Genomic DNA, 57,671 nt, shown 5'->3' on the forward strand with positions numbered 1-57,671 from the left:
CCCCATTCTTGTTGTATATATTCTCTTATTGCTTTATAACTTCTTTCTGCTCGTTTAGTTAAAAGGATATTCATGAAAGCTTTTTGAAAACTGATTTGGCATCTACTAATTTATCTTCATCTTCGGATTCTTCGTAAGCCAACAATACTTCATTCTTCTGCTCCTCGGTTAAAGAATTCCAAAACTTACCAGTTTCGCTATTTTCCCGCGATTTTAAAAAATCGAATAGCGATTGTAGTAATTGTTCACTTTGAATACTATCTATTAGTTGATGAATATTTGATTTCAGTTCGGTTGATTTCATGTTATTAATTTATAAGTTGAGAGATAATCAAAGAGTAGCAATAGTTTGTAACTACATCTAGCAGAGAATACTTAGAGTGATATTGGAAAAAACATAATTACTAAAAACAAAAGCAAAAAGACGACTACTCCAATTAGAAGGAGTGTATTATTGCGTTTCTTTTTCTTAAGGTAAGTATACACATAATGAATATCTGGAAAACGTAAGTTAAACTGGTGTTTTGTCAAATACAGCTTTTCGGCTTTTTGAATATCATTAGCTTCATATGCTTTTCTAATTCTTTTTTCCCAATTATCTTTTTCTAAGAAAGCCCTTGTACTCTCCTTTCTTTTCATTTGGGAAATTTCTGCATCTTCCTGTTTCCTTTCTTTCTCTTGCAGTTCTTTAGGGTTCCAACTATTACCACATTTTAAGCAGGAAACAATAATATCTTTACTGCCGTGGAATCCAGCTAAAAGACCAACTCCTCCGGTTAATACGGCTCCTGCTACTGCTTTACCACTACTAAATCCCTTTTGATTAGCAATTATTTGGTCAGAATTACATTTAGGACAAGTTACTTTTTCTTCCATATCTTAATGTATTTATACTTTAAATGCTGTCAAACACTCAAAGTATATATTTAATTTATAATTTTTAAATTATATAATTGATTTTACCAAAGGTTTAAATTACAAACTTCTAAGGATAAGTATTTAACTTTTATGTTATTTAAATCTTATTCTAAAATATTTAAATTTCATATAAAGATCTATTATAGTAGTTTCATTTAGCAAAACAGTGATACACATTTTCCTCTAAGTGTTAGCTATTTTTATTACTTCTTTAACATAAAATATTCTCAACTCTATCACCTTACCCGCACGACTCTCCCACCGCTATACGAATGATACTCAGCGTTATACATGGCATCGGCGCCCACGGGTCCCATCTGGAAAGTGCCGGGTGATACGGCGCGGACCTGGTAATAAAAGTACTTGGGTTTAGCAGTAGCTGTGGTGTAAATGTTGATGCGGTCATCGCGAATGTCGATGTGGTCGGGTACGGAGAGGTCCCGGGCCCAGGTAAGTTCGCGTTCGGAGGATAAGCGGGGATTTTCGATCTCGAAGCCGGCCGGCAGCAAATCAGTAATGGCTACGTTTGGGATGCTGCGGCCATCCTGGGTTTGCAGCGCCAAGCGCACGACCACCAAATCGTTTTGCCGGAATAGATTACCCGTAATTTTGTTGCCGTTGCGGTCCAGGAAGGTTTTTCGAACCTGCAGGAAACTATCTTCTTCTTTATAACTGCCACTCTGGCTGATGCCTTCTACATCCCAGAAATAATAGAGCGTACCTTGTCCACTCCCCCGGATCGAGAGATTACCCTGATTTAGTTTATTGGTGATCGTAAGCGGCCTGCCAGTAAACGAAGCGATTAGTTTGCCATTTTGGTATACTTTGGCGGTAGCATTGCCTTGCCCGCGGCGAGAAAGCTTCCCTAAAGCCAGTAAGGCAAAGGCCCGTTCCTGGGTGTTAAACCACCGGTTCGAGCGCAACTCCCCCGATAAGTGCCGGGCCAGAATACCCACCTGCGGATTATCCGGATCGGCTTCGAGCAAACTATTCAGGGAAAGCGCCCGGTCGCGCATAGCGGAGTAAAAACTGCCATCCAAAGCCCTTACAGAAGTTTGGCCCGTAAAGGCAGGTGGTAACAATTGATTAAAACTTTCGCGGTTACCGCTTAGCGCATAGGTGCTGGCCAAAACGTATTTTTCATCCAGGGCTAATAGATCGGGCTTAGCTTTGTAGTAGTTCATGGTGGCCCAATCGGTTTTGCCTGCCACGCTGAGCACGTACAGCGAGTACGTAATTTCGTGGGCCGCAATAAATTTGCTCTGCACCTGACGTTTGGCATCGTAAAAGCGGTATTCTTCCATGGCCCGGCCTTTTACTTTGCGTTGCAGATAAACCAGTACTTTACTGAGTACGGTAGCGTTTACGGGATAACCTGCTTTTTTCGCCTCGAGCAGAAAGTGGGTCGCGTAGGTACTCGTCCACCAATGGGTATCGGTTTGGCCAGGCCAATAGGTAAAACCGCCGTCGTACTGCTGCATGGCTTCTATTTTGGTAATAGCTTCCTGCACCAGGTAATTCGGGTTAAACGTACGGGTCTGACGATCCTGGTTCAAAGCGCGGGCCAAATCAGAGTAATACAATAGCGGGAACGCCGTAGATACTGTTTGCTCCAGGCAGCCGTACGGGTATTGCAGCAAATAAGTAATATCGTCGGTAAATTGGGTTAAAGGCGATTTACTTATAACCAGGCGCGAGGCCACCGAAGTTGGCAGAAAATCGTGCGTGGCTTTAATATCGGCGGTAGCCGTATTGTTTAAGGAACCGGAGCCGGTAATTTTGGTGAGTGAAGCGGCCGGCCGCACGGTAATATCGGTACGGTTCCGGAATGATTCACCTAAAGCTTTTACGTTTACCGTTATTGCCGCCTGCCCGATGGTATTAGCAGCCACTACTTTGTACATTACCCGGGCTTCGCTGTTACCCGCCAGGTTGGCTGGTTGGCTGGTGGTGCCCACTACCCGTAAGGACCCGGTTACATCTAAGTCGCTGCTGGCGGTGGCACTTCTGGTTGTGGTATTGCTGAGCGTAACGGGTACCAGAATGGTATCTTTGGGGCTCATAAACCGCGGCAAGGCTGTACTAATAACTACCGGGTCGGCTACCCGCACGGTTTTTTCCGAAGAACCAAAAGCATTGTCCTTGTAGGCTACGGCCATTACCCGCAACGCTCCCGAAAACTGCGGAATATTTACTTTTACCGTAGCTTCGCCATTCGAATTGGTTTTTAAATGGCCGCTCCACTGCGCTACTAATTTTACCCGTTTGGATGTAAGCGGATTAATGCGTTTTTCTAAATCGTAGCCATCGCCGCCAAAGCTGGAACGCTTACCGGTAAATTCGGGAAATAAGAATGGATACAAATCGTAGGCATTTACTTCTAAAGCCCGCTTCTGGTAAAAGAAGTTGTAAGGGTTGGGCGTTTGGTAATCTTTTAATTGCAAGATGCCTTCATCCACCACCGCCAAAGTTACTTCGGCATTAGGAGCGGTATTTACTTTAATTTGCTGGGTGCGCTGCGAGCGGGAAGTTTCGGGAGCCGTAATGGCCACCTCCAGCTTGGTGCTTTTTTGCGTAATGGTTACAGGTTTAAACCCGCGGGCCACCGTGAGCGGCAAACTGTTATCTTTTACCGGGCGCAAGGCCGTAGCCGTAATGTACAAGGTTGGCAAAAATGTATCTTTAATCGGGAGGGTGAGGGAGGCTGCTTTTTTATCGGTTTTAAGGTAATGGTAACTAAATACTTTGTCGCGCTCCACGGTTACCAGAATTTTACCGGCAAACGGCGATTTAAACAAGATTTTGGCTTCTTCGCCTACTTCGTACTCCGGTTTATCCAGCGTAATATCTACTTCGCCTTCGTTGTTTACTTCAAACGAGGTACTCTCGGTATCGCCAAAACCGTAGGCGTAAAAACCCTGGGCCACGTAATTACTGGCTCCAGGCCGCAACACCCGGATTTCGTAATCGCCGGAAGCTACGGGCGTAAAAGTAAACGGGGCCCCGCCTATGGGTATATTAATTACACGGCTGCTCACCACCGTTTCTTTGCGTTGTGATTTGTAGTTATAAGCTTCATCCGGGGAACGTTCAATAACCGATTCGTACGTAAAACGCACCAGTTGCACCCTGGCTGGAGCAGCTACGGGTTGACCGGTTTTATTTACAGCCAGGAGCGGAATGCGCATAGGCTGCCGGGTACTCACGTATTCATCAAAATCGCGGATACCGTAAAACACGGGTTGGGTGCTTACCTCAAATTTAGCCAGCCGGTTTACCGGGCGGCCCGTTTCATCGAAAACCGTGGCATACACCGAGCCATCGAGTAAACCTACATCCTGGTAATCGGCCAGCGTAAAACTTTCCTGTCCTTCGCCCTGCGCATTGGTTTGCCCTTGCCGGACGCTGTTCTGAATATCCACTGCTCCGGAAGTAACAATATCAAAAAGATACTCGGAAAACTTTTTAGCTTCGAATAACTTTTTCTTTAAACTAAGCTGTACTTCGTAATTACGATTAGCCGCGGGTGGCCCGAATAAGTTTAGAGCCGTAAGCTTGGTGATGACACTTTCGCCGGCGCTAAAACTAAGTTTGTTCAAAGTGGCGGTTACTTTTAAACGGTCCGAAATAAATTCTTCGACGCCAATTTTCTGAGAATTCAGCAAAACATCGTTACCGGAATATACTTCTACGGTATACGAGCCCGTTACGGCCGCGGCGGGTAAGGTAAAACTGGTTTCGGCGGCGCCTTGTTGGTTGAGTTTGGCTTTGGCACTTTTGTATTCTTTGCCGTTGGGCAGTAATAATTTTAATTTTATTGGCAAGCCGGCTACTGTTTTCCAGTCAGGGGTACGTACCACGGTGTTCAAATGGATCACGTCGCCGGGCCGGTACAAATCGCGGTCGCCGTAAATAAAAGCATCGTAAGGGATATCGTTGAGCCGCTTGCCACCTACCTCAAAACGGGAAGTATTTACCTGGGTCTGGCTGTAAGGCAAATACGTAAAATCGGCACCCAGGCGGGCGGTAATTAAACCTACTCTAAAATCCGGCGCTTGTTTATCGATGTCGGCAAACCGAACGACTCCATCCTGGTCGGTAGTGCCTTTGTAAATAACCTGGTTGTTGGTACTGATAAACCGGATTTCCACGCCCGATAATTCCTTGGCTTCGCGGATAGAGTTTACGAAAACCATTACGTCGTTTTTGCCTTGTTTGGCGATTAAACCAATATCCGACACCGCTATAATTTTGGAGTCGCGCAGCCACTTTTGCTCGGTGCTGGTTACGGTGAGCACGTACAAGCCTTTAAATTCGCTGTCGAAATCCAAGTCGTTGAGGTCTAAGTTTAGCAAGAAGGCGTTGCCTTGTTTCCGGAGGTTTTTGGTGTCGTATTCGCGTTCAAAAATAACGTTGCCGTTAGTTTCGTTTACCGGATAAGCGTAGCTTTCGTGGTATTCTTCGGCTTCTTCGTCGTACTCGCCTTCGTACAATTTACCGTCCTGCAAAGCCCGTAAAATATTGTTTTCGTAAATTTTACCGATACTTACTTTAATGCGGGGCACTTTGTTGATGTTAAGAGCAATGTTGCGGGCTCCCTGGCTACTCAGGTACACGCTGCGGGCGTTTACAAACCCAATGCCGGGCCGCACCGCCGCAAACGATACCGTATGGGTGTAATCCTGACCCATTTTGGTACCCGCCAGGCCGGTCAGGTTTTTAGAAATGGTTAGTTCGTAGGTATTTTCCTGAGGCATATTGCCTTTCAGCATAAAACCACCTTCCATTTCTTCCACGGTAAATGTTACCCGTGGTTCCAGCTTAATCAAGGTGCTGATGTTATCGGTTTGTACCGGCAAGGTGGTGGCCACGTAGATGTGTTCTTCCCCGTTTTCTACACCGGTGGTTACTTCGGAAATCTGTAAGTTTTGTCGGCTGGGCAGAATCACTTCTTTTTCGATGGTGGCTTTGGTTCGGTAACGACTGCCGGCTGTGGCTAAACCAGGAGCAATACTCACGCGTACCGGCAGGGCATCGTCGCGCAGAGCCGCATTTTTCTTTAGCCGCACGGCTACGGCCTCGCCGGTTTTGCCCGGTATTACTTCGGCCGGTAACTCTACGGTACCATTATACACGCGTATCCGGTTTTTTAATAAAGCGCGAACTACCGGATAATTAAAATTTAAATCCAGACGGGCTTCCAACTCGGCGGGATTAGTTTCGTTTTGGGTCCAGAAAGCCCGGGCTTCCTCTAAATCTAAATAGGGCGTGTGAAACCGGATGCTTTGTGCCTTAGGCAAGGGGTACTTTTCGGAACTATGCTGCAACAATTTCTCCGTAAACTCCGCCTGAAAATCGGTGCTGGGGGCAAAAGGCTGCAACGGCGAAAATACCAGTTCGTTGGGGGTGTTCCATTTAAAGCGGCCTTTCACGGTTGGCGTAAACTGGATATAAGCCGCAGTATCCCATTTTTGCAACTGCGCGGGAGTAGCCAAGTCTTTATTAAAAACAAAAACCAGGTTTTGCGCCGGTTCAATTTGCTCGGTAAAATTTTTACTTTCCAGTTGCAGTTCATTGCTACTGGGGCGGCAACTAAAAAACAAAAAAATTAAAAAAAAGGATCTGGTTAGCAGAGAACTAACACGACGAGTAAAACAAGAAGCGTTCATAAACAGGCGAAGAAAAGCAAATTGCGTTATGCGTTAAATGTACAAATAGTTTGCAATCTGCTTAGCTAAACCAAATAATAAATTTTGCTAATATTTGTGGTACCCTTCCGCCTGCGGCACCTTCCCTAAAAACAGGGAAGGAGAAGCAGTTATCTTTTTTAATAAAAGCGATGTCTACTGATTTAATAAAGCGCTGCTCAAATTTAAAATCTTTAACCCTGGTACTTGGTTAAGCTAATCAAAAGATATTTTTTGAATCGGATTATAATTTTGACACACTTATAGGGAAAAATTTAAAAAACGAGTCGTTAGTAGATAATAAGCTAGCCGCAAAAGCGAGAACGAGTTTCCTTTCGGAGGAAAAATAGAAATAGAAAAAGCTGCCTCTCCTCCCCTTTTTTAACTTTTCCGAAGGGGGAAAGGAATACATTTTCATGCTTTTTTACCTGAACCAACCGGCACCTGGCATTATAAAAGAAACATCCAGTTTCCCTGGTTCAAATAAGTCCAGGGAACAATTCCGTTTTTAATTAATTTACCTATATTTAAAACTGTTTGCGGTAGTATAATTTCTATTACTACACTTTTGGTTTTTAGTGAATAACGTTATTCTCCATTTAATACCAAAGTTCTATGGCTAGATTCTGTCTCCTCATTGGGTTGTTATTTCAAATATCTTTTGGCTGGGCCCAAACCATGGCTACTACCAAAAAAACTACGCTTGCGGCTCCTCAAAATAAAGCCATGCTGCGCGCGGTAAAAACTTTTATGAGTTCCTTAACGGAAGAGCAGCGAAAGAAAGCCTCCTACCCTTTCACCGACGAAGAGCGTTTTAACTGGCATTTTGTACCCCGCGACCGCAAAGGCGTACCTTTGAAGGAAATGACCGCGGAACAACAGAAAAAAGCCCTGGCTATTTTACAAACTTCTTTGAGCGAAAAAGGCTACCAAAAAGCGAAGGCTATTATGGAATTAGAAGTAGTTCTAAAAGCTTTGGAAAAGCATCCTCCCGAAAATACGTACCGCGATCCGGGCAAGTATTATTTTTCCGTTTTTGGAGAACCCACCGAGCAGGAACCCTGGGCCTTTCGGGTAGAAGGCCACCACTTATCGCTTAACTTTTCTTCGGTAACGGGGCGATTAGTGGCCGAAACGCCCGCTTTTATGGGATCTAACCCGGCTATTGTACCCGAAGGACCGGAAAAAGGTAAACAAATTTTAAAAGAAGAAGCTAATTTAGGATTTGCTTTGGTGCAATCTTTTACGCCGGAGCAATTAAAAAAAGCCTTAATCAACGAAAAAGCGCCCAACGAGATCGTTACCAGCAACAGCCGCAAAGCCATGCTGGAGAAACCCGAAGGCATTTTATTTTCGGAGATGAACGCGGCACAACAAAAAACTTTTACGCAGCTTTTAAACGTGTATTTAGGCAAGTACAATCCGGAGTTGGCCACTGATTTACGAGCCAAAGTGGAGAAAGCCGGTTTCGCGAAAACGTATTTTGCCTGGGCCGGCAGCCAAACCCAAGAAGTAGGTAAAGCCCATTATTACCGCATCCACAACCCGGTTTTATTAATTGAATACGACAACTCCCAGAACAACGCTAACCATGTGCACACGGTAGTCCGTGACTTGACCAATGATTTTGGCGAAGATGCCTTACAGGCTCATTATAAAATTCACCCGCACGAGTAAAGCGGTTTAAAATTTAAAAAAAATACAGAAGCCCGGCTGAAATTTTGTTTTGGCCGGGCTTTGTTGTTCGTAATAGAACTCTTAACCCGCTGAAATAATCATTACCCCATTTTCCCGCAACATAAATTCCGGCTTCATCCATAGAACCTAATAAGGTAAAGTACCGCTCTTAAAAAATTATACAAAGAGTAAGCCAGCCGATATTTATTCTTTTCCAATAAAAATTATATCTAAAAGCCTAAACCAACGTATTTCAGAACGATCCGGTAAACAGGTATCCGAAATAGAAATTATTATTTTTCCTTATTTAAGAAATGACATGACGCAGTCTGAACCCTTTTATAAAAAAAGCACGCTTATTTTACTCGGAATAATTCTTTTCGTGTATGTGCTGTATACCCTGGCCGATATGCTCGTGCCCATTGCTTTTTCGGTGCTACTGGCCATTTTGCTGAACCCGTTGTATACCCGCATCATAAAATGGCGGGTTCCGAAAGTGTTGGCCATTATTTTAACTTTACTTATCGCGATTATTATACTGGCGGGTTTATTATATTTTTTATCTTCCCAGATTATTCAGTTCGGCGACATGGCGCCTTTGCTCACCCAAAAGTTCAACCAGATTTCTACTAATTTGCAAACTTGGGTGGAAAGCACTTTTGGCATAACCCTGGAGAAACAATTACAGCTGTTAAGAGACGCAGCCAGTGGCGGCAAAGCCTTGGCGGGCCGTACGGTTTCGGGTGTATTAGGTATATTCGGTATTCTGTTCTTAATTCCGGTTTATATTTTCTTGTTGCTGTTTTATAAGCCGCTTATTTTAAATTTTATCTTTGAAGCTTTTGCCCGAGAAAATTCTGGCCCTATTGCCGATATTTTGTCGGAAACAAAGTCCGCGATTCAGAGCTACATCGTGGGTTTGTTAATTGAAGCGTCGATAGTAGCGGTTTTAAATTCTATTGCCCTTACTATTTTGGGCGTGCAATACGGCATTTTATTAGGAGTAATTGGGGCCATCCTTAATTTGATTCCGTACATCGGTGGTTTAATTGCCATTATTTTACCGGTGTTAATGGCTACCTTAACCAAAGATGGCTATACTACCCAATTACTTATTATTGCCGCATACGGGCTCATTCAATTTATCGACAACAATATTCTGGTGCCGCGCATTGTATCGTCTAAAGTAAAGATCAATGCGTTGGCTTCTATCCTGGCCGTGTTGCTGGGCGGTGCCTTGTGGGGATTTTCAGGTATGTTTTTATCGATTCCCTTTATTGCCGTACTAAAAATTATCTTCGATCATATTGATTCTTTAAAACCTTGGGGCCGATTACTCGGCGACCAGATTCCAGATTATTACGGAAAAATGCAGGTACAAACTACGCATCAAAAAGAAGTAAAAACCCCGCAAAAAGTCGAAGAGCAAAAATCATAAAATTGCAATAAGTACGGCCTTTGGCTCCGGAAAGAAGTTACTAGCTTGCTTATTTTTTAAATTTGTAGCCTAAAAGTTACCCCTTAGAACTGCCTAAAGCTTTGTTTTAAGGGGTAACTTTTTGCCAGGTGTTTCCTATTTAAAAATTACTCACTAGTTTTAGAATAAGTAAAGTCGTCGAAATGTTATTTACTTCCGGCGACTAATTACGTAAAATTGGCTATAAAGAGTTCATCGATAAACGCTACGCAACCGTGGATTACAAAGACTATTATAAAATCCTGGAGGTAGATAAAAAAGCCTCGAAAGCAGAAATTAAAAAACAATACAAAAAACTCGCGCGCAAATACCACCCCGATGTAAACCCCGGCAATAAAGAAGCCGAGGAAAAATTTAAAGCCATTAACGAAGCGCACGAAGTGCTCTCCGATGATACTAAACGGCAAAAATACAATACCCTCGGGGCTGATTGGCAACGCTACCAGCAAACCGGCGGCGGAACGGGTAGTTTTGATTGGGGCCAGTATGCCCAGAGTGGCAATGCCGGCGGTGGCCGCTATACCTACCAAACAAACGACGAAAGCAGCGATTTTTCCGATTTTTTCAGTTCTATTTTCGGTGATATGGGTCGGAGCAGTCGCCGGAGCAGCGTGCGCTCTAAAGGCCAGGATTTCTCCGCCGAACTCACCGTATTTTTGGAAGAAGCCTTCCACGGCGTGAAAAAAACTTTTACCCTGAACGATAAAAACCTGCGCATCAATATTAAACCCGGAGTAGAAGATGGTCAGAAAATTAGGCTAAAAGGTAACGGTGGTCCGGGTCGTAATGGCAGTGAGCCCGGCGATTTAATCATTACTTTACGCGTACCACCCGATCCCCGCTTTACCCGCCAGGGCAATGACTTATATGTAGAGGCCCAAGTACCTGTTTACCGGGCGGCGCTGGGCGGTGATTTTTACGTAGATACCCTGGATGGCCAGCTAAAATTAAAAATTAAGCCCGAAACCAAAAATGGCACTTTGCTGCGGCTCAAAGGCAAAGGTTTTCCGGTGTATAATCAACCGGGGCCATCCGGCGACTTGTACGTAAAAGTAGTGCTGCAATTACCCGAGGCCCTCACTAACAAAGAGAAAGAGTTGTTTCAGCAGCTAGCGCAGCTACGAAACGATAAGTGATTTTTGGAAAATACTATTTTTTTAAATTTGATTCTTCTTAGATTTAGACTTGAACCCCAAAGGCCTTGATGTGATTTTAAATATGCGTCAGGAAATACAGCGGCTCAGGTGCCGCGCTTTGCGTTTGCAAAATCGCCTGCGCCATTAGAACAAGAGCGTTATTGGAACTTACTGGAAGGGCCGCAAAGCCGGGGGCACATTAAAGATTTAGGAGAGTAAATACGCACTCATTTTAATAAACCTTATTTTTAACAACAAAGCGCTCGTAGAACGACTTGTAGAAACAACATGCAAGCCGCTGGTTAAAGCCTATTGTTTCTAGTTTGTAGAGCGGCGTAATTTTATGTAATAATACATTTTTTAAATTAATCATCGGCAAGGTAGCCCAATAGCCTAATTGCTTTTTTGTTTCTCTTGAAAGATTATTAGGTGGTATAGAGGAAATATCTACCAAACGGCATTCCTCTTGAAACTAATTAGAATTGTGTTAGATTCAGATGATTTCTTTGCCCGTTTTTGCTTGAAAAAGGAGCAAATCACTTGGCAGTTTAATTCTATTTTAACAATTACTTTTCCTTTTCCAGGTTTCGCCAGTTAGTTTATAGATTTCTACATACAAGCTTACAGAACCTTTTCCTAGACCTTTAATACCAGAAAGTTATCTGAATTCACCATCTAAATGAAGAATTATTGCATTTACAGTAAATGCTTCCATCATAAAATCTAGTTCAGGGTCTCCGGTTTAAGAAGATTATCAGTCAATATTTTTATTAACCTAAAATTGATTTACCAATTCCTACTTCTGACAAGAACAGAAAATTACTGCTAATTCAACCTGTAATAACAAAAAGAAAAGCCTGGTCATTTTTTATACCATCTAACCCAAGATTTAGGGTAAACTTTTTCAAAATAAGTAAATGCTATTAATTTTAAATATTTACTGAATTGCCGGCAGCATACGCCTTTAAATACGCGTACCGTTCGGTGAGTTGCCCGTTTTTAGAAATAGTAGCCCGGGTTAAGATTCCTTCGGCGTCGTTGTTTAGTAAATGCGGAAATACCTCATCGATGAGCTGGCGGCCAAAATCGCGGGAAGCACTGCGGGGCAACTCACAAGGTAAATTATCAACCGCCATCACGGTGATATTCTCTGGTTTGCTGAAAGCGGGTTCCAGTTCCTGGGTAAAGGGATTGTAGTCGTAAACCGGTTCCGGAATACTGCTGGCCCGTTTGGTACACGGAATAGACCCTTCTACATCGCAGGTTATATCGGCAATGGTCTTAATTTTAAAATTAGATCGCTGCATATCGGCTGCGGTAAATAAACGCGGCGCGGCCGGATTCCAGTAAGCGCCGGCCATTAAAATATCGGTAACCGGAGTAAATTTATCGAAAGTAGACTCGTATTCGTGGGGGTTCTGGTAAAAATCCACGTTGTCCCACACGCGGCCGTCGCGGCGGCGGTTATAATCCGAGGAATGCAGCTGGGTATAAACCGGCTCGGTAAACTTTAAGTACAAGTAATCATACACACTCACCTTCCGGATCCCCATTTTATCCAGTACTTCCATAATGCCGTGGGCTACGCGACCCCCTCCGGTTACCGCAATTTTAATCGGCGGCAAGGCTTTTACTTTAAAATATTCTTCCTCCATATCTTCAATATCCAGACACAGATGCGCCGGGTGCAGGTCGAAAATTTTAAATTTTTTACCATAAGCCATTATCCCATTGTAAGCCCCCACGATGCCGGCGTAGCGCCCAAAAGCTACCGTTCGCTCGCCTTTTACGTTGGTAAGCGTTTCGTAATCAATCAAGGTAATGTTTTTTTGCAGAATGGCCCGGAGCAAGGCCTGGTTATGCGGCTGCTCTTTAATGGTGTGCGAGAAAAAGAAATACGTTTTATTGGGTATTAACTCCGCTAGAGGTACTTCCTTTACGCCCATTAACACATCACACTGGCGCATATCTTCCCGTACTTCTATGTCTAAATCACGGTATTCCTGGTCGTGGTAGCAACGCACCGTACTCGACTGCACCACTATTTTTAATTCCGGAAAAACCGTCATGGCTTCCTGACATTTTAGCGGCGTTAGGGGTACCCGTTTATCGGGTGGCACCTTGCCTTCCCGGATTATTCCTACAGTTAGTTTACTCATAAAAGCGACGTGTTTGGCAGCTTAATGTAATAATTATTCCGCACCTGTTTTGTTTTTCAATAATTACGCAGTAATCCATTATTTCTAAGCCATAGTCCATAGTTGCAACATTCGGAGCAGAAACAGGTTGTAATGAAACACCCCTTTAACTTATAATAGAATTACCACCAGTAAGAACAGCCTGATGCTACGATTCCGTTGGTTAAGGTGGTAAATTAACACCGCAATCTAGCTTCGTTAACAGAATAAAAGTACCTTTGCGGCACCATCTTAATCCGAACTTTTTAAGCAAGCTTCGTCGTTAAAAAGAAGCACCTTCTTACTTCTAAAAAGCAACTATGTTGATAAAAACCAAGCCCGCCGATATTTTTAAAGAACGACATAATGGCCCGGTAAAGCAAACCATTCAGGAAATGTTAGAAACCATTGGGGTGTCTTCGCTGGACCAGTTGATTGATGAAACCGTACCCGCGGCGATCCGGCTGAAGCAACCTTTAAACATTCCGGCCGCCTTAACGGAACGCGATTTTTTAAAAAAATTCAGTGTTATCGCCAAAAAAAATAAAGTCTGCCGTTCGTACATTGGTTTAGGCTACCACGATACCGTTACCCCGCCCGTAATACAGCGGAACATTCTGGAAAATCCGGGTTGGTACACGGCCTATACCCCCTACCAGGCCGAAATTGCCCAGGGCCGTTTAGAAGCCTTGATTAATTACCAAACCCTGGTGATGGATTTAACCGCCATGGAAATTGCCAATGCCTCTTTACTGGATGAGGCTACCGCTGCCGCCGAAGCCATGAACATGTTTTACGGCCTCCGCAAAGGTACCCGTAAAAATGCTACCCGCTTTTTTGTATCGGAACACGTGCTGCCGCAAACCATTGATGTTTTAAAAACCCGCGCTACCCCGCTGGGTCTGGAACTGGTTATTGGCGACCACCGCACCGCCGATTTATCTGACGCTACCTTGTTTGGGGCGATGGTACAATACCCGGCCGCGGATGGGGAATTGTTTGATTATACCGAATTTATATCTACCGCGCACCAGCAGGACATGTTCGTGGCCGTGGCGGCCGATTTGCTAAGTTTAACGCTTTTAACCCCTCCCGGCGAAATGGGAGCCGATGCGGTGGTTGGTAACAGCCAGCGTTTCGGGGTGCCTATGGGTTACGGTGGTCCGCACGCTGGCTTCCTGGCTACCCGCGATGCTTACAAACGTTCTTTACCCGGCCGCATTATTGGTCAATCGGTAGATGCCCACGGTAACAAGGCCTACCGCATGGCTTTGCAAACCCGCGAGCAGCACATCCGGCGCGAAAAAGCTACTTCCAACATTTGCACCGCGCAAGTATTGCTGGCCGTTATGGCGGGCATGTACGCGGTTTACCATGGGCCGCGCCGTTTAAAATACATTGCACTCAACATCTATTTACTCACGCAATTGCTGGAGCAGGGTCTTGCGGATTTAGGTCTGGAACAAGTAAACAGCAACTACTTCGATACTTTAAAAATTAAAGTAGAAAGTGCAGAATTAAAAAATGCCATCCGGCAAGAAGCAGAACAAGCCGCCATAAACTTCCGGTATTTTCCAGATAACTATATTGGCATTTCGCTGCACGAAAACACCGATTTAGATGATGTTAAAGCTATTTTATCGGTATTTTCTAAAATAATGAACCAGCCAACGGCCGTGGTAAATCTGGCGGAACTGCCGCACGAAACCGAGGTAACCTGGCCCGAAAATTTGTTGCGTACCAGCCCGTATTTACAACAGGAAGTATTTAACCAGCACCATTCGGAACTGGCGATTCTGCGGTACATGAAGTACCTGGAAAATAAAGATATTTCTTTGGTACACAGCATGATTCCGCTGGGTTCCTGTACCATGAAACTAAACGCTACCGCCGAAATGACGCCGGTTACCTGGCCCGAAATAGGTGGTTTGCACCCGTTTGTGCCGGCAGATCAGGCCCAAGGATACCAGCAGATATTTACCGATTTAGAAGCTTGGCTGTGCGAAATAACCGGTTTTGCGGGCATTTCGTTACAGCCTAATTCCGGGGCCCAAGGCGAGTACGCGGGTTTAATGGTGATCCGGGCGTACCACGAAGCGCAGGGCCATCAGCACCGCACTATTGCTTTAATTCCTTCTTCGGCCCACGGCACCAACCCGGCTTCGGCGGTTATGGCCGGTATGAAGGTGGTCATTGTAAAATGCGATGATCGCGGCAACATTGATGTAGCGGATTTACGCGCCAAAGCCGAACAGCACCGCAACGATCTTTCCTGTTTAATGGTAACGTATCCGTCTACCCACGGGGTATACGAGGAAAGCATTATCGAGATTTGCGCTATTATTCACGAAAACGGCGGCCGGGTGTACATGGATGGGGCCAACATGAACGCGCAGGTGGGCTTAACTAGTCCGGCCACCATTGGCGCCGATGTGTGCCATTTAAATTTACACAAAACTTTCTGTATTCCGCACGGTGGCGGTGGGCCGGGCGTTGGTCCAATTGGCGTAGTAGCGGATTTGGTGCCTTATTTACCGGGTCACGCGGTAGTAAAAACCGGTGGCGAACAAGCCATTCCGGCGGTTTCGGCTGCTCCGTGGGGTTCTGCCAGCATTCTGCCGATCTCCTATGCCTACATTGCCCTGATGGGCGGCGAAGGTTTAACCGAAGCTACTAAAATGGCAATCTTAAACGCGAACTACATTAAAGCACGGTTAAAAGAACACTATCCGGTTTTATACACGGGTGCCAATGGTCGTTGCGCCCACGAAATGATTCTGGATTGCCGTGCTTTTAAAAAAGTAGGCATTGAGGTAGAAGATATGGCCAAACGTTTAATGGACTATTGCTTTCACGCGCCTACTGTATCCTTCCCGGTAGCCGGTACTTTAATGATTGAGCCTACCGAAAGCGAATCGAAAGAAGAAATTGACCGGTTTTGCGAAGCCATGATTTCTATTCGCCAGGAAATCCGGGAAATAGAAGAAGGTGCTGCCGATCAGAAGAACAATGTTCTTAAAAATGCGCCGCATACCATGGCTGTAGGCTTAGCGGATAATTGGGTTTTGCCTTACAGCCGCGAAAAAGCCGTTTTTCCGTACGCGTTTGCTCGTACGCACAAAATTTGGCCAACCGTTAGCCGCATCGACTCGGCTTACGGCGACCGCAATTTAATTTGCTCTTGTACCCCGCTGGAAGCATACGCGCAGCCCGAGGTTGCCCAGATCGCGACTGGTATTGATTAAATAAGTTTATTAAAAATAAAAATCCCGCAGCTGCGGGATTTTTATTTTATTTCGGTTTATAAAGGCCACCCTGTCATACTGACACATCTTCCTTTTAGAATATTTACTAGACCCTGAATTATGTAAAACGCAGGGGTGAAAAAATTATTATAATCGGCTTAAACAGGAGAATATCTTGCAAAAAGTACAAGATATTAACGTAAAAACCGTTTAGTGTTTAGCAAGGTTAATACTTCGAAAAATCACATTATTTTTAAAAATTTGGTACTAAAATTGCCATGTTTATACTACTAACAATTAAAAATTATATAAGTTAAGATGAAGATAATTAAGTATATAAGCTTTATTATGTTACTAGGGCTAGCTTCGGCTTGTGCGCCTTACGTTAATGTAAGCACCGACTACGACCATTCTATTAATTTTCAGGGTTATAAATCTTTTAACTGGTACTCTAGTAAAGCGGGTGTAAAGCGGGATTCCTTGCAATACGATACTTTCTTTGATAAGCGCATGCAAAATGCTATTAAAGCAAACTTGTCGCAAAGAGGCGTTGAATTTGCCGAGAAACCGGAATTTTACGTTAACTACAACGTTAGCTTTGCCAATCAAACTACCGCGAATGCCGGGCCGTTTTATCCGTATGGTTACTATGGTGGTTACAGCCGCTTTAACAATACCAGCCAGTACAAAGAAGGCACTATTATCGTGGATTTAATTGATGGCCGGAATAACCAGTTAATCTGGCGGGGAGTGGGTGAATCAGAAGTACGGAGCCGTAACATTCCGGAAGATAAAGTAATTGAGATCGTTAACAGCATTTTAAGCAAATTTCCACCAAAAAGATAAAGTCTGATTTAGCATTTCTGACGCGAAAAGCCCGGTACTTACCGGGCTTTTTTGTTTTAAATACCTGAACCTAAATACATTTTTAGCAGATATATCTGGTTGCGGCAATGGTTCCTTAGTGCCTGATCGTTAACTCGGATAATTACTACGGTTTTTTAAATTTATCTGGTATTTTTACTAATAACGTTAGTGGTAAATCAGCTATGAACCGGATTTTAACTTTGTGTAGTGTGATAATTATCTGTTTCTGCTGGTTTAAAGCCCCGGCCCAGAATAAAACGCTCGTTGATTCCCTGCGCCGGGTAATAGCCCGTCCTCTGGCCGATACGGTTAAGGTAATCGCCTTGGGCGAATTAGCTTGGGAATACCACCTTCACGATAAAAAAGAGGCCTTGCGCTACGCGCACCAAGAATTAGAATTGGCCCGGAAAATAAACTTTAACCGGGGCATTGGTTTAGGTTACATGGATAAAGGCGTAACCTATAGCTACCACCGGGAATATACCAAAGCCATTGACCATTACTTACAGGCACTTCCTTTTTTAAAAAAAGCGAACAAACCCTTGCTCGTCGCCCTTATGCATTACAACATAGCCGTGGCCTACAGCAAGTTTGAAGCTTCCGAAAAAGCGATTGCGTACTTTTTAAAAGCGGTGGATTTACTCGAAAAACAAAAAGATTGGGCCAATGTTAGTCAAAGTTATACGGGTATTGCCAATAGTTATAACACGCTCAAGCAATTTAGCAATGCCTTAAACTACCACCGGAAAGCCGTGCAGGTGGCAAAAACCCACGCGGATTACGAAATGTTGGCCGTAGCTTTAACGGATTTTTCGGGTACTTACAATACCTTGTTCGATACCAACCACCAGAAAGCTTACCTGGATTCGTCGCTGAATTGTCTTTACCAGGTGCAACAGTTGCTGCACAAAAAACTGGTGCGAAATCCCATTATGCAGCCCAGCGTTACTTTTAACATTGCCAATAATTATTTTCAACAAGAAAAATATTTGCAAGCCATTCCCCTGATTCAGCAAGCTTTAGTGCTGGCCCGGCCCGTAAATTTGGAGGCGGCTATTTGCCAGGGTCATACCTTATTAGGCAAAATCTACACCCGGCAAAAAAAATATGCTTTAGCCGAAAAGCATTTGCGGCAAGCCTTACCTATAGCCTTAAAAACCAGTCCTTTGTTTGCCGCCGATACGTACCAAGCCCTACAGGATTGGGCCGCCAATCAGGAAAAATTCCGCGAAGCTTATCAATACCAGCGCGAATGGGCCACTTTAAAAGACAGCATCTACAACCGGGAGAAAGTTGAAATTGCCGAAAAATTAGGGCTGCAATACGAAACCGAGAAAAAACAAGCGCGCATTACTACCCTGGAACAAGAAAACCAATGGGAACGCCAGCTCCAGATTTTTTACCTGATTTTGGCCGGATTGGGTTTACTCTTATCGGGAACAGTGATTTACCTGCTGCGGTTAAAACAAAAAATATTTACGCAAAAAGCCAACCTGCTGCAAGAAGCCCAGGAGAAAGCTTACCTCCGGCAAGAACTGGCCGAGCAGCAACGCGAAAAGTTGCGGGAAGAACTGCTGCTGCAAGCGGAATTAAACGCGCTACGGGAAGAGCAGTTCCAAAAAGAAATTGACTACAAAGAGCGCGAATTAACCACCAATGTATTGCTCCTGGAACAACAAAGTGCCTTCCTGCAAAAAGTAAAAGTTCGATTGGCTACGCTGCTCCCGCAGGCCAACGGCCTGACTACCGATCTGCAAAAGGTGTGCAAGCTGATTGATAACCGCCTCGGAAACGAACAGGATTTTGAAAAATTTATGCTGCATTTCGAGAAAGTACACCCTGATTTTTTCAACCATTTGGATCAGGTGGCGCTCAATGGCCTTACCCCTGCCGATCAAAAACTAAGCGCGTACATCCGCATGAATTTATCTACGAAAGAAATGGCCCACCTGCTTAACGTAGAACCCAAGAGCATCCAGATGGCGCGCTACCGGCTCAAGCAAAAGCTAAACCTACCCGAAGAAACCGATTTAATCAGCTTTATTCTGCAACTATAAAAATTGTATTTTTTTAAAAAAATCGTCTAATTCAGGCCATAACTAGTGGTTTTACCAAACGTTAGTAGAAGATTGGTAGAAGGCCTTCTGCGGCCAGTAGTAGTTTTGTAGTAGGTTAAAAACACCTACACTACCGGCATTCTGCGTTATACAGGCACCAACCAATCATCTAAAATCAGACCATGACACTAACTAAAAAAATTTTCGCACGCTTTTTACTGGTAAGCAGTATGCTGGTAAATGTAACTTTAACAAGCTGCCAGAAAGACGACGAAGCCCAGCCGGATACTTCCATTAAAGAAGTTCTGGATGCGGAGGCTATTTACCTGCACGAAGAATACGAGACGGGTGTAGGCGGTTACCTGTACGTGGTATACAATCCGTATTTGTTGTTTAACGATGGCAGCGTTTACCGAAATCTGGATACCAATGTGGATAAACTGAATGTAGCGCAATCGAAACAGCAGGAACCGGAGGAATGGGGCACCTGGCAAAAGCAAGGCAGCGAAATAGCCCTTACCTGGCAAGATGGCGATACCGATACCTGGGAAGATAAATCCTGGTTTGTAGCCAGTAAAGCAGCCAAAGGCGAAACCATTGCGGGCGCTTATTCTTCTATTTCGGGAGGCGGAAATACGGCATTTGGCGGAAGCGTAATTACCTTTTCGTCCTCCAATATTTCTTTTAATGGCAATAAATTTACGTTCGAATCTACGGGCGGCGGTTCGAGCAGCGACGTAACCGCCTACTCGAGCCAGGAAAAAGCGGGTACCTACGAGTTAGACGGTTATTCCATTACTTTGCGGTTTAACAACGGTGCCGTCGAGAAAAAATTCTTTTATTTCTATCCGGATAGTAAAGACGTATTCGGAATCGGCGACCAATATTACGTAACAGATTAAAGCGCCTTAAGACGAAAAAACAAGATAACCGGGTGATTTTTAAATTTTCGAGGCTTCAGCCAGATTAATTTTAAAAATCACCCGACTTCTGAATTTCTATTTAGACAGATTAAAATCAGTTATGTTTCAACTTTCTAACCTTTCATCTTTCTAACTCTAAACCTGCAACCTGCAACTACTGATACCCTTTCGCCTGCAAACGAAACAATTCGGCGTAGCGGCCATTCTGGGCTAACAATTCCGCGTGCGAACCAATTTCGATGAGTTGCCCGTTCTCGATTACCAGAATACGGTCGGCCATGCGCACCGTGGAAAAGCGGTGCGAAATAAGCACGGCGGTTTTGCCATGGGTGAGTTCGGCGAAACGTTGGAAAACTTCGTGTTCGGCGCGGGCGTCTAGCGCCGCAGTAGGTTCATCCAGAATCAGCAACTGCGCATCGCGCATGTAGGCGCGTCCTAAAGCCATTTTCTGCCATTCGCCCCCGGACAAATCCACGCCTTTAGCAAAGCGCCGACCAATCATTTGGTCGTAACCGCCCGGTAATTTTTGGATGACCGTATCGGCCAAACTTTGGGCTGCCGAGGTTTGGATGCGGGCAAAATTTTCTTTTTCGTCAATACGGCCCACGGCAATATTGTTAGAAGCCGTCATTTGAAAACGCACAAAATCCTGAAATATAACGCCGATTTCTTTGCGTAAATCTTCGGGGTTATACTCGCGTAAATCGTAACCATCGAGCAAAATGCGGCCTTCCGTGGGATCGTAGAGGCGCGATAACAATTTCACCAAAGTAGTTTTACCGGCGCCATTCTCCCCGACTAATGCCAGTTTTTCGCCGGCGGCTAAAGTAAAGTTTAAATGTCGGATAGCCCATTTATCTGGCGAGTTGGCGTATTTAAAGCCTACGTTTTCAAAAGTAAAACCTTGGCGGATGGGTTTCGGAAACGGCCGGGCATTCGGGTGATTCTCGATGTAGGGTTTAATTTGAAAAAAATCAAAAAAGTCCTGTAGATACAAAGCGCCTTCGGCAATCCCTGAGAACCGGTTTAAAATGCCTTCCAGCAAACCACGCAAGCGGCCGAAGGAACCGGCCAAAAAAGTTAGTTGCCCAATGCTGATCTGGTGATTAATGGTTTGGTAAATAATGTACAGGTAAGCGCCGTAATATCCAACGCTGCCCACCGCCGCAAAAATACTGCCCCAGGCGGCCCGTTTTAAAGCCAGCTTTTTATTATCGGCGTAGAATTTATCGGAGAGTTCTTTGAACCGGGAAATAAGAAAATCGGCTAAGCCGAAAATTTTAATTTCTTTGGCCGTTTCGTCGCTGGCGCCGGTTAAACGCAGGTAATCCAGTTCGCGGCGTTCCGGGGTCCAGCCGTGTACCAGGGAGTAACTGCGTTCGTTAAAGTGCGATTCGCCCAGAAAAGCCGGAATTACCGCAACTAATAACAGCAGAATCAGCCAGGGATTAAACGTAATTAAACCTACCGCCAGAAAACCCATGGTAATAATATCCTGCATCTGGCCCAGCACCTGCGACATTAAAATAGTGCGGCTTAAAGTTTGCCGGCGGGCCCGCTCCAGTTTATCGTAAAACACCGAATCTTCGAACTGCGCCATATCCAAGGTGGCGGCATGTTTCATTAAATCCACAGACGTTTGGTTGGCGAACAAATCCCCGAGCAAGCTGTCGAGCAAAGCGGTGCCCCGGTTTAAAATATCCGACAAAATGGCTAATCCAAACTCTATAGCTACCAGGGTAAGTAAGTAGGAAATATCTTTTTCTGCCGGCGACTGGGCAATCCGGATCACTTCGTCAATAATTAATTTGGCCAGGTATAAAGTGGCCAGCGGAATAGCCGACCGAATAAGCCGCAGCAAAATGTTACCGGCCGCCAAAGCCGGATTGGTTTGCCAGATTAAACGCAGAAAAGCCGGAATATTTTTTAAAGCGGTAAAGCGCTCTTTTAACGTTAATGGGGGTTTATCGGAACCGCGCTGCGCTTTTTTTAAACCCGTGATTTTTTTTATGCTGGACCAAAAAGACATGTTAAAATTTAAAAAAATAATATAGATCGCCTATCTGCGCTCCGGAAAGTAGTATTTACTGAAGTTAAAAGGCTTAACCTGTACGCAACATTTGTCAAAACGATTTATTCATCTGCCGTGCGTCTCCCCTACTTCATGTTTCTTCTTCTTCATAGGGCTATTGATAATATTTTAAAGAGGCCTAAATATTTAAACCAGAATTTAAACTAATTGTTATTACCTGAACATCGGGTTCGCTTCTGCCGTAAGCACGGGATGGTAACCGGTAGCTTTTAGAAGATTAACAAACAATAAGCTGGTCTGCTAAAAAATTTACATATAATTAAGTAAAAATTAAAAACTCCTGTTAGCTTTGCGCCTTCGAACGAACGTTCGTTCGAAGGCGCAATCAGAAAGGGGAGCTGTGGAGAACATTACCGATAAAAAGAAAATTATTTTCGACACCACGCTGGCTTTGGTCCGGGAGCATGGTTTTCATGGCACCACCATGAGCATGCTCATTAAAAATTCTGGGGTAGCGGCCGGCACTATCTACCATTATTTCGATTCGAAAGAATCCCTTATTATAGAATTACACGCCTACATTCGCACTATTATAGCCGAAGCTTTACTGGAAAGTGACGACGAGAGTAAAAGTTTTAAAGAACGATTTATCACCTTCTGGCACCGCCAATGGCTTTTTTACACCCAAAATCCGGACGCCTTATATTTTATTGAGCAATTTGTTAATTCTCCTTACTACCTGCGGTGTCCTTATTACCAGAACGATCATTGTCAGAATATCATAATCCGTTTTGTAAAAACGGGCATTGATGCCGCTATCCTAAAACCGATGCATTATAAAACCATGGGCATAATGGTACACAGCAGTGTGTTAACCGCTGCCAAAATAAAACTAAAAAATCAATTGCCGATGGGTCCGGAAGAAGTAGATCAGGTAATAGAAGTGGTGTGGGATGGCATCCTAAATAAATAACCGACGATCACTTTACCGCTTTATTTACTGCGGAAAGCTTTTAAATAGCTATGAAAAAGAATGTGTTTCAATCAATTAATTGTTTTATGAATAAAAAAATACCTTGGGTATTCCGGTTGGCAGTGGGATACTTGTTTATGCCCTTGCTTTTGAGCGCACAGGTAAAAACCGAAAATCCAGGCAGCGGAGGTCTTACGCTGGAGCAGTGTATCGATTTTGCCTTAAAAAATCAGCCGGCCGTGCAGCAAGCCCAACTCGATGAAGAAATTGGCGAACGGGAGATTAATATTGGTCTGGCCGGTTGGATGCCCCAGCTAAACGCGCAGTATAATTTTCAGCATTATTTAAAAATGCCGGTTACTTTTTTCCCCAACGATGCGGGTGTGCCTACGCCGCGCACCATTGGGGTAGCCAATACCTCTACGCTACAATTGCAAGCCAACCAAACCTTATACAGCAACGATGTACTGCTGGCTTCGCGGGCGGCCCGGTTTGTACGTTTACAAAACGATCAGAATACGATTAATGTAAAAATCAGCACCGTTGTAAATGTGAGTAAAGCTTTTTACGATATTCTCCTGAGTCAGGAGCAATTACGCATTCTGGACGAAGCCATTATCCGGCAGGAAAAACAACAAAAAGATGCCCTGGCCCAATACGAGCAAGGAATAGTGGATAAAACCGATTACCAACGGGCCAGCATTTCGTTGAGCAATACCCGCAGCGACCGCAAAAGAACCCAGGAATCAATTAAAGCCAAGTTTGCTTTTTTAAGAGAACTCATCGGCTACCAACCCAACGCCGAACTACAACTGGCCTTTGAACGCACCAAAATGGAACAGAATATTCTGGTGGATACTGCCGAAGCCGTAACTTTTGCCAACCGCATTGAGTTTCAGCAGCTGCAAACCCAAAAGCAGTTGCAAAATTTAAATATTACGTATTACCGCTGGGGTTTTTTACCTACCGCTTCCGCTTTTGTAAACTATAACATTGTAAATCAGAATAACCAGTTTTCGGAGGTATTCAGCCAAACGTTTCCAAACTCCCTGGTAGGCTTAAGTGTAGGATTACCTATTTTTCAGGGTACCCGTCGCATCCAGAATTTACGTCGCGCCCAATTATTGGATCAACGCCTGGACGTAGACATTGTTAATACCAAAAACATTATTAATACCGAATACCAGCAAGCCTTGGCTAATTACAAAAGCGACCTGAACGAGTGGAATACGACCAAAGGCAACGTAGCCGTAGCCGAAGATGTGTACCGAATTTTAAAACTACAGTACGACGAAGGCATAAAAACCTACCTGGAAGTAATTACCGCCGAGACCGATTTGCGCACTACCCAGCTCAACTATTTCAATGCCTTATACCGACTGCTGTCCAGCAAGTTAGACTTGCAACGCGCTCAAGGAACCATTAATGTAAACTAATTCTGAAAGCAAAACTTTAAAATTTATCATGAATAGAAAATTATATTCGTTGCCGGTGGCGGTAATCTTCGCCCTCTTACTGGTAGCTTGCAATAAATCCAAAGATGCCGCTCAGCAAAACCCCTTGAACGCTCCGGTACCTGTTAATGCCTACACCGTTTCGCAGGAACAAGTAGTAGGTACCGATACCTACCCCGGCACCGTAGTAGCTTTAAACGAAGTAGAGTTGCGCCCGCAGGTAGCTGGTTATATTACCAACATGTATGTGCAGGATGGGCAACAGGTAACTAAAGGCCAAAAGCTGTACGAAATAGACCGGACACAATATCAGGCGACTTACAACCAAGCCCAAGCGAACTTACGAAGTGCGCAGGCCAACCTGGAAAGAGCTCGCCAAGATGCCGAACGCTACGAAAATTTAGCTAAGCAAGATGCCGTAGCTAGGCAACGCGTAGATTACGCCCGCGCCGAATTAGGCACTGCCCAGGCGCAGGTAGCCGCCGCCCAGGCTGGCGTATCCGGAGCCTCTACTAACTTACGGTATTCGGTTATTACCGCCCCCATGAGTGGCCAAATCGGGATTGCCCAAGTGAAAGTAGGTTCGCAGGTTTCGCCGGGTACCACGCTGATTAATACCATATCGGCCGATAACCCGATTGCCGTGGACATGGTGATTAATGAAAGTGAAGTGCCGCGTTTTGCCCGCTTACAAAATAAAGCCGCGAAGGATTCTACCTTTACTATCCAGTTTTCGGACGGTAGCGTTTACCCGTACCCCGGCAAAATACAGGCCATTGACCGGGCCATTAACCCACAGACTGGTACCCTAACTGTGCGGGTAGGTTTTCCGAACAAAGACCGCCAACTTATACCGGGTTTAATTGCTATAGTACGGGTACGCAACGCCGATATCGGTGAGCAGCTGGTAATTCCGAACAAAGCAGTAACCGAGCAGATGGGTGAATATTACGCCTATGTTATTCAGGGCGATTCGGTGGTACAGAACAAAGTAGCGCTGGGCAGCAAAGTAGCGGATAAAGTAGTAATCCGGGAAGGGCTAAAAGCCGGCGACAAAGTAGTAGTGGAAGGAACCCAGAAATTACGGCCAGGTGCTAAAATAACATTGGGTACTCCGCAACCAGCACCGGGTGCTGCTGCCTCCCGGTAAATTATCGGTTTAAGCACTCCCCTTAATTGTTTTCCATCTAAAAATTTAAAAAAAGCAGCCGCCAAAAGCCATTTTGCTCGAACAGCCAGACTAAAATTTAAAATTTTCAGCAATTAACCATTGATAATTAAGTACGCATCAGGTTAAATACTTGTAATCTGTAACCTGCACCCTTTAACCTGTAACTTTTAACTCAGCATGATATCAGAAGTATTTATAAGAAGGCCCGTTACCGCTATCGTTATATCCATCGTAATTCTACTGGTAGGAACGCTGGCAATTTTAAATTTACCCATCAGCCAATACCCTAATATATCACCGCCGGTGGTTTCGATTACCGGTAACTACACGGGTGCCGATGCGCAAACCGTAGAGCAAACCGTAACCACGCCCGTAGAAACCCAGGTAAACGGTACGCCCGGTATGACCTATTTGTCGTCGAACAGTACCAGCACCGGGCAAATGTCCATGGACGTAAACTTTGACGTGGGCACCGATGTAGACATTGCGACCCTGGACGTGCAAAACCGGGTAAGTATTGCCGAACCCCGCCTACCGGAAGAAGTGCGCCGCTTGGGTTTAACCGTTCGGAAGCGGAACCCCACCATTATGATGGTAATTACCTTTTATTCCCCTAAAGGTACCCACGACATTAAATTCCTGGATAACTACACCAACATTTACATCCGCGACGCTATTTTACGGGTACCGGGCGTAGGGGATATCAACACGGTAGGGGAAGAATTTAGCATGCGCGTGTGGTTACAGCCTGATAAATTGTCGCAATTAGGCGTAGCGCCTACCGAAGTAGCCGCGGCCTTACGGGAACAAAACGTACAAGTAGCCGCTGGTTCGGTGGGCAGCGCTCCGCAGTATTCTACCCAGGCCTTTGAATATCCGTTAACCGTAAACGGGCGCTTAACTGGTCAGGAACAATTTGAAAATATTATTGTGCGTACCCGGCCCGAAGATGGCTCCGTGGTTTACCTGCGCGATGTCGCCCGTTTAGAATTAGGCAGCTTTGGTTACACCCGGCAAGCTTTTATTAATGGCCAACCGGCTACTTTCTTGTTAGTATACCAGTCGCCGGGTAGTAACGCGTTGGATACTGCCGAAGGTGTTTACAAAGCCTTGGCTAACATGAAAAAAACCTTTCCGGCCGATATGGATTACAAAGTTTCTTTCGAAACCGTTTCGGTGGTAGAAGTGTCGATTGAGGAAGTAATTCATACCTTAAGCGAAGCTTTATTGCTGGTAATTCTGGTAGTGTTCTTGTTCCTGCAAAACTGGCGGGCCACGCTGGTACCTATCTTGGCGATTCCGGTTTCGATTGTGGGTACGTTTATTTTCTTTATCCCGCTCGGGTTTACCATTAACACGCTTACTTTATTTGGTTTCGTACTGGCCATTGGTATTGTGGTGGATGATGCCATTGTGGTGGTAGAGGCTGTACAGCATTACATCGACCACGAGCGGCTGTCGGCGAAAGAAGCTACCCGCAAAGCCATGAAAGATATTACGGCGCCGGTTATTGCTATTGCCTTAATATTAGCGGCGGTATTTATTCCGGTAGGTTTTATTCCGGGTTTAGTAGGCCGTTTGTACCAGCAATTCGCGATTACCATTGCCATTTCGGTATTAATCTCGGCTTTTGTGGCGCTAACCTTAACGCCGGCGCTTTGCTCGCTGATGTTGCGCCCCATGAACCTGGATAAAAATTCGCGGGGCCTTAACAAGCTATTTTTTAAATTTAACGAATGGTTCGCGCGGGTAACCAATGCGTACTCCAATGGGGTGCGCCGCAGCATAAAAGCGGCACCTTTAGTATTAATTTTACTGGTTTGCGTGTATGCCGGTACTTTAGGTTTATTCCGCACCAAGCCAACCGGCTTTATTCCTACCGAAGACGAAGGCCGTTTGTTCGTGACTTTTGAGCTCCCCCAAGCTGCTTCGAGTAACCGGACCATCGCGGTTTTAAAAGAAATTTCGGAACACTTACGGACTACGCCGGGCGTGAACAATTACTCGGCCATTGCGGGCTTAAACGTGCTGAACTTTTCCATTAAATCCAACAGCGGTACTATTTTCGTGCAGCTTAAACCTTGGGCCGACCGGAAAGAAGCGTCGCAGCAGCTTTTTGCCATTGTGGGTACGTTGCAGCAAAAATTTGCCACCGTTAAAGATGCGAATATTGTGGTAGTGCCCCCACCCGCCGTGCCGGGTTTAGGACGCACGGGGGGTTTTAGCTTTATCTTGCAGCAACGCGAAAGTACCGATGATATCAAAGCTTTTGAAGGCATCGTGAACAACTTTTTAGCCGAAGTCCGAAAACGGCCCGAAATTACGGGTGCCTTCTCGTTCTTTACGGCCCGTACGCCGGGTTACCAGTTGCAAGTAGACCGCGAAAAAGTTAAAAAGTTAGGCGTTTCTCTTACGGATGTTTTCTCCACCATGTCCACGTTTATGGGTAGCCAGTACGTGAACGATTTTACCATGTATGGCCGCAATTTTAGAGTAGTAGCCCAAGCCGATACTTCTTTCCGGGACGATATCCGGGACTTAAGTCAGTATTACGTAAAAAACCAGCGAGGAGAGTCGGTACCGCTTAGCGCAGTCGTTTCGCACCAGGTTACCGAAAGTGCCCCGGTAGTATCGCATTATAACTTGTTTCGGTCGACGGAAATAAACGGTAACCCGGCGCCGGGTTATAGCAGTGGCCAGGCGATTGCGGCTTTGCAAGAAGTGGCGGCCAAAGTACTGCCCGCGGGTTATGGTTACGAGTTTTCCGGCCTGAGCCGCGAAGAATTATCGTCGGGGAATACCACTATATTCATTTTTGCCTTATCCATTACCCTGGTGTTTTTGTTGCTAGCGGCTTTGTACGAAAGTTGGTCGGTGCCGTTCTCGGTATTGCTGGCCGTGCCTTTAGGCGCTTTTGGGGCAATAGTCGCGTTAATTTTCTTGCCTAAGCTTACTAATAATATTTACGCGCAAATAGGTTTAATTACTTTGATTGGCTTAGCGGCCAAAAACGCCATTTTGATTGTGGAGTTTGCCAAAGAACGGGTAGATAATGGCGTAGAAATATTAGCCGCCACCATTGATGCCGTTAAACTGCGCTTGCGCCCAATTATTATGACTTCCCTGGCCTTTATTCTGGGGGTTTTGCCTTTGGCTTTCTCCAGCGGAGCCGGAGCCGTAGCCCGGCAAACCATTGGCTGGACGGTGGTAGGCGGAATGCTTTCGGCTACGTTCCTGGCTTTGTTTGTGGTGCCGGTACTATTCTTAAAAATCACGCAGTTTGCTTACGGTAAAAAGCAGTTAGCCGCCTTACAAGAAAAACATCCCCAGGTAGACTACGACCACGCCGGCGATGGGTTTACCCACTAAGCATTTTTAAACCTGCATAAAAAAACACCCGGCATTTTAATTAAAATGCCGGGTGTTTTTTTATGCAGGTTTACCTTAATTTAAAGCAAAAATTTAAAAAAGTCTGACTACGAACAACTATTAATTACTTATACCACAGGGCTGGATTTGTTCGTATCTTTCTCCGAAGACGAAGGTGCGGCGACAGTATTTACCAACTCTTGGTCTAGATTCACTAACCGGCTTTCCAGCGAAACTTTATAAGAATAATATTTAATAATTTTATTTAATGCTTTTTCCTGACCTACAATTTCTTTTAAGTAATCCAGGTAGTGGTACACTTGTTTTCTATCCAGATTCTGAACATCTAAATTTTCAAAAATCCAATCGATTAAGCCAGCCGACATGTTGTTGTATATAAAGAACTGAATATAACAAGATTGGTGCCCGGCGGTTTATAGAAATACGTATTTACATTTGTATTTATACGGAAATTTTAAATAGATTTCAACCATTATTATACTTGTTATCATTGCAAAAATTTAAAAAACCAACGCAGCGTACATGTAAAGTCAGTTGTTTTTTCTGGTTCTTGTTTTTTATCTATCCCGTAACTGTATCTGCCCAAACTTTTCCGGTAGATGCGGCCACAGGTAAAATTTATTACGCCGAAGAAGTTCTGGTTAAAGATGGCCCTCAGTTAGAATTATATCACCGGGCTAAAGCTTGGTTTGCCCCAATTGGCAAAGTAAAAATTGTAATTAAAGTAGATGACTTGCCCAATGGTGTCCTCATTGGGCAGACTTATTCGCCCTTTTCATTTACAAGCCCCGGAAAAAAACAAACGTATCATTTGGGGTACACACTAAAGTTAGAAATAGAAGACGATCGCTATTGGTACAGCTTAACCGATTTTTGGTTAGAGCCGGTAATACCCTTACAAGCGCATTCAGCGAAGCAAGTAATTGGCCAGCAACCTTTAGAAATAGCGGTGTTACCCCAAAAAGAGAAACCAGTACCAAACAAAGTTTTAGCAGAAGCCGTGCAGAAAACCATTCTTGCCTTCATTCAAAATCTGAAAGAATCGTTGGATTAAGCTTTATAAGAAGCTTTTGTTAGGTTTTAGGTAAATTTTTTAATTTAAATAAGAGAAACATGCTGCTGCTTTACTATATCTGGAATTTAGTGGTAAACTTTTTTACGGTGTTCCCTCCTACTCCCCAGTTCGAAGCCCAAACCATTGATAACGCCATTTCCATCGGCTACGGCTTAGCCATTGGCGACGTAAACGGCGATCGTAAACCCGATATTTTACTGGCCGATCAAAAGCAATTTGTCTGGTACCGCAACGGCGACTGGAAACGTTTTGTGCTGGCCGAAAACCTGACGGAACGTGATAATGTGTGCATTGCGGCTCAGGATTTAGATAACGATGGTAAAGTAGAAATTGCCGTTGGGGCCCAGTGGAATCCCGGCGAAACACTAGATACCACGCAATCAGGGGCGGTTTTTTATTTAATGCGGCCGAAAGACCCTACGCAAGTTTGGGAAGCCGTACGTTTACCACATGAGCCTACCGTACATCGCATGCGCTGGGTGAAATCTAAAACGGGCGGCTCATACTTAGTGGTGGTTCCCCTACATGGCCGGGGCAATAAAGCCGGCGAAGGGGCTGGGGTAAAAATTAAAGCGTACCAACTGCCAATTAATCCCCGGAGTGCCTGGCCCACCTTTACGCTCCACAATACCATGCACCTGACGCATAACCTGGAAGTAAAACAAGGCCAAACCGCCAAGCAAACCGATTTGTACGTGGCCGGGAAAGAAGGCGTGCGCTTTGTTTCCGATTTTAACGGAAAACTTTCCGCTAATAAAGCGCAGGAAATTGCGGGGGTAAACTTACCTACCGGCGAAGTCCGGTTGGGCAACATCAGCAAAAAACAGAAATTTCTGGCCACTATTGAACCCATGCACGGCACCGCTGTGGCGGTTTATACTTTAGGCCCAGCTGCTACGCGACAAGTGCTCGATGAAAACCTAAAAGAAGGACACGCCCTCGCTACGGCTGATTTACTAGGTTTAGGGCAAGACCAGGTAGTAGCGGGTTGGCGATTGCCCAACAGCGACAATAAAGTAGGCATTAAAATATACGTACCCACCCATGCAAACAGCACTCAGTGGCAGACTTACTGGGTAGATGATAACACCATGGCCACCGAAGATCTGCAAGTACAGGATTTAAATGCCGATGGCAAACCCGACATTATTGCGGCCGGTCGGGCTACCAAAAATTTAAAAATTTACTGGAACCGGTCGAAGTAAATAGACTGATTCCTAATCAAAAAGCTATTTTCTCTTTAACCGTAACGTTCTTCTAAACCTAGCCCAAATAAGGCAAAATCATACTTTACTGGGTCCAGCGGGTCGAACTCTTGTAGCTGAAGAGTTAACTCCACGGCCGTTTGCCAATCAGTTTGCGGCCGGGTAATCAGGCCTAAACGCCGGGCTACGCGGTCTACGTGCACGTCGCAGGGGCACATTAAATCGGCGGGTTGCATGTGCTGCCACAAGCCAAAATCTACACCTTGGTTATCCTGGCGCACCATCCAACGCAAATACATATTAATGCGTTTACAAGCCGACTTTCGTGCTGGGGTAGAGATATGCTTGCGGGTGCGGACCGGTGCCTCAGGTAACGAAAAAACCAGGTTATGAAAATACTCCAGCCGGTCTTTCTGGTTTAAAATCTTGATCACATCGGGTCCCACAAAAGCGATTTCCAAACTATCGTGCTGATTATAAAATTGGTGCAGAAAATAGACCAGGTATAATAAATCAGTATCGTTGAAGGTGCGGTGTTTAAAACCCAGTAAAGCTTTTAAATCTTGTTCCTGATGATTTTTGATGAAGTCGTACGGCGCATGATCAAAGCGTAGCAGCAGTTCGTTGCATTTCGCGATAATGGTTTTTCGTTGCCCCCAGGCCAACATAGCCGCAAAAAGTCCACTGATTTCAATATCCTGTTTCAATGTAAACTGGTGCGGAATAGAAATCGGATCGTCTGGGATAAAAGCGGGTTGGTTAAATTTATGGTAGTTTTGTTCCAGTAAAAGATAGATTTCTGCCGCTTGCATCTTGGCTTCAGATAAAAAATTTAAAAAAAATAACTCTATTAAGACCTTGGACACCAAGATCTTGATAGAGTTACCGGTAAAGAAAATTTAAAATGGATTAAGGCATGTAATTCACTTCTACCTGAAAGCGGCTGGCCGTAGCCGCTAGTTTTTGGTAAGCTCTTTTGGATAACCGAATAATTACCCGGTCATTATCGGTGTTTTCGGGTAGTTTACCGCTTACCCGCACGTATACACTTTGGTTATTCAGGGTATTTTTAACTTGCAAGATAGTACCCACCGGTGCTGTTTTGTGCAAGGCCAAATACTTGCTGCCTTCACTCTTATCAATTACTTCGGCTAAACCACTTTCCGAAATCCGGCTTAAATTTTCCGAAACCCGGGTTTCCGTACGTTCTACCTTAGCGGGCTCACTTTCTTTGGTTGGAGCCGGTAGCGCCACTGGTTTCGGTTCCTCGCGGCGAGGGTTTGGTTTTGCTGTGGTTACACTCGGCGTAACAGTAGTTGCGGGAGTTGTTTCGGGTGCATCGGCATTACTGGCGGTTGTTCCGGCGCTGGTAGCGGGCGGAGTTACTACTAACATTTGGCCTTCCTGCAAGTTATCGGAAGTTAAGTTATTCCATTTTTTTAAATCCGCGGGGCTCACGTTATACAAGCGCGCTATAGCGTATAAAGTTTGCCGGGCTTCTACTTGGTGTTGACCGTTTTTGCTAGCAGCGCCGGCCGGGGTAGTAGGTTCTGGTATGGCAGTAACTGGACGAGTAGCGGTTGTAGTGGCAGTTGCGGTGGGAGACGTTGTGGTTGGTAGGGGAGTTCCGGCACGACCCGGCACAAAAACCGTTTGCCCCACTGTTAAGGAAGTAAGCCCCGGATTAGCTTGCTGCACGGCCGTAACGGGCACGCCATATTGCCGGGCTAAGCCATACAGTGTTTCTTTGGGTTCTACTTTATGAATTATAAAATTTTTACCATTTTTTACTACCGTACCTACCGAATCAATTACCAATGGATTGGCCATGCAGGTAAGTTGGGCAAAAACCAAAGAAAAAAAAGCTGCCAAAAAATATTTACGCATGATACTAAAACTAACTCTTAAACGATTTTACTATTTCAAATTTAAGTTTTCGGCCCATATAAAAAAACTATGTTTGCGATTGGATTTGTAATTTTAAAACGGCCGGAATAAACACCTGATTAGCTATTGTTCTTGTTAAAGAATAGTAATTCCGATAAGGAGTATTAAAAATTTAAAAAACAATAACAAAGGCTACCGATACCATAATAGTAGTTTAAAATTACTCTCCGCAGGGTAAATTTTTTAAAAATTTACCCTGCGGATTACCCCGGATTATTGATTGGAAGAAAGGATTTTATCAGCTACTTCGTACTGCACTTCTACCATAAAACGTTTATCCAGGGCACCTAAACGCTGGTAAGCTCTTTTGGAAACTTTTACGACTACTTTCTCATTGGTACCAATCTCCGGCAGTTTACCAATTACCCGCACCGACACTGCCTGGTTATTCATGAGGTTACGCACCGTAATAAACGACCCTACGGGAGCCGTTTTGTGCAAAGCCAGGTACTTGTTACCTGATCTCCCTTCGCTGATTAACTCGGCCAGGCCACTTTCCGTTACCCGCGAAAAAGTTTGCCGGGGAGCAGTACTTGCCGCATTGTCTTCCGGGCTATTTACCGGATTTTGCGAAGGAATAATGGCGGGCCGGGAAACCACCACGGGAGTGGTAGCAACCGCCGTAGATTCAGGCTTTACTGGTTTAACCGGCGCTAACACTACGCTACTATTAGATTTAGGGGTTGGTTCGTGCAGCTTTACAATCAAGGTTTGGTTGTTGTGCACGTTGTTGTCCGGCAGGTTATTCCATTTTTTTAATTCCTCTACGGTTATGCCGTATTGCCGGGCTATGGAAAATAAAGTTTGCTGCTTATCTACCTGGTGCACACCGTTGCCTTGCCCATCGAACAAAGCGGGGCCAATTGGTTGACTGGAAACCAGCACCCGGTTCCCTTTTGGGACGGTGGTTTTGGCTACATTGGTTTTTGGCGTTTTACTGGCGATCGCTGCCGTAGCGGGTACCAATATAACCTGATTTACCTGCAGGGTATTTAAGCCAGCATTGGCTTGTTTTATTTTAGAAACACCCACGCCGTACTTGCGGGCTACCGAGAAAATGGTTTCTTTAGCGGTAACCTGGTGCCGGATGAACTGGGTTCCGTTTACGACAACAGTACCAATAGAATCAACCGGAGCCGCATTGGCCCAGGAACTGGTTACCGCCACCACGCTGCAAAAAACGAAGGCCGAAAATAAATACTTCCTCATAGCAATTCTCGTCAAAAATTATAGGCAACCAAGGTACTTTTCTCTGTGATAAACAATACAGTATTATTCATGACAAAAAAAGAACCTGTTCCCAGACCTGTTACATTGTTGTTCAATATTTCTTCCTGTACAAGCGCGCCATCAGCAGCAGCGTACATACCCAGCACATTTTTAAAATTATTGGTTGCCACGGCTTCGTAGTAACTTAAAAATAAAAAATCACCTGCCTCCAGGTAATCTATGGCGCCCACTACTTGCCTGCCCGAGCGCGAAAGCACAAATTGACTAAGCAAGTTAAAATATTCGCTCTCCTGTGCATAGTGAACCGGGTAGCGGCCCAACTGAGTTCTTTGCCGGGTAAAATCCGTAACTACCGCCTGGGCCTGTTCTCTGGTTATGGCGGATTCTACTATTGCTCCGGTATGTGCATCTAAGGCGATAAATACCTCTTTTTCTAATTTAGTTGGTTGAGCCAAAACTTTATTACCAGCAGCTAAACCGTAAAAAATGGCTTCTTCGTGCTGCCATAAAATCTGTTGTGGATCAACACTAACCGTGGTTATGCCAACGTGGGCCCCTACCTTCCGGTCGGCAAATCCGTGCAAAAACAAGAGCCGCCAGCTAGTTTCTTCCAAACCAACCCACCAGTTTTCTGCGGCTTGGTACGGTACGCCGGCCAGACCGGTTTTAGCATCCAGCACCACAAATTCTGTTTGTAAACGATCTCCATCCCGCAGTTCAACCGCTAATAATTCTTGTTCAAAATCTGGCCGGATTTGCCAAATGGGAACCTGAAAAGTTATCGAAAACTGTTTTTGTGGTGAACGGAGAAGCAAGAGAATTTTAAACCAAAACCAATTAAAACCGGGTCTTGCAAAGGTAAAAAAACAATCCGAAAGGTAGTCCTTAATTCTCCGGTTTATCTATCCACCGTAGTTTGTGGATAATAGAACCAAAAAAGATAAAAATTTAAAAAAATACGTTTAAGCCACAATAATTTTAATTTTACACCTGAAAAAAACAACTGCCTGGTTTTATTTAAAATTGCGGCAACCAACTATTACCTCTAAACTGCTATTAAATGGAAATTCTCGGTATTATTCCGGCTCGTTATGCTTCTACCCGCTTCCCGGGCAAACCCCTGGTTTCTATTCAGGGCAAAACCATGATTCAGCGGGTATACGAGCAAGCCAGTAAGGCTAAACTAACCCAAGTTTTAGTGGCTACCGACGACGAACGGATTATGGCGGAAGTGCAGCGTTTTGGCGGGGAAGCCGTACTAACGGCCAACCATCACCAAAGTGGCACGGACCGGTGTTTTGAGGCGTATACTGGGTTTAACGTACCGCACGATGGTATCATTAACATTCAGGGCGACGAACCATTTATCCAGCCCGAACAAATTAACCTGCTGGTAGCTTGTTTGGAGAACCCGGCCACCCAATTGGCTACCCTGGTAAAACCGATTGAATCAGCCGCGGAGTTGTTTAATCCCAACTCACCCAAAGTAGTTTTAAACCAGCACCACGAAGCCATTTATTTTAGCCGGCAACCTATTCCGTATCTGCGGGGTGCCGAAGAAAGTACCTGGCCCGACAAGCACTTGTACTACAAACATATTGGAATTTACGGGTACCGGGCCGATATTCTGGAACAAATTACCCAGTTGCCACCTAGTGCGTTAGAAAAAGCCGAATCGTTGGAACAACTGCGCTGGCTCGAAAACGGTTATAAGATTGCTACCGCGGTAACCTACCTGGAAACTTTCGGGATTGACACGCCCGAAGATTTGGAAAGAGCAATACAATCCAGATTACATTAAAGCTACGCTATCGTGTTAAAATTTTAAAAATTCTTTAGCCGCCCACTTTTTTGGCTTTGTAATTTGCCTGAATTAAAATTTGCAGAATTTTATCGCGAAAATCGCCTTGTATAATTATTTCCTGGTCTTTAATGGTGCCGCCCACCCCGCATTTATTTTTCAGCAATTTGCCAAGTTCTTTTAAATCTTCTTCGGAACCCACAAACCCCGAGACTAAAGTTACCTGTTTGCCAGCGCGGGCTTTTTTATCAAGCTGTACTTTTAAATTCTGTTGTTGCGGCGGCAGCGTTTGCGCTTGCTCGTCGGGCTCGTACGAATAGTTAAATTCCGGATCTGTAGAAAAAACCACTCCTTGCCGGCCCTTTTTGTTTTTATCTGCCATAACTATTTGCCTTTCGGATGAATAACCCTCAGCGATAAGGGTTTTATATTTACGTAAAAATGACTGGCTTCGCCAACGTATTCGCCATCGGCATGAAATTTAAAATTTTGCTCACTGGTTACGTCTATAGCCGTGGTGGTAAAGTACTCCGCTGAGCTACCCGCGGCTATGCGCTTGGTAAGCATACCCAAACTTAAGTTAATGGCTTTTCTAAAATCCAGATCCCGGATTAAACAAACATCCAGCAAACCATCCCGGATATCGGCCTTTGGCGCAATATGGGCATTATTGCCGTATTGCGAGGCATTGGCGAAAGCTACTACAAAAACGGTAGTTTTAAGTTGTTGCTCGTTTAACTCTAATACAGCTTCCTGGGGCCTAAATTTACTAAATTCCTGCAATACTAAGCGCACGTAAGTTTGTAGGCCCCGTTTGGTATTATTGGCGAAAATAGAACTAATGTAGGCATCAAAGCCAATGCCGGCAGTACAAAAAAAAGGATGCTCGTTAATGGTACAAGTATCAATGGCACTAAAATGCTTTTCGTTAATAATGCTGATAGCGTGGCGGATATTCATGGGAATGCCCAAATGGCGGGCTAAACCATTACCCGAGCCTTTGGGCAAAATAGCCAGTACCGTTTCGGTATCGAGCAAACCCCGGGCTACTTCGTTTACGGTACCATCGCCCCCAATGGCTCCTATAATGGGGTAACCCGCCCGGGCACCTTGTTGCGCCAGCTCGGTAGCGTGGCCGGCGTACGCAGTATGCACTAAGTCATAAGTAAATTGCTGCGCGTCCAGGTAGCGGTTTAGTAAATCCGGTATGTTTAACGGACTGGTTTTCCCGGATTTAGGATTAAGAATAAATAGAATATTTGTTTTTGCTACCATGTAACGGATTACCGTTCAAAATATCTACCGGAATCAACTGCCTTAAAACAAAATTACGTTTATTCTGGGGAATAAAAAGATGCTTGCATTCGCAAATTTGCTACTCCGAATGCTCTGGCCAATGAAATGTAAGAACCGGAATAGCGGCATGGTTCACCACCCTTTCCGCCACGCTTTTATGAAATAAATGCGCCAAACCGGTACGGCCGTGCGTGGGTATTATAATTAAATCGGGCGTTGAAGTAGTAGCCGCTGCCAGTATTCCGTCGCTGGCCGAGGCATTCGATTGCACCAGCAGGTTTGCTTCTTGTAGATTATTTTCCGCCACAAAAGCAGTCATGCGGTTCCGGATTTCTTCTTCCGAGAGCGCATTGTTCTTGGTTTGCACGTGTAACACCTGCAAGGTGGCCCCAAAGAAATTTTGAAAGAAGTGTACATAAGGAATGATTGCCCGGGTTTCGGGCGAAAAGTCCGATGGAAACAGAATATGGTTTACTTTGAAAAAATCGTGTTGCTTTTTTACGGTAAGCACCGGGCAAGGGCAATGCCGTACTACCTCCTCCGCATCCGAACCAATTAAAAGCTCCTCCAACCCAGCTGTTTCTGCCGACCCGATCACCACCAAATCCACCTGCTCCTCGGTTACCACACTTACCAGTTTAGACACAATCCGGTCGGCGGTTACTTCTTGCACTACGGTTAAACCAGCGGCCATCCCAATTTGCGCCAGTTTTTCCAATTGTCGCTTAGATTGATCTAATAATTCGGGCACCATAAAATCGTAAGTTTGATACGCGCCTATCGGGTCCATGTCGAGGCCAGAGTAAGTAGTTCCGTACCCAGAAGCAATCGGGAGCTCTACTACGTGTAACAATTTTACTGTTGCGTGGCTTTTTTGCGCTAACTGAATAGCCACGGCAAAAGCATGTTGCGCTAATTCTGAAAAATCAACGGGCACCAATATTTTCCGGATGGCCAGAGAAGAAGGTAGCATAGCAGGCAGTTTTAGATGAATTTAACTTACGCAGCAAAGCAAAAATTTAAAATTTTATGCTTGCCGGAACAATATAAAAAGCAATTGCGGTAACAACAACTAGTTCAGGAAAGCGTACCGGGAAAATAAACCTTTTAAAGCACTAAAGCCCATCTGGTAGATGGGCTTTAGTGCTTTAAAAATTAAAATTGCAAATTATTTTACTTGATCTGCTAATAATTCAATTAAGTCAGCCGCCCGAGCCGAGTAACCGGCTTCGTTATCGTACCAGCCCACAACTTTTACTAAGTTACCGCTGATAGAAGTTAATTCCGCGTCGAAGATACACGAGTGGGTATTGCCCACGATGTCTACCGAAACAATAGGATCTTCGCTGTACTCCAGAATGCCTTTAAATTCGTTTTCGGCAGCTCTTTTAAAAGCCGCGTTAATTTCTTCTTTCGAAGGCGATCCTTTTAATACCGCGGTTAAATCAGTTAAAGAGCCAGTTGGTACGGGTACCCGCATGGCAATACCGTCTAGTTTGCCGTTTAAGTGCGGCAATACTAAACCTACCGCTTTAGCAGCACCGGTAGAAGTTGGGATAATGGAAAGAGCCGCTGCGCGTGCTCTTCTTAAATCTTTGTGGGGCGCATCGTGCAAATTCTGATCCGAGGTATACGCGTGGATAGTAGTAATATAACCGGTTTCAATGCCAAAAGCATCGTCCAGCACTTTCGCCATAGGGGCCAAGCAGTTAGTAGTACAAGATGCATTCGATACAATGGTTTCTTCGCCGGTGAGGATGTTTTCGTTCACGCCCAGCACCACGGTAGCTACTTTGCCTTTAGCCGGAGCCGAGATAACTACTTTTTTAGCACCCGCCGACAGGTGAGCACCCGCGCTAACATCGTCTACGAAACGACCCGTTGATTCCAGTACCACGTCCACGCCCAGTTTTCCCCAAGGCAGGTTTTTAGGATCCCGCTCGGCAAATACTTCAATGCGCTGGCCGTTTACCGTTAAGCTTTGCTCATCCGATGATACGGTACCGTTAAATCTACCGTGTACCGAATCGTATTTTAATAAATGAGCAAGCGTATGATTATCGGTAAGGTCGTTGATACCCACAATCTCCACGTTTTCTCTTCCTAGTAACGATTTAAAAGTGAGGCGGCCAATGCGACCAAATCCATTTATGGCAACTTTTATTTTTGACATGATAACGTACGTTTAAGGGGTTAATAGTAAGGGGCGAATTTATTAATCTATATTTTTAAAACAAATTATTTTATTCTTTAGTTGAATAGAAGGTAGTAATCTGTTTTATTGAAAATATTTAAAATTTTAAGAAAGTTTTGGAAAACAGCCATACGGCTTCTATATTTGCACCACCAAAATAAAACAAGAACCTTTTATTTGGTACCGTATACGGCCCGTTCGTCTAGGGGTTAGGACCTCAGATTTTCATTCTGGTAACAGGGGTTCGATTCCCCTACGGGCTACTTACCAAAGGGATATGCTTCCGGCGTATCCCTTTTTTTATGTCTTTTCTCTTTTGAAAACAGCTTTATTGGCCTGGAGTAGCTGTATCCTACTATTTTTCGATACTCTCCATTCTGCTAAATGAGTTTACTAGAGGAAGATGGAACTCACCGTTTTTGTTTTATCGCCCAGCAAGCATTATCCTAATTCTGGTTATCTGAGAAAAAACCTCTACTCACCGAAATAAGGGTTAATTTTTGAGTAATCTTTGGATGTTTTTTTAAAGAAAAATTTGAAAATTTTCTTTCCCTCTCCCCTGTATGGTAGATACATCCAACTAACGTACGTTCGAGCGAAGCCCTTAACAACAAAAGAACATCTTTTCCCTGTATAGTCAAAATAATAAAACGAGCGTATTTCCCGTCTATTACGGTCCTTCTGGAAGAATCTAACCGGTTACTTACGGGTTAGTTTCTTCCAGAATGACTCTAATAAAGAAGATTAGCTTATATTTCAGGTAGGCTTTGCTTAGCTCGAACGCACGTTATTTAGATAGTGTATTTGTTGCTCCCACAAAGGATATTCTTTTTCTTGTCAAGCTTAATTAAAAAAGTGCATAGACCAAAGTTAATTTCAGAAAGGCTTATGCTTCGGTTAGTGGAACTAACCGACTTAAGCGAAATTCATCATCTTCATTCTTTACCAGAAACCGATGCGTTTAATACACTTGGCATTCCTGGAAATAGCCTAGAGACTGAGGTAATTTTAAAAAAATGGATCAGCGACCAACAACAGTTGGAGATAAAGAATTATACCTTTTTAGTTGAACACACCACTACCCAGCAGTTTATTGGGTTGATTGCTTTAGTACTAGGAAATCCTAAATTCCAAACAGGTCGGGTTTGGTACAAACTCCATCCCTCTCATTGGAATCAAGGATTCGCAACAGAAGCATTAAATAGCGTATTGAACTTTGGATTTGAGGATTTAAAGCTTCATCGAATAGAAGCAGGTTGTGCAGTGGACAATATTGGTTCCAGAAAGGTACTTGAAAAAGTAGGCATGAGTTTAGAAGGACGGAAAAGGCAAGTACTCCCTTTAAAATCAGGTTGGTCAGACAATTGGGAATATGCTATACTCGAAACGGATGCAAGACTACCTCGTGCAACTACCTCTAAAAAACCCTAAAAGCATATTAGCTAAAGTCTTAAGCTCCTTGCCTACTCTGCTAAATCAGTTTTTATCGAGTTTTAATAAATTAAATTGTATTAAAAGCTTGTTAGCTTTCTTAGAAGGACAATCGTTCTTCGGACAATTTTTAAATTTAGGTTAGTCAAGGGTACCCTTGGAATTAATGCTGATTATAAAATAGCTGCAATCCGGTAAAAAGATTTCGCCGGTTTCGTTTTAGGTACCAATCTTAAACGCTACTGGTTCTTATTCTCGCTTTGCGCTTACTGGTTAACACCAAATCTAAAACTATAGTAAACTTAATGTCTCTGTTTCGAGTACTACCCAATAGAGTTACGGGTTTAAACATCTTAATACAACCAACCTTGTTTCCTTATTAAGGGATAGATAGTTCCATCGTTTCCTATCCTGCTATTTAAACCTTACATTTTTCACCCATCAGAAGATGCGCAAACAAATAATAGAGCCAGCTCAACCGCGGATAGCATTGGTAGAGCCAAACTGGTTAGACCTGGAACAATTAGTTCAGCTGGAGCTTACTTCTGAAGCAGAAACGCATCTGATTGAGGCTGCTTTTACTCCGAACGAAAACGAAGGCTGGCGGGCCGGGCAACCCGGAAAACAAACGATCCGTCTTATTTTTGAGGAGCCGCACCATATCAAACAAATTAGAGTGGTGTTTCAGGAACTCGCGCAAGCGCGCACCCAAGAGTTTCTTTTAAGTTGGTTATCCGCTGATGGCCTGTCTTACCAGGAAATTGTTCGCCAGCAATATAATTTTAACCCACCAGCTACTTGCCAGCAAGTAGAAGAATATACCGTTGATTTAAAGGCGGTGAAAGCATTAGAGCTTACTATTAATCCCGATATAAGTAACCCGGGAGCTTATGCTTCCCTAGCGCATTTACAATTGGGTGGATAGTCACCATTACTGCAAAGAAAAAAGCAGCCACTCATAAAGCAATTACTTTTAAGTGGTTTAACCTCTTTTGGCATAATAGCCTATTGCTCATTCCGGAGAGGTGAATTAAGACTCTAAGTGTGCTTCTCCTTTATTGTTTTAAGAAACAAACGTTAACCTTTAATTCCTAGATCCTGGTTAATAAAAGGTTAGCCTATAAATCGATACCTTTCTGTTCTTCCATCAGGTAAACCTATATCTCTTTTGATTTCCTATAAGTATAAGTGCAGATAAATCGGGCTAGATGTTCGCCTACGTGCCCGTAATTTTCCGAATTTTAGCAATGGCAACTTCTTGCGTTGAATTAGATAATTGGTTTATCATTTTTGAAGGAACAACCATTGTCTTGAGCATCTGGCTTTCAAGATTATCTCGTTTAATCGGTAAGAGCAAGCTACCAGTCTGAACTAAGTTTAAGATCGGCTTTATCAAAATACCAAAAGCTACGTAACTTGCTTTTCCAGTGGCTTTTACTAGGTTTATCTGTTGTAATACACCCCGGAGAGTTAACATGCGGGCTAAAGATCTTTCTTTTCCCAATTATTTAGAAGCATAACCTTTCATTTTCTAATTTAGCCAACTTGTAATCCAGTTGAGCTGGGCTTTTAAATGAATTAATAATTATACTGCTGGGTCAAAGAATGTAAACCGCTTCCAAAAGAGGTCCAATAGTTTACTTCCATAAAAGTATTCTGCTTAAATAAGCAAGCTTCCTGCTTCTGGCTAGTATTGGAACAAGAAATTTGTGCCATTGCGGATCCACTTTTCAAAAAAAGCAGCATCATCGTATTCCCCGGATAACAGGGCAAAGTTCACCTGATTCTTATCGGGCCGGGAGCCCATGAAACTGGCCAGCGACTTTTGATTATTCGGAGTCCAATCCTGGCCTTTCTTCAGGGCGATACACAGATATTCGTGCGTGGTCGTATCAACTAAATATTTACGATTCATATTTTTAATAATAAAGGTTAATAAGGAAAGCTTACCGAAGCAGTTACACCAGAAAGAATACTGCTATTTTTCTTACAAATAAAAAGCCTTACCAACAGTAAGGCTTTCTTGTAGATTGACTTATATGTTAAAACTAAGCCCGCTTGACATTCACAGCGTTTAGTCCTTTTCTTCCTTCTTGCAGGTCAAAAGTTACCTCATCGTTTTCCCTGATATCATCCATGAGTCCGGAAACGTGGACAAAGTAATCTTGATCTGAATTTGCTTCTTTGATAAACCCGAATCCTTTCTGGTCATTAAAGAATTTTACTACTCCGTTATTCATATTATATTATTAATTATATAGGAATGACATTAACCAGTACACTTAAGTTCATAAATATTTTACAATTCCTACTTAAAATTTTACAATACCTGTATTGGCACCGCTTTCAACTGTGATTGATAAGCTTCTGGGCCAAACTTTTTCAGCATCCGGTAATGGGATTGCAGCGCTTGAAAGAACGTAAGGTTCTCGATGTAGGGCAGATTAAATTCCCGCGCTGTTTGCTTAATAATACCAGCCAGCGCCGGATAGTGAATATGACAAACCTTGGGGAAAAGGTGATGTTCTATTTGCTGGTTCAGACCGCCTAACAGGAAACCCATTAGCTTACTTCTGGTAGCAAAGTTAGCTGTAGTGCGCATCTGGTGGGCCGCCCAGGCTTCCTCAATATTCCCTTGCTCATTGGGCACCGGAAAGTCGGTCCCTTCTACCACATGGGCCAATTGAAAAACTAGCCCCATGACTAAGCCTTCCGCCAGGTGTAAACCCAAAAAGCCAATCACCAATTGCCACCAGGTAATATCCAGCACGAGTAAGGGCACCAGAATATACAAGCAATAATAAAGGGCTTTGTAAAAGAATAAATTAAAATACTCCTGTTTCGGGTGGTTTACAGTTGGGTGTTGCCCGATCTTCTTCTGAAAGAATTTAACGTAATCTTTCCGGAATACCCACGAAAGAGAAGCTAAGCTATAAAGACCAAAAGCATACAAGTGCTGAAAGCGTTGGATTTGATTTACTTTCTCCTCCGGATCCAAGCGAATGAGACCCGGCGCAATTTCTATATCTTCGTCGTGCCCGGGAATATTGGTGTAAGTATGGTGCACCACATTGTGGGTCAGGTTCCAAACGTACGGACTAGCCCCAATGAAATGAAAGATAAAACTAAGTGCTTTGTTTAACTTGCTATTACCCGAAAAAGAACCATGGATCGCATCATGACAAACATTAAATCCCAGACCAGCATTACAAACACCTAAGAGCACGGCAAAACCAAACATGGCCCAGACACTAAATTGATTCGAAAGAATTAACAAGTACAGCGTTAGGGCAATAGTAATATAAAAAAAGGCTTTGCGCCACATAGCTCCGTTGGCATGTTTGGAGACGCTTTTTTCCTTAAAATGTACTTCTACCCGTTGCCGAACGGTGGCGAAGAAAGTAGAATTTTGGCTATTTAAAAACTTAACTTTTTGATTCATAAGAAGATGGGCTACTCATCTTAAGCGTAAATAGCCCATTATAGTTCCTTGTAGATTTTGGCGGGCAATTTTTAACAGGGGCAAACCTCTCCCCAAAAGGAATCAGCGCAAGGTATCTCACTACCAGCAATTTCCCTTTAAAAGAACCTATATTTTTAAAAATTTCAATTATAAGCTGAAGAGGGATCCTGCTCGTGTTTTTCGTTTTTACTAACACCTATTTTGTTTGTTAAGCTGTTGGACTTACTCGGCCGGTTTTCCGGTTAGATTTCTTTATGGATGTTTAAGCTTAATAAAAATCTTGCTTTACAGGTAATACTGTGGCCAGCTCGCCATCAGCCAAGCTGGATTTTCTTGCCCGTTTTATTAATCTGGAAATATCCGGTTTATCTTCCCCATCTGCCGTATAGATAGATCAACCTTATAGAACCACTTCTTTATGCTCCTCTCCAAACCTAATTTACCTACCGAACAAATGGCTAGTATTCAACAGGAACTCACTCATATTAGTTTTACCCAGCGCCAGTTGTTTCATTTTATACCAACGGAACATAACTTAGCGCTGACCTTTACTTTGCCCAATGGCCAGTTAGTGAAGGGGCCGATCGAAAACCCTTATAACACCCGAATGTTACTCGCAGAAGTGCGTACGTACTTAGGGGAACAGGAACTCTTACAGGAACGTCAGCTCAACCGCCTGAAAGCCCAATTGTAAAGTTTATCCTGGATTATGAACGTTATCAACAAACACTGGGAAGCCGATCTAAATGCTCCCCGGCAGCAGAATTTATTTGGGTTCGTAGATCTTCCAACAAAACCAGGGGAAGAAACCTTAATTGCCAGTTACTGGCCCTGGCAGGAAAGTTGGCAGTGGCGCATTTATTTATTTAATAATGTTCCGGACATGCAGGAATCCGGGACTTGTGCCACGGAAGAAGTTACCCGACAAACCATCCAGTATTATATTGGCTTAACCCAGTAAGATTAAACGAGCAGAAAGATGCCATCTTCAGCAACTACCCCGTAAACTCAACCCGTAGATTATGAAAGCCGAACAAGCAAAAAGCATTGCCGATGAAGCTATTCGATTAGCCAATGAAGCAGAATTAAAAGAGTTAGAACCGTTATTTAACGATATTAAAGAGGCCGCTAGTACCGGCAAAACCAGCATAACGGTGGAGGCGCTTTCTCCTTTGGCCCGCAAGCAGCTTAGCAAGAATGGGTACACCGTTCGGGCCAGCAACCAAACAACAGAAAGTTATACAATTGATTGGGCAAATCCTCAAGACTCTACCAATTAATTCACTTCACTTCTCGGAAAGCAACAGCTGTTTCTTTCCGGGAAGTGGAAATACAAATTACTTTCGCTAAGGCCGGGAATAAATAGCTTATTACTTATTTCAGGCAAAACATACTGGGTAATTCTAAAGAACCAAAAGCGCAGCTAGTAGCTGGATTAAGGGTATGACTGATATAAAAAAAATAATTTATCTTGCTTTAGGGCATGCTCTCTGAGCCGGATGGCTAAACCAATACTTCATAGATTCTTTCTCTTCCTTTTGTTTCCACCTTCCTAATTTCCCCGTTGTATTTGAGTATACTTAAAGTAGACTCTAATCTCTCCACTTGTTCTAGCCTTTCCTGAAGGCTGCTGTAAATATAATTGGTATCCGTAGTTGCTTCCAGGGTTGGTTTATAAACTACTGTATGAATGTATTTATTATACTTACTGCGTATTACGGAAATAGTAGCTGTTACCATCACTTTCTGTTTGCTTTTTTAAATCTTATTTTATTCTCTCCCAAAATCTTTTAATACTCCCCTTCAACTTAAAATCTGTATCTGGTCACAGCCACTGGTTATCAACTATAACTAAAGTAACCTATAACATTGTTATAGCTGATTATCTGCATGTTAGCAGCAGTAGGATTAAGGTAGATACGTCCAGCTACCTGCTAAGTTATCTGTAAATAGATAAAACCAGTAACCCTAAATTTCTCTATTTGCTGATACACTCCCCAAAGTAGCTTTCCGAAAGTAGTAGAATAAAAGAACTTATGATTGCAAATAAGCCTTTAAAACCCAATAACTTTTGTCTAAATCGGAGAGGTCAAAACTTATAAAATCAGTTTTGACCTGCTTAAGTATATAATCATTTTTCTCGGACCGAGATAAAGTATTTAAGGCTTGCTTATTCTGTATAAGGATAAGCCAAGTTTAACGGTTTGTTTCATGGCCTGTTTTTTCGATCTCATCTACGACGATAGCCGCTAAGTTTTCTAATATGCGCTGATCCATCTCTGAAAATTCCCGGGGCTTTTTATCCACAATACACAAGGCCCCAATGCGAACTCCTTTCCGGGTCTTGAGTGGTGCAGCGGCATAAAACTGCAGGCCAAACTCCCCGTGTACTAAGGGATTAGCCAGTAAACAAGGTTCATTTGGGGCATTTTGAAAAATAGTAACATTGTTACTTAAAATAGAAAGCGAACAAAGACTCATTCCCCGGGGAACTTCCGTGCCTGCTTCGATACCTACACCCGCCAAGGTAACAACCTGATACTCTTCTACAATGTTAACAATGGCAATAGGAACCGCAAACATCCGCGAAGCGATTGCCGCAATATGCTTAAAGGTTCCAAACTCTTCATAGGCCGGGGCAAGGTTTAAGCTGCGTAATTCCGCCAGCCGTTCCGCTTCATTTGCGGGGATGATGGGTCGATCAAAGGTATTTTCCATAACAGCACATAAGCCAGCAAACCAACTGAATGTTAGTTTTATTCTCTATCACCTACGGGGTAGCTACCTGATAGTTGGAAAATATAAATTTACCCTCTGATAGAAATATTCTTATCCGTTTAGTTGCATGTGGCTAAGAAGAAGTAAAAAGTAGAAGGAATTTACAGCTATATGATGCTAAAAAGCTGTAGCGGTAAATTGCTTTTATCAACCTTTTATGCCTACTCTCCCGATAAAGTTATCCGGCAAATTCCAAAAAAAACTAATTAACATCCGATACGAACACAGCTGGATAAACCGGTATAAAGGGGATTTAAAGATTTTTAAAAAAAGACAAATTTGGTTTACTCACATGTGAATTAAGAATTAAGATAAACCCGTACAGGCCTGCTGTAAAAGCATGCGCCAGGTTTTCCGGAGGTGTTTTGCGAAGGCAGGTATTGCCGTTAAAGCTATGCTGCACACCTTAGGCTATAGCTTTGCTACTTACCAGTTAGAGCATGGCCCCAATTTCCGGTACATTCAGACGCTAGGGGCACTGCAGCAGCAAGACCACCGAGATCTACACCCACGTAAAACACAGGCCTGAGATAAAACAGTTTGCCTATTAAACCATCTGTAATTTTTTAATATATTAGCCAAACAATATAAACCGGTAATAGCAAAGGAATAACAGGTCTACTAATCTGATCGAAGTTAGTCTTTACTCTTCACATATTTTGCCGATAACCGGAACAACTCTGTTTATCTGCGAGTTACATGTCATAGAGAATATGAAGGAACAAGGTCAATTTAGTTTTTCAAGCGAAGGCTTGCAGATGGTACAAAATTCTGAACCTATCGAAGTCTATTGGGCTGATGTGCGTGAGATTACAGCCTATAAAGTAGACCTTTTAACTGTTGATGAAATAAGAATTGATATAGTAACACATGAAGCGATTATAACAATTACGGAAGAGACTCCTGGATACTACACCTTTAAAGTAAAGCTGAAAACAATTTTTCCTGATTCAGATATGGAATGGGAAGAGAAGGTTGTAAAGTCTGCATTTGCTGAGAACTTGACAATAATCTATAAGAAATAAAACTACAGCGTGTAACAAGGTACATGAGCAAAGCTTCGGCTACGCCTCGCCCACCTCATGTACGAGAACGTTATCCTCTAATTATTGTAATTTTTTTAAATTTTACAGCAGAGTAAACGGTTTTACAGTGCTTAATACTATTTCCTGCTCTTTCCCTCGTAATTTAATCGATCCTAAGGTTTGGGCTACAAAATTATTTACCAAACAAAGTTCGGCCAGTAAATCGGCAGAGGCAATTACTTCTTCTTTAAATTCTTTGCACATGCTCTGGATGCGGGAGGTAGTGTTGAGTACATTACCCGAATAAGTAACATCTCTTTTTAAAATACCCACTTCGCCGGCCACTACTTTTCCGCAATGCAGGCCGGCTTTAAACGAGGGCACTACGCCGTACCGGTGCAGGTATTTAGCCCGGTTATGTTGGATTTGTTGCTTAATGTCGAAAAAGCACCGGAGGCATTGGCTGTTTTCAATGCCGTTTTCGTACTGCCAGGCCACTACCACTTCATCGCCGACGTATTGGTAAATTTCGCCTTTATTGTCCAGAATAGGATTGGTAATATCGGCAAAGAAATCTTTTAAAAATTCGTGGTATTGCTCGTCGCCCAGCTGTTCGGCAATGGAAGTAGAGGCGTTTATATCCAGAAACATAAAAATCTTTTTTTCTTCGAGGGCCGTATGGTATTTTCCCTGGATAAGATTATAGAGTTCCCCGGGCCCTAATTTGGTATTTATCTGTAATAAAAACTGCGTAAAGGCCACCACCAGAAACCACACCAAAATATTTTTAGCCCGCGAACTATCCAGCAGGAATAATTTAAAAGCCTGCTGCGCCACCGGATCCGAAAAGCTTTTTCCGGTCCGGATTTGTACCGAAATTACGCCAATCACCAACATGATGAATAAAATAATCAGCAGGTAAGAAGTGCCTACCGCCAGAATGGTTTTGCGGTAAGGCTTATCCGGGTATTTCACATTTACATAAAACACCAGAAAACTGCCGCCCAGTAATGCTCCGAGGAAGGCCGAACCCAGGTTTAAAATTAAAGAAAACTCAAAAGAATAAAGCTCCGAAGGACCCTGGGAATTGGCCGTGTGCAATACCAAATGATCATACACCGACATAAAAAGGCCCACCAGCAGCCAGGCCACTACAATCAGGCGCAACTGAGTTAATTTAATCTGCGATCTCTTTTTCATGGTTATTTTTATTTTTGCGATTCTTAATTGGGTTGCCCGGGTTTTGTACCTGGTACATCAGCAGCACCACTCCCGAAGAAAATAATTGGTTTTTTAACAAGGTTAAGCGAGACTGACCCGGTACATTTTTAAATAATGGCTTGCCCCGGCCCAAAACTATTGGGTGCACCCAAAGCTGGTATTCATCCACTAGATTTAAATGTACCAAGGCGGCTACTAATGTGGCACTTCCGTATACCATCAGGTCTTTACCGCTTTGCTTTTTTAAATTTTGAATGGTGCTGGCCAAATTTTTCTGGATAATGGAGTTATTCCAAGCGGTGGTAAAGAGCATTTTAGAAAATACAATTTTAGGATACTGGTTCATCATCCGGATAAAGATCAGATCGGCGGGAGCCACGGTACTATCCAGTGCTTTGGCGGGCCAGAATTTAGCCATGGCCAGATAAGTTACCCGGCCTAATAAAATGGTGTCTGCTTTTTTTAATTGTTCACATAAAGCTTCGGCCATTTCGGCGGTCCAGGAGGTAAAATGCCAGTCCAGTTCGCAGTTAGGCCCCGATAAAAACCCGTCGAGGGTTATATTCATGGATACAATTAGCTTGCGCATGGCCGGAGTTTTTTGATGGGTAGATTTTAGTTACTGGTAAGTAAATTATTAACTTGAAAGAGCCAACCCGATACTTAAATTTATGTTTTTTAAGAAGGAGTGGAACTTGGTTTTATTTAACCGGAAACTACCTAACAAATATACGCAGGCTGCTTACCGGAAACAGGGGGCAAAAATGACAAATCAGGGGTGCTTTGCGACTTTCTGGCGTTCGAGGGTACAACCGGAAAGCAGGAAATGAAAATTACTGAGTCAACCCCGTAATCCCATCATCAACTTAATACTTTAGCCACTTGGGTGATACAGCAACAGAGAAATAGAAACACAAAATTTAAAAATAACTTACTTTTTTACCAGCCAGAGCAGTTATATGATTTGCCAGATCAGCATATTTTTGCGCGGGCTAACCGAAATAAAAGCCAGGGGGCGCTAAATCAGAAATAAAATTGTTTATTTTTAAATTGGTACGCGCTACTTTGCTTTTATGAAACAAGTATTATCGCTGTTGCTCATTCTGGCAGGCATTTTTTTATTGGTATTTTTAAAAAATCCGGCTCACGGACAAACCCCAGTTGCTTTACATCCCGACAACCCACATTATTTTATTTATCATAACAAGCCTTTGCTGCTCATTACCAGTGCCGAACACTACGGAGCAATTATTAACCAAGATTTTGATTATATCGCATACCTGGATGCGCTGCAACAACAAGGCATGAATGCCACCCGGGTTTTTACCGGCAGTAATGTAGAACGGCAACAGGATATTAAATGGATGGGTTTTAAAAACACCCTGGCTCCCCAACCAGGTAAAGTTATCACGCCCTGGGCTCGCAGTAACCAAAGCGGCTATGCGGGTGGCGGCAATAAATTTGATTTAGATACCTGGAACCGCCAATACTTTACCCGCTTAAAAGATTTTATTACCCAGGCCGCGGCCCGGGGCATTATGGTGGAGCTTACTTTATTTGGCAATAACTACAAAGACGAACAATGGCAATACGCGCCCTTATTCCCGGCCAATAACATCCAGGGCGAAGGACCGTCGGGCCCCGGCAGTTTTTTAATTTTTCAAACGTTGCAACATAAACCCTTGGTTCGGCGGCAGGAGTTACTCGTTAAAAAGATAATGGAAGAACTGAATGCCCACAATAACCTGTACTATGAAATTTGCAACGAACCGTACAACGAAGTAAAAGATTCAGCAGCCGTGGATGCCTGGCACAACCATTTGGTTGACTATATGGTGCAGGTTGAGAAGCAATTACCCAAAAAACACCTGATTGCCTCGAACCAGGCCGTAGTAGATAACCCAGGGATTTCGGTAGCTAATTACCACTACGTTAAAATCCCGAACATGCCTGGTTTTAGTTGGCTATATCGTTTAAACAAAGTAATTGGCCTGGATGAAACCTTGGGTTCCATGGTAGATTCGGGGATTAACGATGTGCGCGTAGAAGCTTGGGATTGTATTTTAAAAGGTAATGGTGTTTACAATAATTTAAGCTGGGAATACACACCCGGTCAACCCGCCGGCTCCAGCAATGCCGCCACTATCCGGAAGCAATTGGCGCATTTACAAAATTTTATGGCAACCTTCTATTACGTAAAAATGAAGCCTACCGAAAGCATTATCAAATCAATGCCCGATAGCGCTTTTGTGAAAGCCTTGGAAGAGCCCGGTCAACAATACGCCATATACATGCACCACAGCGCTGCCAAAGGCAAAGATGCTATCTGGGGCTATAAGGCCCAGGTGCAAACATTTACCGATAATCTGGTGCTGGACATTCCGGCTGGTAACTACCAGGCCACCTGGATTAATCCGGCCACCGGCCAAAAGCTGGCCGAAAATAACGTGCCGCATGCCGGGGGCAGCTTACCCTTAAAAACCCCAGCTTACACTACCGACATTGCTCTACGACTTATCCGAAAACAGTAAAAAGCACGAAAATTTTTAAATTTTTATCAACCTAAGCGACCAAAAAAGCTTTAGTTTTTAAGAACCTTCTATTTCTAAGGATAATTTATAAATTTTAAAGTATTCTCTCTACTTTTAAACGAACCGCATCCAAAAGGCTTGTAATTTAAAAAACGGCTATGAAACTACTACTTTTGCTTCTTATTTCTGTCGGATCCATCCTGGGGGCTTTTTTTTCACCTTTTCAGGAAAGGTTTTCAACCGGTAATTTGGCCGAAACCAGACATTCTTCTTACCAGAACAAGCCATTACCCCGGATTGCCATTGCCGGTTTGGGCATTGAATCAAGTACATTTTCGCCGGCCCGCACCTCAGAAGAAGCTTTTCACGCTAAATACGGTCCCGAAGTATTTACTTCCTATCCTTTTTTCTCCCCCGATTCCGCGATTCGGCAGCGAGCCACTTGGGTACCGGCGCTCGTGGGTAAATCGTTGCCCGGAGGAGCGGTTACCCGCGAAGCTTACGAATCTTTAGTGACCAAAACCCTGGATTTTTTAAAAAAGAATGGTCCTTACGACGGTCTTTTCTTTGATATTCACGGGGCAATGAGCGTGGTGGGTTTGGATGATCCGGAAGGTGATTTTATCGTGCGCATCCGGCAGGTTATCGGCCCCAAACCATTGATCTCTACTTCCATGGATTTGCACGGCAATGTATCGTGGCGACTAGCCCAGAATACCGATTTAATTACCTGCTACCGCATGGCACCGCACGAAGATGCCATGCAAACGAAAAAAAGAGCCGTTACCAATTTATTAGCCCGCCTGGCGAGCGGTAAAGGCAAGCCCGCCTATAAAGCCTGGATACCGGTGCCTATTTTACTACCCGGCGAAAAAACCAGTACCCGCATCGAACCCGGCAAAAGCATTTACCAGGCGGTGGCTCCGGCTGCGGCACAACCCGGCATCGTGGATGCCGCTATCTGGATCGGCTACGCTTGGGCCGACGAGCCGCGCAACCACGCGGTAGTAATGGTTACCGGCGACGATAAAAACAAAGTAACCCAAACTGCCGAGCAACTGGCCCAAACTTTTTGGCAGGCCCGTTCGCGCTTTGCTTTTGTGGCTCCGACCAGTTCGTTAAAAGAAAGTCTGGATAAAGCGCTGGCTAGCAACAAACACCCCTATTTCATCAGCGATTCCGGCGATAATCCTACGGCCGGGGGAGCGGGCGACGTAACCTGGACTTTAAAAGAAATATTGGCCCGGCCCGAGTTTAGATCCGCAAACGGCCCTACGCTCATTTATGCTTCTATTCCGGGACCAGAGTTGGTGCAAAAAGCCATAGCGGCTGGAGTAGGCGGCCAAATAGAGGCCACTGCCGGCGCCCAGGTAGATGCCCGCTTTGCCCCGCCGGTAAAACTAATCGGCACCGTAATGGCCATTGAACACGGCGACAAAAATGCGGAAACCGAAGTGGTGGTAAAAGTTGGCAGCGTACACGTGATTGTTACAAAAAAACGCAAGCCGTATCACAAAGAAAATGATTTTACTCGCCTGGGCCTGAACCCGCGTGAAGCGGATGTGGTAGTGGTAAAAATAGGTTACCTGGAGCCGGAACTCTACGCCATGCGCGCCGATTGGATTATGGCGCTTACGCCCGGCGGAGTAGATCAAAACCTGGAAGGATTAACTTACAAACGAATCAAGCGGCCTATGTTTCCGTTTGATAAAAACATGAAAGACCCGGATCTGTCGGCTAAACTGGTACCTGCGTCCGGTAAATTATAAGAAAATTTAAAAAAATAGTTGGCTGCTTCACTTCTTTTATGCGGCTGAAACAGCCGGCTTTGTTTCAGTACTAAAGGCCCAGCGAATGCTGTTTTAACCAAAACTCGGCCTGAACTTTATCGTCGAACACCTTGGCTTGGAAAGATTTTAGATTAGCGTAGAAATCCGATGCTGAAGAAGCGGCAAAAGTTTCCGGGGTGGTAATCATGGCAAAATGCTTTAAGCCGGCGCGGGCTGCCCGGGGTGCCCAATCATTGATAACCCATTCCATGGAATGATTCCAGCTACCCAATAATAAGCGCGTATCATTTAGTACACAAGCATATTTGGCGTCGGCGAGCGCCTGGGTATAAGCTAAGGCGCCGGTTTTAACGTTATCTTCGGTTAAATAACCCATCCAATTCACATAAACCCACTTGTTTGTAGGATCTATCTCGATATTTAAAAATACCCGACCAAAGGCATTTGTGAGTTCTTGTGTCATTTAGTTTTTACCAGGTGAATGGACGCTTCTCCCTAAATTACCTTTTCTTAATATTAGTTCCACGAAATGAAAGCTGGAGCTATTTAATTTTTGAATTTGCCGGAGTTAGTAAACGCTCACTTTTACAAGAATTTACCCGGCTAAAAAAGCTAAACCTAAAAGCAGCTGTAATGCTTTTACCACAACATTTGGTAAATCTCCCGACAGAAAAAATCTTATTTAAATCCTGAATCATAGCACCACTAGAAATAAGTAGTTGGTCGTTTTTAGTTGTTCGTTATTCGATCGTTATAACTTTAATCATTAATTGCTTACACTCAGGGTTTTAGCAACTTAATTATGTTCAAGTACTTAGATGCCGACCGAAAAAATTAAAATTTAAAAATTTACTTTATTTCCGATTCTCCCGGATGATCTGTAGTGCTTTCTTCTTTTCAGAATTTAAGGCGCATGCTAACTGATTTGGCCGTTACTTCTTTAAAAAACTTGTTCCTAAAAATTAAGATTTGTTTCTGTATATTACCCGGTTCTTTTGGGCATCATCCACCAGCTATTTTTATCCTATGAAGAAAAGTAGATTATCTTTTTTACTGCTGTTAGGCAGCGCCCTTGTCTGGGCCGGTTGTCAATCCAAAACCACCGAGGCCACCAACACTACCGGGGCAAGTGCTACAAACGCGGCAGTTACTAAAAAGCCGCTCCGTATTATCCTGGACAGCGATATCGGGCAGGATTGCGATGATGCGGCAGTAATGGCTTTAATGCACCAGTTTGCCGATAAAGGCGAAGTAGAAATACTGGCTACCATGTTTCCAATGCAAGATCCTATGGGAGCCCCCGCCATGGATGTGATTAATACGTATTACGGCCGGCCCAACATTCCGATTGGTACCTACAAAGGAAATTTTAAATATCTGGGCGAGTTGTGGGATCATTACAATACCAAGCTGGCCAAAAACTTTCCGCACGATTTAAAAAACGGCAAAGATGCCCCGGATGCCATTAGCTTATACCGGCAAATATTAGCGAAGCAAACAGATACCAGCGTCGTAATTGTGGCTGTTGGCCCGGAACGGCTAATCGCCGATTTGTTAAAATCGGTGCCGGACCAGTACAGCGACTTAAACGGCCGCGACTTAGTAAAGCAAAAAGTAAAAATGCTGTCGGTGATGGGAGCCGGCTTTCCGAAAGACCAGGAATGGAATATAAAAATTGCCCCCGATGCCGCTAAACTGGTTGCGGAAACCTGGCCTACTCCCATTGTATACAGCGGTAACGAAATCGGCCAAGCTATCCGGACGGGCAAACGCTTACTCACCGAAGCACCTAAAAACAGCCCGGTGCGGGCTTCCTTCGAAAATCATCCGTTCGTAGATTCCGTGACCAAAGACCGCCAAAGCTGGGACCAGACTGCTATGCTTTTTGCCGTACGCGGCACCCAGGACCACTGGAAATTAGAAAGTAATGGTTATAATTTTATTGACGAAACCGGTAAAAATGAATGGCGCAACGATACCGATAAAAACCACAGCTACCTGATTCTAAATAAACCCGCTGCCGAAGTAGGCAAAATAATAGAAGACCTGATGGTAGCACCACCGGCCAATAAGCAGTAAGTTATAATTAGTAAAATACAAACCAGAGAAGTTGAAACAAACGAATTTAGCTTTTCACCATTTTGCCTAATTAAATATTTTTCATTAAATGTTTCTAAACAGAAAAGAGTCTTTCCCAATTCGGGAGAAGCTCTTTTCTGTTTTAAAAGTATTCCTATTTAATTCGATAAACCCGAGGAGTTACGCAATATTTCCTTAAACCGCACTGCGAAAAGTAAACAATCCTTCTGGTCTCCAATTTACCTAGGCTGGCCATTTTTTAAATTTTGCCTGATCCACGATAATTTAAGTTCTGTACCGCAGGCAAATAAATGCTACAACGGTGCAGCACCACATCATAATAATCATGGGGTAAGCAGTATTGTTGTGCAGCAAACTCAGCAGGGAAGTAATAAAGAAAGCCGACAAGTAACTCATAGACCCTATCAGCGCCGAAGCAGACCCATTGTGAGCCGGCACCGCCGCCAGGTACAACGCCGTAACATTAGGCAAGATCAGGCCCAGCATGCTCGTAAATACCAACAATATCCCCAATAATACTGCTAACGGCGCCTGAAAATAAATAATAAAAATACCCGCAAAAACAGCTAACATTTGCACCATAGTAGCCTTTTGGGTAATATGTTTAATTGAGAAATGTTTCAGTAAAAAAGTATTAACAACCCCGGCGGTAATAACACCTATGGCCAGCCCCGAAAATAGAAATCCATATTGCTTTTTACTTAGGTGGTACAGTTGGGTAAATACAAAAGGAGAAGCCGTAATAAACGAAAAAGCAGCGCTGTTGGTAATTGCCCGTACTAAAGCATAATTAATAAAAGCCGGATTTTTGATAGCTTGCGCGTAACCAAACCGGATTGCCGAAAGATTAAGTGTTTTATTTACGGCGGGCACTTTGCCAGGTGGTAATACGGTAAAGCACCCAAGCAACGCCACTCCCGAGATCAGGGCCATCAGCAAAAACAAATATTGCCAGGTGCCGGCGGTGGCCAAAAAGCCGCCAATTGTAGGTGCCAGTATTGGGGAAACGCCCATAATGATTTGCAGCAGCGTAAAAACATGGGCTGCTTTCCGGCCGCCGTATAAATCATTTACCAAAGCCCGGGAAATTACCTGGCAGGTGCTCCCGGCTAATCCTTGCACAAACCGCCAAACTAAAAACAGGGCAAAATGGCTGGTGAGCATGCCCGCCACCGCACACAAGATATAAGTCAGCAAACCAATTTTTAACGGCCTAGTCCGGCCCCATACATCCGATAACGGACCAATAAACAATTGCCCGAAGGCCATTCCGAAAAGAAATACCGTTACCGAATGCTCGATTTTAACAATCGGCACTTTAAAATATTGGGCCATCACCGGAAAAGCCGGCAAGTACATATCAATGGAAATAGACCCAATGGCCGTGAGGATGCCTAAGG

At 43.9% G+C, this 57,671-nt stretch carries 48 protein-coding genes and 1 tRNA gene (2 of these 49 running past the window's edge); 25 read left to right on the plus strand and 24 right to left on the minus strand.

Features of this window, described 5'->3' with window-relative positions:
- From AHMF7616_RS14465 to AHMF7616_RS14480, 4 genes are all read right to left on the minus strand, one after another.
- Positions 1 to 74, minus strand: the start of a protein-coding gene (locus AHMF7616_RS14465) for a type II toxin-antitoxin system RelE/ParE family toxin (RefSeq protein WP_115373534.1). The gene continues 217 nt to the left of window position 1, outside the view; the window shows 74 of its 291 coding nt (coding positions 1–74); its start codon is at positions 72 to 74; its stop codon lies off the left edge, out of view.
- Positions 71 to 304, minus strand: a complete 234-nt coding sequence (locus AHMF7616_RS14470; RefSeq protein ID WP_233507570.1) for a hypothetical protein — start codon at positions 302 to 304, stop codon at positions 71 to 73. The genes AHMF7616_RS14465 and AHMF7616_RS14470 overlap by 4 nt, the downstream gene beginning before the upstream one ends.
- A 71-nt stretch (positions 305 to 375) precedes the next feature.
- The gene (locus tag AHMF7616_RS14475; RefSeq protein ID WP_115373535.1) at positions 376 to 876 is read right to left on the minus strand and encodes a hypothetical protein; all 501 of its coding nucleotides are present in this window, start codon (positions 874 to 876) and stop codon (positions 376 to 378) included.
- Between the two features lie 278 nt (positions 877 to 1,154).
- A complete protein-coding gene (locus AHMF7616_RS14480) occupies positions 1,155 to 6,521 on the minus strand; it encodes an alpha-2-macroglobulin family protein (protein WP_158546174.1) in 5,367 nt (1,788 codons plus the stop codon).
- 699 nt (positions 6,522 to 7,220) lie between these two features.
- Between AHMF7616_RS14480 and AHMF7616_RS14485 the strand changes: the two genes are divergently transcribed.
- From AHMF7616_RS14485 to AHMF7616_RS14495, 3 genes are all read left to right on the plus strand, one after another.
- The gene (locus tag AHMF7616_RS14485) at positions 7,221 to 8,282 is read left to right on the plus strand and encodes a DUF3500 domain-containing protein (RefSeq protein ID WP_233507571.1); all 1,062 of its coding nucleotides are present in this window, start codon (positions 7,221 to 7,223) and stop codon (positions 8,280 to 8,282) included.
- Between the two features lie 319 nt (positions 8,283 to 8,601).
- Positions 8,602 to 9,720: an AI-2E family transporter gene (locus tag AHMF7616_RS14490; protein ID WP_115373537.1), complete on the plus strand. Its 1,119-nt coding sequence runs from the start codon at positions 8,602 to 8,604 to the stop codon at positions 9,718 to 9,720.
- Between the two features lie 254 nt (positions 9,721 to 9,974).
- On the plus strand, positions 9,975 to 10,895 hold the full coding sequence (locus tag AHMF7616_RS14495; RefSeq protein WP_115373538.1) for a DnaJ C-terminal domain-containing protein: 921 nt from the start codon (positions 9,975 to 9,977) through the stop codon (positions 10,893 to 10,895).
- Positions 10,896 to 11,824: 929 nt separating this feature from the next.
- Here AHMF7616_RS14495 and AHMF7616_RS14500 read toward each other — a convergent pair.
- The gene (locus AHMF7616_RS14500) at positions 11,825 to 13,054 is read right to left on the minus strand and encodes an NAD(P)-dependent oxidoreductase (protein ID WP_115373539.1); all 1,230 of its coding nucleotides are present in this window, start codon (positions 13,052 to 13,054) and stop codon (positions 11,825 to 11,827) included.
- 338 nt (positions 13,055 to 13,392) lie between these two features.
- Here AHMF7616_RS14500 and gcvP point away from each other — a divergent pair, with 338 nt between their 5' ends.
- From gcvP to AHMF7616_RS14520, 4 genes are all read left to right on the plus strand, one after another.
- Positions 13,393 to 16,317, plus strand: coding sequence for an aminomethyl-transferring glycine dehydrogenase (gcvP, locus tag AHMF7616_RS14505; RefSeq protein ID WP_115373540.1), 2,925 nt, complete (start codon positions 13,393 to 13,395; stop codon positions 16,315 to 16,317).
- A gap of 318 nt (positions 16,318 to 16,635) precedes the next feature.
- Complete coding sequence (locus AHMF7616_RS14510) at positions 16,636 to 17,163, plus strand: DUF4136 domain-containing protein (protein WP_115373541.1); 528 nt, start codon at positions 16,636 to 16,638, stop codon at positions 17,161 to 17,163.
- 230 nt (positions 17,164 to 17,393) lie between these two features.
- A complete protein-coding gene (locus tag AHMF7616_RS14515) occupies positions 17,394 to 19,241 on the plus strand; it encodes a tetratricopeptide repeat protein (RefSeq protein WP_158546175.1) in 1,848 nt (615 codons plus the stop codon).
- Positions 19,242 to 19,423: 182 nt separating this feature from the next.
- A complete protein-coding gene (locus AHMF7616_RS14520; RefSeq protein ID WP_147275688.1) occupies positions 19,424 to 20,143 on the plus strand; it encodes a hypothetical protein in 720 nt (239 codons plus the stop codon).
- Between the two features lie 175 nt (positions 20,144 to 20,318).
- On the opposite strand, the gene AHMF7616_RS14525 is transcribed toward AHMF7616_RS14520, so the two are convergent.
- On the minus strand, positions 20,319 to 22,193 hold the full coding sequence (locus AHMF7616_RS14525) for an ABC transporter ATP-binding protein (protein ID WP_115373544.1): 1,875 nt from the start codon (positions 22,191 to 22,193) through the stop codon (positions 20,319 to 20,321).
- Positions 22,194 to 22,545: 352 nt separating this feature from the next.
- On the opposite strand from AHMF7616_RS14525, the gene AHMF7616_RS14530 reads away from it, so the two are divergent.
- From AHMF7616_RS14530 to AHMF7616_RS14545, 4 genes are all read left to right on the plus strand, one after another.
- A complete protein-coding gene (locus tag AHMF7616_RS14530) occupies positions 22,546 to 23,169 on the plus strand; it encodes a TetR/AcrR family transcriptional regulator (RefSeq protein WP_158546176.1) in 624 nt (207 codons plus the stop codon).
- Positions 23,170 to 23,255: 86 nt separating this feature from the next.
- A complete protein-coding gene (locus AHMF7616_RS14535) occupies positions 23,256 to 24,605 on the plus strand; it encodes a TolC family protein (RefSeq protein ID WP_115375624.1) in 1,350 nt (449 codons plus the stop codon).
- Positions 24,606 to 24,633: 28 nt separating this feature from the next.
- Entirely contained in the window at positions 24,634 to 25,773 is a 1,140-nt protein-coding gene (locus AHMF7616_RS14540; protein ID WP_115373546.1) for an efflux RND transporter periplasmic adaptor subunit, read from the plus strand.
- A gap of 198 nt (positions 25,774 to 25,971) precedes the next feature.
- The gene (locus tag AHMF7616_RS14545; protein ID WP_115373547.1) at positions 25,972 to 29,163 is read left to right on the plus strand and encodes an efflux RND transporter permease subunit; all 3,192 of its coding nucleotides are present in this window, start codon (positions 25,972 to 25,974) and stop codon (positions 29,161 to 29,163) included.
- Positions 29,164 to 29,291: 128 nt separating this feature from the next.
- Here AHMF7616_RS14545 and AHMF7616_RS14550 read toward each other — a convergent pair whose 3' ends face one another.
- Entirely contained in the window at positions 29,292 to 29,549 is a 258-nt protein-coding gene (locus tag AHMF7616_RS14550) for a hypothetical protein (RefSeq protein ID WP_115373548.1), read from the minus strand.
- A 185-nt stretch (positions 29,550 to 29,734) separates the two neighbouring features.
- Here AHMF7616_RS14550 and AHMF7616_RS14555 point away from each other — a divergent pair, with 185 nt between their 5' ends.
- Both AHMF7616_RS14555 and AHMF7616_RS14560 read left to right on the plus strand, forming a co-directional pair.
- Positions 29,735 to 30,238, plus strand: a complete 504-nt coding sequence (locus AHMF7616_RS14555; RefSeq protein ID WP_158546177.1) for a DUF4468 domain-containing protein — start codon at positions 29,735 to 29,737, stop codon at positions 30,236 to 30,238.
- A gap of 59 nt (positions 30,239 to 30,297) precedes the next feature.
- Complete coding sequence (locus AHMF7616_RS14560) at positions 30,298 to 31,464, plus strand: FG-GAP repeat domain-containing protein (protein ID WP_115373550.1); 1,167 nt, start codon at positions 30,298 to 30,300, stop codon at positions 31,462 to 31,464.
- Between the two features lie 35 nt (positions 31,465 to 31,499).
- Here the strand turns inward: AHMF7616_RS14560 and AHMF7616_RS14565 are convergent, their stop codons facing one another.
- The 4 genes from AHMF7616_RS14565 to AHMF7616_RS14580 form a co-directional block, all read right to left on the minus strand.
- On the minus strand, positions 31,500 to 32,276 hold the full coding sequence (locus AHMF7616_RS14565; protein ID WP_115375625.1) for a TIGR02757 family protein: 777 nt from the start codon (positions 32,274 to 32,276) through the stop codon (positions 31,500 to 31,502).
- Positions 32,277 to 32,373: 97 nt separating this feature from the next.
- On the minus strand, positions 32,374 to 33,351 hold the full coding sequence (locus AHMF7616_RS14570) for a LysM peptidoglycan-binding domain-containing protein (RefSeq protein ID WP_115373551.1): 978 nt from the start codon (positions 33,349 to 33,351) through the stop codon (positions 32,374 to 32,376).
- Positions 33,352 to 33,624: 273 nt separating this feature from the next.
- The gene (locus AHMF7616_RS14575) at positions 33,625 to 34,620 is read right to left on the minus strand and encodes a septal ring lytic transglycosylase RlpA family protein (protein WP_115373552.1); all 996 of its coding nucleotides are present in this window, start codon (positions 34,618 to 34,620) and stop codon (positions 33,625 to 33,627) included.
- Between the two features lie 11 nt (positions 34,621 to 34,631).
- On the minus strand, positions 34,632 to 35,456 hold the full coding sequence (locus tag AHMF7616_RS14580) for a DUF4905 domain-containing protein (protein WP_158546178.1): 825 nt from the start codon (positions 35,454 to 35,456) through the stop codon (positions 34,632 to 34,634).
- Positions 35,457 to 35,701: 245 nt separating this feature from the next.
- Between AHMF7616_RS14580 and kdsB the strand changes: the two genes are divergently transcribed.
- Complete coding sequence (gene kdsB, locus AHMF7616_RS14585; protein WP_115373554.1) at positions 35,702 to 36,442, plus strand: 3-deoxy-manno-octulosonate cytidylyltransferase; 741 nt, start codon at positions 35,702 to 35,704, stop codon at positions 36,440 to 36,442.
- A 34-nt stretch (positions 36,443 to 36,476) separates the two neighbouring features.
- Here the strand turns inward: kdsB and AHMF7616_RS14590 are convergent, their stop codons facing one another.
- From AHMF7616_RS14590 to gap, 4 genes are all read right to left on the minus strand, one after another.
- Positions 36,477 to 36,824 carry a translation initiation factor gene (locus tag AHMF7616_RS14590; RefSeq protein WP_115373555.1) on the minus strand — a complete coding sequence of 116 codons (348 nt, stop codon included), beginning with the start codon at positions 36,822 to 36,824 and terminating at the stop codon, positions 36,477 to 36,479.
- A 2-nt stretch (positions 36,825 to 36,826) separates the two neighbouring features.
- On the minus strand, positions 36,827 to 37,717 hold the full coding sequence (locus AHMF7616_RS14595; protein ID WP_115373556.1) for a diacylglycerol/lipid kinase family protein: 891 nt from the start codon (positions 37,715 to 37,717) through the stop codon (positions 36,827 to 36,829).
- Between the two features lie 100 nt (positions 37,718 to 37,817).
- A complete protein-coding gene (locus AHMF7616_RS14600; RefSeq protein ID WP_115373557.1) occupies positions 37,818 to 38,711 on the minus strand; it encodes a universal stress protein in 894 nt (297 codons plus the stop codon).
- A gap of 195 nt (positions 38,712 to 38,906) precedes the next feature.
- A complete protein-coding gene (gene gap, locus AHMF7616_RS14605) occupies positions 38,907 to 39,911 on the minus strand; it encodes a type I glyceraldehyde-3-phosphate dehydrogenase (RefSeq protein ID WP_115373558.1) in 1,005 nt (334 codons plus the stop codon).
- 212 nt (positions 39,912 to 40,123) lie between these two features.
- Here gap and AHMF7616_RS14610 point away from each other — a divergent pair.
- From AHMF7616_RS14610 to AHMF7616_RS14620, 3 genes are all read left to right on the plus strand, one after another.
- Positions 40,124 to 40,195 (plus strand) — tRNA-Glu (locus AHMF7616_RS14610).
- A 571-nt stretch (positions 40,196 to 40,766) separates the two neighbouring features.
- Positions 40,767 to 41,363, plus strand: a complete 597-nt coding sequence (locus tag AHMF7616_RS14615; RefSeq protein ID WP_233507572.1) for a GNAT family N-acetyltransferase — start codon at positions 40,767 to 40,769, stop codon at positions 41,361 to 41,363.
- A 448-nt stretch (positions 41,364 to 41,811) separates the two neighbouring features.
- Positions 41,812 to 42,288, plus strand: a complete 477-nt coding sequence (locus AHMF7616_RS14620; protein WP_115373560.1) for a carbohydrate-binding protein — start codon at positions 41,812 to 41,814, stop codon at positions 42,286 to 42,288.
- A 291-nt stretch (positions 42,289 to 42,579) separates the two neighbouring features.
- On the opposite strand, the gene AHMF7616_RS14625 is transcribed toward AHMF7616_RS14620, so the two are convergent.
- From AHMF7616_RS14625 to AHMF7616_RS14640, 4 genes are all read right to left on the minus strand, one after another.
- The gene (locus AHMF7616_RS14625; RefSeq protein ID WP_115373561.1) at positions 42,580 to 42,867 is read right to left on the minus strand and encodes a hypothetical protein; all 288 of its coding nucleotides are present in this window, start codon (positions 42,865 to 42,867) and stop codon (positions 42,580 to 42,582) included.
- A 183-nt stretch (positions 42,868 to 43,050) separates the two neighbouring features.
- On the minus strand, positions 43,051 to 43,278 hold the full coding sequence (locus AHMF7616_RS14630; RefSeq protein ID WP_115373562.1) for a hypothetical protein: 228 nt from the start codon (positions 43,276 to 43,278) through the stop codon (positions 43,051 to 43,053).
- A gap of 133 nt (positions 43,279 to 43,411) precedes the next feature.
- Complete coding sequence (locus AHMF7616_RS14635; protein ID WP_115373563.1) at positions 43,412 to 43,603, minus strand: cold-shock protein; 192 nt, start codon at positions 43,601 to 43,603, stop codon at positions 43,412 to 43,414.
- An 80-nt stretch (positions 43,604 to 43,683) separates the two neighbouring features.
- Entirely contained in the window at positions 43,684 to 44,805 is a 1,122-nt protein-coding gene (locus tag AHMF7616_RS14640; RefSeq protein WP_115373564.1) for a fatty acid desaturase family protein, read from the minus strand.
- Between the two features lie 439 nt (positions 44,806 to 45,244).
- On the opposite strand from AHMF7616_RS14640, the gene AHMF7616_RS14645 reads away from it, so the two are divergent.
- The 3 genes from AHMF7616_RS14645 (at position 45,245) to AHMF7616_RS14655 (ending at position 46,106) form a co-directional block, all read left to right on the plus strand.
- Positions 45,245 to 45,520, plus strand: a complete 276-nt coding sequence (locus tag AHMF7616_RS14645; RefSeq protein WP_115373565.1) for a hypothetical protein — start codon at positions 45,245 to 45,247, stop codon at positions 45,518 to 45,520.
- Between the two features lie 15 nt (positions 45,521 to 45,535).
- Positions 45,536 to 45,787 (plus strand): hypothetical protein, encoded by a 252-nt coding sequence (locus AHMF7616_RS14650; RefSeq protein WP_115373566.1) that lies wholly within the window; start codon positions 45,536 to 45,538, stop codon positions 45,785 to 45,787.
- Between the two features lie 61 nt (positions 45,788 to 45,848).
- Positions 45,849 to 46,106 carry a hypothetical protein gene (locus AHMF7616_RS14655; protein WP_115373567.1) on the plus strand — a complete coding sequence of 86 codons (258 nt, stop codon included), beginning with the start codon at positions 45,849 to 45,851 and terminating at the stop codon, positions 46,104 to 46,106.
- A gap of 916 nt (positions 46,107 to 47,022) precedes the next feature.
- Here AHMF7616_RS14655 and AHMF7616_RS14665 read toward each other — a convergent pair.
- Positions 47,023 to 47,544 carry a GAF domain-containing protein gene (locus tag AHMF7616_RS14665; RefSeq protein WP_115373569.1) on the minus strand — a complete coding sequence of 174 codons (522 nt, stop codon included), beginning with the start codon at positions 47,542 to 47,544 and terminating at the stop codon, positions 47,023 to 47,025.
- A 400-nt stretch (positions 47,545 to 47,944) separates the two neighbouring features.
- On the opposite strand from AHMF7616_RS14665, the gene AHMF7616_RS14670 reads away from it, so the two are divergent.
- Together AHMF7616_RS14670 and AHMF7616_RS14675 are read left to right on the plus strand one after the other, a co-directional pair.
- Entirely contained in the window at positions 47,945 to 48,133 is a 189-nt protein-coding gene (locus AHMF7616_RS14670) for a hypothetical protein (protein ID WP_115373570.1), read from the plus strand.
- Between the two features lie 184 nt (positions 48,134 to 48,317).
- The gene (locus AHMF7616_RS14675; RefSeq protein WP_147275689.1) at positions 48,318 to 48,629 is read left to right on the plus strand and encodes a hypothetical protein; all 312 of its coding nucleotides are present in this window, start codon (positions 48,318 to 48,320) and stop codon (positions 48,627 to 48,629) included.
- Positions 48,630 to 48,731: 102 nt separating this feature from the next.
- Here the strand turns inward: AHMF7616_RS14675 and AHMF7616_RS14680 are convergent, their stop codons facing one another.
- Entirely contained in the window at positions 48,732 to 49,829 is a 1,098-nt protein-coding gene (locus AHMF7616_RS14680; protein WP_115373572.1) for an adenylate/guanylate cyclase domain-containing protein, read from the minus strand.
- Positions 49,807 to 50,439 (minus strand): dihydrofolate reductase family protein, encoded by a 633-nt coding sequence (locus AHMF7616_RS14685; protein WP_115373573.1) that lies wholly within the window; start codon positions 50,437 to 50,439, stop codon positions 49,807 to 49,809. Before AHMF7616_RS14685 ends, AHMF7616_RS14680 begins: the two co-directional genes overlap by 23 nt.
- Positions 50,440 to 50,923: 484 nt before the next feature.
- On the opposite strand from AHMF7616_RS14685, the gene AHMF7616_RS14690 reads away from it, so the two are divergent.
- Both AHMF7616_RS14690 and AHMF7616_RS14695 read left to right on the plus strand, forming a co-directional pair.
- On the plus strand, positions 50,924 to 52,381 hold the full coding sequence (locus AHMF7616_RS14690; RefSeq protein ID WP_115373574.1) for a hypothetical protein: 1,458 nt from the start codon (positions 50,924 to 50,926) through the stop codon (positions 52,379 to 52,381).
- Positions 52,382 to 52,539: 158 nt separating this feature from the next.
- Positions 52,540 to 54,150: a M81 family metallopeptidase gene (locus tag AHMF7616_RS14695; RefSeq protein ID WP_115373575.1), complete on the plus strand. Its 1,611-nt coding sequence runs from the start codon at positions 52,540 to 52,542 to the stop codon at positions 54,148 to 54,150.
- Between the two features lie 70 nt (positions 54,151 to 54,220).
- Here AHMF7616_RS14695 and AHMF7616_RS14700 read toward each other — a convergent pair whose 3' ends face one another.
- Positions 54,221 to 54,634 (minus strand): STAS/SEC14 domain-containing protein, encoded by a 414-nt coding sequence (locus tag AHMF7616_RS14700; RefSeq protein WP_115373576.1) that lies wholly within the window; start codon positions 54,632 to 54,634, stop codon positions 54,221 to 54,223.
- 563 nt (positions 54,635 to 55,197) lie between these two features.
- Between AHMF7616_RS14700 and AHMF7616_RS14705 the strand changes: the two genes are divergently transcribed.
- Positions 55,198 to 56,250 (plus strand): nucleoside hydrolase, encoded by a 1,053-nt coding sequence (locus AHMF7616_RS14705; RefSeq protein WP_115373577.1) that lies wholly within the window; start codon positions 55,198 to 55,200, stop codon positions 56,248 to 56,250.
- A 285-nt stretch (positions 56,251 to 56,535) separates the two neighbouring features.
- Here the strand turns inward: AHMF7616_RS14705 and AHMF7616_RS14710 are convergent, their stop codons facing one another.
- A protein-coding gene (locus tag AHMF7616_RS14710; protein WP_158546179.1) for a multidrug effflux MFS transporter crosses the window boundary here: on the minus strand, positions 56,536 to 57,671 show its 3' portion. It continues 61 nt past the right edge of the window; the window shows 1,136 of its 1,197 coding nt (coding positions 62–1,197); the start codon falls outside the window, past its right edge; it ends in the stop codon at positions 56,536 to 56,538.

It is taken from the genome of Adhaeribacter pallidiroseus (genome assembly GCF_003340495.1).
In the GTDB taxonomy this organism is placed as follows: Bacteria; Bacteroidota; Bacteroidia; order Cytophagales; family Hymenobacteraceae; genus Adhaeribacter; species Adhaeribacter pallidiroseus.

Bases quoted from the DNA above. Each gene is read 5' to 3' on its own strand.
- AHMF7616_RS14695 (WP_115373575.1), top strand. From the start codon at position 52,540: ATGAAACTACTACTTTTGCTTCTTATTTCTGTCGGATCCATCCTGGGG.
- AHMF7616_RS14535 (WP_115375624.1), top strand. From the start codon at position 23,256: ATGAATAAAAAAATACCTTGGGTATTCCGGTTGGCAGTGGGATACTTG.
- AHMF7616_RS14670 (WP_115373570.1), top strand. From the start codon at position 47,945: ATGCGCCAGGTTTTCCGGAGGTGTTTTGCGAAGGCAGGTATTGCCGTT.
- AHMF7616_RS14510 (WP_115373541.1), top strand. From the start codon at position 16,636: ATGAAGATAATTAAGTATATAAGCTTTATTATGTTACTAGGGCTAGCT.
- AHMF7616_RS14575 (WP_115373552.1), bottom strand. From the start codon at position 34,620: ATGAGGAAGTATTTATTTTCGGCCTTCGTTTTTTGCAGCGTGGTGGCG.
- AHMF7616_RS14540 (WP_115373546.1), top strand. From the start codon at position 24,634: ATGAATAGAAAATTATATTCGTTGCCGGTGGCGGTAATCTTCGCCCTC.
- AHMF7616_RS14635 (WP_115373563.1), bottom strand. From the start codon at position 43,603: ATGAATAACGGAGTAGTAAAATTCTTTAATGACCAGAAAGGATTCGGG.
- AHMF7616_RS14545 (WP_115373547.1), top strand. From the start codon at position 25,972: ATGATATCAGAAGTATTTATAAGAAGGCCCGTTACCGCTATCGTTATA.
- AHMF7616_RS14675 (WP_147275689.1), top strand. From the start codon at position 48,318: ATGAAGGAACAAGGTCAATTTAGTTTTTCAAGCGAAGGCTTGCAGATG.
- AHMF7616_RS14520 (WP_147275688.1), top strand. From the start codon at position 19,424: ATGACACTAACTAAAAAAATTTTCGCACGCTTTTTACTGGTAAGCAGT.
- AHMF7616_RS14665 (WP_115373569.1), bottom strand. From the start codon at position 47,544: ATGGAAAATACCTTTGATCGACCCATCATCCCCGCAAATGAAGCGGAA.
- gcvP (WP_115373540.1), top strand. From the start codon at position 13,393: ATGTTGATAAAAACCAAGCCCGCCGATATTTTTAAAGAACGACATAAT.
- AHMF7616_RS14550 (WP_115373548.1), bottom strand. From the start codon at position 29,549: ATGTCGGCTGGCTTAATCGATTGGATTTTTGAAAATTTAGATGTTCAG.
- AHMF7616_RS14640 (WP_115373564.1), bottom strand. From the start codon at position 44,805: ATGAATCAAAAAGTTAAGTTTTTAAATAGCCAAAATTCTACTTTCTTC.
- AHMF7616_RS14620 (WP_115373560.1), top strand. From the start codon at position 41,812: ATGCGCAAACAAATAATAGAGCCAGCTCAACCGCGGATAGCATTGGTA.
- AHMF7616_RS14655 (WP_115373567.1), top strand. From the start codon at position 45,849: ATGAAAGCCGAACAAGCAAAAAGCATTGCCGATGAAGCTATTCGATTA.
- AHMF7616_RS14470 (WP_233507570.1), bottom strand. From the start codon at position 304: ATGAAATCAACCGAACTGAAATCAAATATTCATCAACTAATAGATAGT.
- kdsB (WP_115373554.1), top strand. From the start codon at position 35,702: ATGGAAATTCTCGGTATTATTCCGGCTCGTTATGCTTCTACCCGCTTC.
- AHMF7616_RS14475 (WP_115373535.1), bottom strand. From the start codon at position 876: ATGGAAGAAAAAGTAACTTGTCCTAAATGTAATTCTGACCAAATAATT.
- AHMF7616_RS14525 (WP_115373544.1), bottom strand. From the start codon at position 22,193: ATGTCTTTTTGGTCCAGCATAAAAAAAATCACGGGTTTAAAAAAAGCG.
- AHMF7616_RS14650 (WP_115373566.1), top strand. From the start codon at position 45,536: ATGAACGTTATCAACAAACACTGGGAAGCCGATCTAAATGCTCCCCGG.
- AHMF7616_RS14485 (WP_233507571.1), top strand. From the start codon at position 7,221: ATGGCTAGATTCTGTCTCCTCATTGGGTTGTTATTTCAAATATCTTTT.
- AHMF7616_RS14595 (WP_115373556.1), bottom strand. From the start codon at position 37,717: ATGGTAGCAAAAACAAATATTCTATTTATTCTTAATCCTAAATCCGGG.
- AHMF7616_RS14630 (WP_115373562.1), bottom strand. From the start codon at position 43,278: ATGAATCGTAAATATTTAGTTGATACGACCACGCACGAATATCTGTGT.
- AHMF7616_RS14680 (WP_115373572.1), bottom strand. From the start codon at position 49,829: ATGAAAAAGAGATCGCAGATTAAATTAACTCAGTTGCGCCTGATTGTA.
- AHMF7616_RS14560 (WP_115373550.1), top strand. From the start codon at position 30,298: ATGCTGCTGCTTTACTATATCTGGAATTTAGTGGTAAACTTTTTTACG.
- AHMF7616_RS14490 (WP_115373537.1), top strand. From the start codon at position 8,602: ATGACGCAGTCTGAACCCTTTTATAAAAAAAGCACGCTTATTTTACTC.
- AHMF7616_RS14705 (WP_115373577.1), top strand. From the start codon at position 55,198: ATGAAGAAAAGTAGATTATCTTTTTTACTGCTGTTAGGCAGCGCCCTT.
- AHMF7616_RS14500 (WP_115373539.1), bottom strand. From the start codon at position 13,054: ATGAGTAAACTAACTGTAGGAATAATCCGGGAAGGCAAGGTGCCACCC.
- AHMF7616_RS14690 (WP_115373574.1), top strand. From the start codon at position 50,924: ATGAAACAAGTATTATCGCTGTTGCTCATTCTGGCAGGCATTTTTTTA.
- AHMF7616_RS14685 (WP_115373573.1), bottom strand. From the start codon at position 50,439: ATGCGCAAGCTAATTGTATCCATGAATATAACCCTCGACGGGTTTTTA.
- AHMF7616_RS14590 (WP_115373555.1), bottom strand. From the start codon at position 36,824: ATGGCAGATAAAAACAAAAAGGGCCGGCAAGGAGTGGTTTTTTCTACA.
- AHMF7616_RS14565 (WP_115375625.1), bottom strand. From the start codon at position 32,276: ATGCAAGCGGCAGAAATCTATCTTTTACTGGAACAAAACTACCATAAA.
- AHMF7616_RS14700 (WP_115373576.1), bottom strand. From the start codon at position 54,634: ATGACACAAGAACTCACAAATGCCTTTGGTCGGGTATTTTTAAATATC.
- AHMF7616_RS14645 (WP_115373565.1), top strand. From the start codon at position 45,245: ATGCTCCTCTCCAAACCTAATTTACCTACCGAACAAATGGCTAGTATT.
- gap (WP_115373558.1), bottom strand. From the start codon at position 39,911: ATGTCAAAAATAAAAGTTGCCATAAATGGATTTGGTCGCATTGGCCGC.
- AHMF7616_RS14600 (WP_115373557.1), bottom strand. From the start codon at position 38,711: ATGCTACCTTCTTCTCTGGCCATCCGGAAAATATTGGTGCCCGTTGAT.
- AHMF7616_RS14570 (WP_115373551.1), bottom strand. From the start codon at position 33,351: ATGCGTAAATATTTTTTGGCAGCTTTTTTTTCTTTGGTTTTTGCCCAA.